The following is a 54,703-nucleotide window of genomic DNA, read 5'->3' on the forward strand; positions in this document are numbered from 1 at the left end:
CGTCGGTGCCCGCCGTGGGCGCCTCGGCGTGCCGGGTCACCGCCAGGTGGGCGACGCTCACGACCCGGTGCGGGCGGCGGTCGCGGTCGGGGGCGCCGAAGGTGCGCAGCTGCTCCAGCGCCAGGCCCTCGCCGTCGATGCCGGTCTCCTCGACCAGCTCGCGCCGGGCCGCGTCGACGAGCTCCTCGCCGTCGCCGACGAAGCCGCCCGGCAGCGCCCAGGACCCCGCGTACGGCTCCTCGCCCCGCTCGACCACCAGCACCGCGAGCTCGCCGTCGCGCTGCGCGAACAGCACGACGTCGACGGTCAGGTAGAAGATCGGGAAGTCGCTGTGGAACATCCACGGCACGATAGTTGTCACTTCGACAACAAGCAACGCGCCACCGGGCGGCCCACGCGTCGGCTCAGACCGTCGCGCGCAGGGCCCCCTCGAGCCGGGTCGCGATCGCCGCGGCCGCGCGGCGTCCCTCGGGCACGGGCAGCAGCGGGTAGACGTGGATCGCCCCCGGCTCCTCGTGCAGCGTCACGGGCGTGCCCGCCGCCCGCAGCCGGTCGACCAGCAGCCGGCAGTCCGGCCAGGTCACGTCGCGCGTGCCGACCCACACCTCGACGGGCGGCAGGCCCTCCATCGGGCCGAACAGAGGACTCACCGCGGCGTCGGCGACGGACTCCTCCCCCGCCCACGACTGCGCCACGCGGTGCAGCGCGGCCCGCGCGAGCCAGGGGTCGGTCGGCTCGACCGCGTCGACCTCCGGGTTGGCCATGGTCAGGTCCACCCAGGGCGCCATCGCCGTCACGCCCACGATGCCCGCGTCCGGGTCACCACGCTCGGCGGCCGCCGCGACCGCGGCCTGGGCCGCGACGAGGGCGAGCCCGCCGCCCGCCGAGTCGCCCATGAGGTACGCCGGCCGGCCCTGCCGCCGCAGGTCCTCCAGCAGGGTCGCCACCAGCTCCCGGGCCTGCGCGGCGTGGTGCTGCGGCGCGAGCCCGTAGACCGGCACCAGCACCTCCACCCCGAGCCGCGGGTCGAGGGAGGTGACCAGGCGGGCCAGGAAGTCCCAGTGCTGCTTCACGATCTCGTTCACGTAGGCGCCGCCGTGCAGGTAGACGACCGCCGGGCCCGTGGGCTCCGCGAGACCGGCCCGGCGCACCCGGTAGACCGTGGCGCCCTCGACCGTCTGCGTCGTCACCAGCACCTGCGTGGTCACCCGCGCGGGCGGCGTCGGGTCCGCCTTCGCCCGGTCGAGCAGGGCCTGGCCGCCCTCCGGGTCCTCGAACGCGCGCTTGCGCGTCGCCCTCATCAGCCACCCGACCCCGGTCATCTGCCACGACATGGGCGCAGCCTGCCACGTCCCACCGAGCCACCGGCGCCGGAAAAGCCGTGGCGCGCGCGGGTCCCACCGCCGTAGCGTCACCGCGACCGCGCCCCACCGGGGCGCCTCGGAGGGGAAGGAGCGTGAGCGCCATGGCCGTCGTCGAGCCACGCCCGCAGACCCCCACCCCCGAGGTCGCCCGCCCCTGATCGCGCGCCGGTGACCTCCTGCTCCAGGAGCCTCATCGTGACCACCGACAGCACCACCCACCTGCCCGACCCCGACGACCTCGGCCCCGACCGGCGCTGGTCGACGTGGGACGAGACCCTGCCCACCCAGCGCGGCCCCGAGCCGCGACCCACCTGGGTCGTCACCGCGGCCGCCGCGGTCGACACCGAGCTCGGCGTCGTCAAGAGCGGCAAGGAGGCCGACCTCCACCTGCTCGAGCGGGCCGTCCCCGCCGGCCCCGCCAGCCTGCTCGCCGCGAAGCGCTACCGCGACAGCTCGCGCACCGACTTCCACCGCTCGGCCACCTACGAGGAGGGGCGCCGCCTGCGCCGCTCGCGCGACACCCGGGCGGTGGCCCGGAAGTCGGCGTACGGCCGCGCGGTCGCCGCGTCGCACTGGGCGGCGGCGGAGTTCGTGGCGCTGTCGCGGGCGTGGTCGGCGGGCGTGCCCGTCCCCTACCCCGTGCAGATCCTCGGCACGGAGATCCTCATGGAGTTCGTGGGCGAGGGGCGCACGGCCGCCCCACGGCTGGCCCAGACGCGCCTGCGCGGGGCCGAGCTGGGTGACGCGCTGGCGCAGGTCGAGGAGATCCTGGTGGCGCTGGCCCGGGCGGGGTACGCCCACGGCGACCTGTCGGCGTACAACCTGCTCGTCCACGACGGCCGCGTCGTGGTGATCGACCTGCCGCAGCTCGTCGACGTGGCGGCCAACCCGCAGGGCTTCGACCTGCTGCACCGCGACGTCGTCAACGTCGCGACGTGGTTCTCGCGCCGGGGGCTGGCCGTCGACGGCGACGAGCTGTACGCCCGGCTGCTCGGCGAGCTGTGGTGAGCCGGGTCCTGCCGGCCGGGGCTCAGGCCGAGGGCGGCGCGCTCTGCGCGGCGTGGGCGAGCATGGCGGCCAGCGTCGCCAGCAGGTCGTCGCGGCCGACGCCGACCGGGTCCGCGACCCAGCGCACGACGACGTCCTCGACCATCACGGCCCACGCCCGCACCATCATCCGCACGGCCGGGGTGTCGACGACGCCGAACGTGGCGAGGCCGTCGGTGCCGGCGGTGTCGAAGATCCGGTCCGTCAGGGCGCCGCGTGCCTCCTCGTAGATCTCACGCATCACCGAGTTGCTGCCGTTGGCGGCGCGCACGAGCGAGACGTAGCCGCGGTGGTTGTGCTCGACGAAGGCGAGGTAGCGGTCCAGCGAGACGAGCAGCCGCGTGCCCAGGTCGGGGTCGTCGACCGGGGCCGTGACGGCGATCAGGTCCGCGGCCGCGCGGCGCACGACCGCCTCGTGGAACTCCTGCTTGTTGCCGAAGTAGTGGTACAGCAGCCCGCGCGAGATCCCCGCCTTCTCGGCGAGCAGGTCGATCGAGAGCTCGTCGAGGTCACGGGTGGAGAGCAGCTCGACCCCGAGGCCCAGCAGCTGCTCCCTGCGGGCCTCGGGGTCGAGACGGGTGCGGGCACCACTGGGGACGCTCATGCCGGACACCCTACTGAACGTCGTTCCAACAAGTCTATTGACTTGCGTTCAACAGCCTGCCTACCGTGAGCGGCATGAGCACCTCCACCGTCGCCGGCGCCACGGGACCGCAGGGGTACGCCGGCCCCCTGCCCGACCACGTCGACGTCCTCGTGATCGGCGCCGGGTTCGCCGGGCTCGCGGTCGCCATCAAGCTCACCGAGGACGGGCGCGACGTGCTCGTCGTCGACAAGGGCGACTCGGTCGGCGGGACCTGGCGCGACAACACCTACCCCGGTGCCGCCTGCGACGTGCCGAGCCAGCTCTACAGCTACTCCTTCGCCCCCGGCGACTGGTCGCGCTCGTTCTCCCCGCAGCCGGAGATCAAGGCGTACCTCGACCGCGTCGCCGCGCGCTCCGGCGTGCTGGACCGCTTCGTGTTCGGCACGAGCGTCGAGCACGCGCAGTGGGAGGCCGACCGTGGCGTCTGGGCGGTACGCACGTCGCGCGGCGACCTCACGGCCGACGTCCTGGTCTCCGGGGCCGGCGGCCTCTCGGAGCCGAAGCTGCCCGACATCGCGGGCATCGACGACTTCGGCGGCGAGATCTTCCACTCCGCCCGCTGGGACCACGACACCGACCTCGCCGGCAAGCGCGTCGCCGTGATCGGCACCGGGGCCTCGGCGATCCAGATCGTCCCCGAGCTGCAGAAGGTCGCGGGCCACCTCGACGTCTACCAGCGCACCGCCCCCTGGGTCCTGCCGCGCCACGACCGCACGTACCCGGGGCTCGAGCGGCTCGCGCTGCGCTCGGTGCCGGGCCTGCAGCGGCTCTACCGCACCGCGATCTACTGGGGCCGCGAGACGTACGTGCCGGCCTTCACCCTCGTGCCCGACCTCGCCAAGCCCGCGGAGCTGCTCGCCCGGGGCAACATCGCGCGCGGCATCAGCGACCCCGACCTGCGGACGAAGGTGACCCCCGACTTCAAGATCGGCTGCAAGCGGATCCTGATCTCCAACGCCTACTACCCCGCCCTCGACGCGGACAACACCGAGCTGGTCACCGACCGGATCGAGCGGATCACCCCGACCGGCATCGTCACCGCCGACGGCACCGAGCGCGAGATCGACGTGCTGGTCGTGGCCACCGGGTTCCACACCACCGACCAACCGATCGCCCACCACGTGGTCGGGCGCGAGGGCCGCTCCCTGGCCGACGTCTGGCGCGAGCACGGCCAGCAGGCGTACCGGGGCACCACCGTCGCCGGCTTCCCCAACTTCTTCCAGGTCGTCGGGCCGAACACCGGCCTCGGGCACTCCTCGATGGTCTTCATCATCGAGTCGCAGGTGGCCTACCTGCGCGACGCCCTGCGGGTGATGGCGCGCAACTCCTACGGCAGCGTCGAGCCCCGCCAGGACGCCCAGGACGACTGGAACGCCCGCCTGCACCAGCGGATGCGACGCACGGTGTGGAGCACCGGCGGGTGCGCGAGCTGGTACCTCGACGAGCACGGCCGCAACACCACCCTGTGGCCGCGCGCCACCTTCACCTTCCGGCTCGGGCTGTCCCGCTTCGACACCCGTGCCTACCGTGTCACCGGGCCGGTCCCCGACCCCGGTGGCGCCGAGCGCCCCACCCCCACCACCACCGAGCGAGAGGTCGTGCCCGCATGAGGACCCTGGACGACAAGGTCGTCGTGATCACCGGAGCCGGATCGGGCATCGGTCGCGCCACCGCGGTCGAGGCCGCGGGCCGCGGCGCCCACCTGGCGGTCTCCGACGTGAACGAGACCGGACTGGCCGAGACCGTCGACCTGCTCAAGGCCGCGGGTGCGCGCACCGTGCGCTCCGACCGCCTCGACGTCTCGCAGCGCGAGGAGATCACGGCGTACGCGTCCGCCGTGGCCGACCAGTTCGGCCGCGTCAACGTGGTCGTCAACAACGCCGGCGTGTCCATGACGGGCAACTTCTCCAAGCTCACCTACGAGCAGATGGAGTGGATCGTCGACATCAACTTCTGGGGCGTCGTCAACGGTACCAAGGAGTTCCTCCCCCACCTGATCGCCTCCGGCGACGGGCACGTCGTGAACATCTCCTCGCTGTTCGGCCTCATCTCGATGCCGGGCCAGACGCTCTACAACGCGACCAAGTACGCCGTGCGCGGCTTCACCGAGGCGTTGCGCGAGGAGATGCTCGTCGGCCGCCACCCCGTCGGCGTCACCGCCGTCCACCCCGGCGGCATCAAGACCGGCATCGTGCGCAACGGCCGGGTCGCCGACGGCGACGACCTCGAGGCGCTCGGACGGCTCTTCGACAAGAAGCTCGCCCGCACCTCGGCCGACGACGCCGGCCGCGCGATCGTCAAGGCCGTCCTGCGCAAGCAGCCCCGCCTGCTGATCGGGGCCGACGCCCACGCCCTGCACCAGATCGGCAAGCTGCTCGGCGCCCGCTACCAGGACGTCTTCGCGGCGGGCGCCAAGCGCGTCCTGCCCTGATCCTGGTCCTGGTCACGGCCTGATCCCGGCCTGATCCGCCGAACGACGCTCGTGGTGCTCCGGAGCCGGTAGGTTCCGGAGCACCATGAGCACGTTGGAGCCCGGGACCCCCGTCGTCGTCGCGATGACCAAGCACGACGGGCGACGGCACTGGGGCTACGAGGCCCGCTTCCTCGGCTCCGACGTCCACGGCGACTGGATCGGCGTGCCCGCCGGCACGCACCACGCCCGGCCCGGGCTCGAGTTCGACTCCGCGGTCGCCACGGTGGCGCTGGTGCCGGCCGACGGGGCGTACGCCTTCCCCGCCGTCAACGCGCCCGGCCTGTGGTGCGACGTCTACGTCGACATGGCCACGCCACCCGCCTGGGACCTCTCCGGGCCGGTGCCCGTCGTGCGCTCGGTCGACCTCGACCTCGACGTGATCCGGCTCGAGGACGGCACCGTCCTCGTCGACGACGAGGACGAGTTCGCGGCCCACCGCGTCGAGATGGACTACCCGCCCGCGCTGGTCGCGCACGCCGAGGCGGCCTGCGCGCAGGTGGTCGCGGCGGTGCGCGCCGGCGCCGCGCCCTTCGACGGGCCCACCGCCGAACGCTGGTTCGCCGTGCTGGACGGGCTGGACGGGCCGTGAGCGCCCACGGTCCGGTCCACCTGCGCCCGCCGTCGCGCCCCGGCCTGGTGCGGCTGCTCAACGTCGTCGCCGTCCTCGGCGCGACCCTGCTCGTGCTGGGCGCGCCCACCTGGTGGTTCATGCACGGCACGGCGCAGGGCTGGACCGAGGACCGTGCCGTCGTGGTCACGCTGGAGGCCGACGCCGAGTGCCGCACCGGTCCGCCGCCCGGGAACCCCCGCACCTGCGAGGCGACGTGGACGGACGCCGACGCGCCCTCCGACGCCACCCCGACCTCCGGCGAGGTCAGCGACCGGTACGGCGGCGACCTGCCGGCCGACGGCGGCACCGTGCAGGCGCGCGTGGTGAGCGAGGGCGGCACCCCGATGGCGTTCGCCGGCTACCACGGCTTCCTGCTGCAGTGGGCGCTCGTCGCCCCCGTGCTGGCCGTCCTCGGGGCGGTGCTGCTGCTCGGCGGTGCGCTCGGGCTCGTGCGCACCGACCCGCGCTGGGCCGCCGCGCGTACCGACCTGCCCGCCCCCGGCGCCCCGGACCCGCCGGACCGGTCCCCGCCGGGCTGAACGTCGGACTCGGCTGCGGACTCAGCTGCGGGTGCGGGTGCGGCTGCGGCGCCGCGGCGTGCGGGCCCGCAGGGGCCCGACCAGGCGGGGGCCGGACAGGCGGCTCTCCAGGCGGCTCGCCTCGCGGCGCAGCGGCTGCGCGACGTACTCCCCGAGGATCACGCCCGAGGCCAGCGCGACCGCGATCGAGGCCGCCTGGATGAGCGCGAGCAGGCCGATCGAGGTCATCGCGCCGCCCTCGGCGAGCAGCGACAGGCCACGGTAGATCGTCAGGCCCGGCAGCATCGGCACGATGGCCGGCACGACGATCACCAGCGGGGGCACACGGACGCGGCCGGCGACGCCGTACGCCACCAGGCCGATGCCGAAGGCCGCGAGCGCGGCCGCCCACACGCGGCTGTCCGAGGCCTCGCGCACGGCGCTGTAGAGCAGGATCGCGGCCGAGGCGACCACGGCGACCGGCACGACGGAGCGCCACGGGGCGTACGAGGCGACCGCGAACGCGGCGGCACAGACGGCGGAGCCGAGCGCCAGCGTGCCGACGCCCTCCCAGCCGGCGCGGCCCGGGTCGATCGGCGAGATCTGCACGCCGACGATGCCGGCGAGCGTCAGGCCGCCGCTGACGCCGGCGATGATCCCGGCCGTCGCCAGCAGCGCCTCCAGCACGCGCGCGCCGCCGGTGACGTAGAACCCGGTGAGCGCGTCCTGGATGGCCGCCATGAACCCGATGCCGGCGAGCAGCATGATGATGTTGGCGGTCACCATCAGGGACACGTCCGCGTCGGGCTCGATCGCGGCGATCCCCACCGCCAGGCTCGCGGCCACGAGCCCGCCGGCGACCTGCTGGTAGAACGCCGGCAGGCGCCGACGCGCCATCTGCACCAGGACCCGGTGGATGAGCACCGCGGCGACGAGCGCGAGGCCGACGACCAGCAGCGAGCCGCCCAGCTGCAGGGTCACGCCGCCGCACATCAGGCCCCAGCTCAGGGTCACGGCCCAACGGGGCAGCTGGTGGCCGGACGACACGATGGTGGCCAGGCGGCTGCGTGCCTCCATCAGGTCGACGCGGTCGCGCAGCACGTCGGTGACGAGGCGGTCGACCCGGGTCAGGTCGTCGTAGTCGATCTCCCGGTGCTTGACCTGCCGCATCTGCGTGATCGGCGGGTCGCCCGGGTCGGGCTGGTACGACATCGCCAACGAGGTGAACGTCACGTCGATCTCCGGGTGCCGGATGCCGAGGTGCAGCGCGACGGACTGCATCGTCGCGGTCACGTCGGCGGCCCCGGCGCCCGAGGAGAGCAGCAGCTCCCCGATCTTCAGGCAGAGGTCGAGCGTCAGGTTCGTCGTTCGGGTGTCGGTCGGTTCGGCGGACACACGCGCATGCTCGCACGGCGCCCGAGGAGGGACCGATCCGTGGACGGGTGTGGTTGGCTTCGCCCGTGCGCATCGACTTCCACGGATCGCCCCGACCCACCCTGGGGGTGGAGTGGGAGCTCGCGCTCGTGGACCGGGAGACGCGGGACCTGGCGAACCGCGCCCACGAGGTGCTGGAGACCGCGCGGGGCCGCATGGACGACCCGAAGCTGCTGCACGCAGAGCTGCTGCGCAACACCGTCGAGATCGTCTCCGGCGTCAGCTCCTCGGTCGCCGAGGCCATGGCCGACGTCGACGGGACGCGACGTGCCGTGGCCACCGCGGCGGCCGAGCACTCCTGCGACCTCTTCGGCGCGGGCACGCACCCGTTCGCCTCCTGGTCGACCCAGCTGCTGAGCCCCGGGCACCGCTACGAGGAGCTCATCAACCGCACCCAGTGGTGGGGCCGCCAGATGCTGATCTGGGGCGTGCACGTCCACGTGGGGCTGCCGGTGAAGGAGCGGGTGATGCACGTGCTCTCCGCGATGCTCACCTACTACCCGCACCTGCAGGCCCTCTCGGCCTCCTCGCCGCTGTGGGCGGGCACCGACACCGGGTACGCCTCCAACCGGGCGCTGATGTTCCAGCAGCTGCCCACCGCCGGTCTGCCGTTCCAGTTCGAGCGGTGGGAGGAGTTCGAGGCCTTCGCCCACGACCAGCTCACCACCGGCGTGATCGACGACCTCTCCGAGATCCGCTGGGACGTCCGCCCCGCCTGCCACCTCGGCACGCTGGAGAACCGGATCGCCGACGGCGTCTCGAACCTCACCGAGCTGGCCGCGCTCACCGCGCTGACGCACTGCCTCGTGGTGGACCTCGACGAGCGGATCGCCGCCGGCGAGCGACCGGCCGTCCTGCCGCCCTGGCACGTGCAGGAGAACAAGTGGCGCACGGCGCGCTACGGCCTCGACGCGATCATCATCCTCGACGCGCGCTCGCGCGAGCGGCTCGTCACCGACGACCTGGACGACCTGCTCGAGCGCCTCGAGCCCGTGGCCCGTCGCCTCGAGTGCGTCGACGAGCTGCGCTCGGTCGCGGACATCGCGCGGCGGGGCGCCTCGTACCAGCGCCAGCGCGCCGTGGCCGCCGCCACCGGCGGCGACCTGGTCGCGGTGGTCGACTCGGTCGTGCGCGAGCAGCGCGACGGCCTGGCGCCGCCGGACGCCACCCGCTGACGGGGCGCCCGGGCGCAGGTCATCGGAGCGCGACCCTCCCCAGGAGCGCTCGCACCGGCGCGTGCCTGTGCCCCGGGCGATTGCCCGCCGCGCACCATGCGACCTGGGCGTCGAGCACAGCGACGGCCTCGGCCGGCCCCATCGGCCGGCTCCGCCCGGCCGGTCTGCGCCGTCCGCCGAGGGGCTGCCCCGCCACGGCGTGGGACGCCGGGCCCGGGGCCGCACCCAGGGCGACCAGCTGCTGCACCGCGGCCCACTGCTCGACCGTCGCCGGGGCCATCAGCGTCTCGTCGATCGCCAGACGCGCGAGACGGCGGCCGTCGTCGCCGAGGAAGCCGGCCCAGACGCCGGCCTTGTCCGGCGGGGGGAAGTCGACGGCAGCGACCGCCGCATACGGCACCACCCGTCCTCGCGTGCGGATCACCCGCTCGGCCGGCGAGAGGGTGAGCGGTGGGAGGAGGGCTCGGGCTAGCAGGAACAGCGCCGCCACGCCCAGGCCGGTCAGGGCCATCACCCAGGGCGCCTCGCCCGAGGCGACCACGGCGATCGCCGTCACCGAGACGATGATCCCGACGCAGAACCAGAACCATCGCCCCAGGCCGCGGTTGCACCGGACCATCGCTGGTGGAACCACGCCCACCCCCTAGTCGCGCACCGGGGGCAGCGCGTCGGTCGCGGCGAGCGCCTCCATGCCCGTCACCTCGAGCAGGTCGGCGACCACGGAGCGCATCTGCGCCAGCATCGTCTCGACGCTGAGCTCCGTGGTGCGCTCCAGACGTCCGGAGCCGGCCGCCGCGGCGAGCAGCGCGGGCCGGGCCGCCTCGGCCATCCGGTTCTGCGCCAGCTCGGCCGCGACCAGGTCGGCGGCCGAGGCGATCTCGCGGCACAGCGCGGAGTACGCCGGCGGGACCTCGCGCCGGTGGTACGCCGCGACCGCCGTGCGCCGCACCAGCACCCGGGTGCTGCGCAGCGCCTTGTCCAGCGGCTCCACCAGCTCCGACATCTGCCGCAGGCCCGGCCGGTGGCGCGAGCGGAACGGTGAGGAGGCGACGACCGACATGCCCTCGTCGGCGGCGTCCTGGAGCTCGCGGATCAGGTAGTCGGTGGCCCGGGCGTCGGCGAGCACGTCGAAGGCCCGGTCGCTGTCGCCGTCGACCATGACCTCCGCGGCCGCGCGCAGCAGCCCCGCGACCTTCCGGGCGACCACGGCCGCCTGCTCGCGGGGCCGACGCAGGGGCGCGGACGGCACGAGCGTCGCCGCGAGCAGGGCAACGGCACCGCCGATCAGGGCGTCGGTCCAGCGGACGAACGCCGTGCCCGGCTCGGGCACCAGGGTCGCGACGAAGATCCCCTGGACGCCGGCCTGCATGACGATGAGCGGGCCGCCGTCGACGATGACCGCGGTCGACATGGCCAGCACCACCACCAGCGCGAGCTGCCAGGCCCCGGCGCCGATCTGCAGCACCATCAGGTCGGCGATGAGGATCCCGACCGCCACCCCGACCGCGACCTCCGCCACGCGCCGCAACCGCTGGGCGTACGACGTGCCCAGGCACAGCACGGCGGCGACGGGCGCGAAGAAGGGGTGCTCGTGGCCCAGGACGTCGGCGGCGACGAACCACGCGACCCCCGCGGCGACCGCGCACTGCGCGATCTGGAAGCGCTTCGAGCGCCAGCGCGCCAGCCGGGCGCGCAGCGAGAGCCGGCTCTTCGACCAGATCCGGTCGACCGGGATGCCCTCCACCTCGCGGATTCTGCCAGAGCGACGGCGAGTGACGGCGGCCGTCGCCCCGGCAGGGCGGTCGGACCTCAGCGCACCCGCGGGCCGCCGCCGACCGACGACGACTGGTGCGCCCACCGCAGCGCGACCTGCAGGTCGGCCAGGTCGCGGTACCAGGTCTCGACCTCCGCGATGCAGACCGCGACCTGCACCTCGGTGTCGTACTCCGTGCACTCCGCCGTCGACTCCGAGAGCGTCGGTGGGAACAGCGCGGAGCCGTCGTAGTGGTGGATCCCGAAGCCGTTGCCGGCGTCGCCGGTCACCTCCACGATCGTGTCGCCCGGCGGCACCCAGCCCCGGTTCGGTGCCGCGCCCGGCGCCTCGGCCGCACCGGCGCTGCCGCTCAGCGCCACCGCGCCGCCGACGACCGCCAGCGCCGTCACCGCGCCCAGCAGCGCCCCGGTCCACGTCGTCCGCTCCATCTCGTCCCCCTTCGTCCGTGCGCCGGTGTCTCCGGCGCGACGCGGACGACGTTAGGGACGCCGCGCGCCGGCCGGCCCCGCCCGGGACGGGGATGGGGAGAGGTGCGTCGCCGCGTCCGTCTGGGGAGCGGAACCGGGCCGGCGGGCGTACCGCGTCGTGCGGCGCAAGCCGCGACTCGGCGCGCCCGACCGCGGCGCAAGCCGCAACTCGACGCGCTCCACCGCGGCGCAAGCCGCGACTCGACGTCAGTAGACGGGGACCGACACGGTGGTGGTGCAGCCGGCGGCGACGGAGGCCAGGGCGCTCTTCTCCGCGGAGTCCACGCTCAGGCCCCAGCGGTGCTTCACGGAGACCCACTCCGTCACGTAGCGGCAGGCGTACCCCGCCGGAGGCATCCACTCGGCCGGGTCCTGGTCGCTCTTCGAGCGGTTGGTCGAGGCACTGACAGCGATGAGCGAGCCGTAGAAGTCGAGGTCGTTGGCGTACGCCTCCCGCTTGCCCGCCGACCAGCCCGACGCGCCCGAGTCCCACGCCTCGGCGAGGGGCACCATGTGGTCGATGTCGAGGTCGGAGGCCGACGAGTAGCTCGTGGCGTCGTAGTAGGAGAACCAGCGTCCGCCCGAGATCGAGCAGCCCGAGCCCACGCTCGGCGCGTCCTCGGCCTCCTCGATCAGCACCTCCGCGCGCGTGGCGCAGCCGTCGCCGTCCGCGTCGACCCAGTGCTCGAACAGGTCGCGGTCGTAACCGGTGCGGCTCTCCGTGGCGACCGGCAGGTCGGCGACCGCCTGCGCGATCGGCGCGCTGTAGGTCGCCGCGTGCGCCGCGGGCGGCTGCACGAGCACGAGACCGACCAGGGCCAGCGCGAGGGCGGTCAGCACCCGCGCGAGGACGGTGCCGGTGGGGGTGGGGGTGGTACGTCGCGCCCCGAGGCGCGCGGTCGTGTCACGCATGTCGTCAGCTCCCGAGATGTCGCCGGATGTGTGCGTCGGACCCCACCCTGCGACGGCGGCACCTCGTTCGGGAACCCCCGCCGGGAGAACGCCGTGTAACGCTTCGGTGCGGCGATACGTTGTGAGCCACGACACGATCGCCGCACCACCAGCAGAGACGAGGCCCCGTGGGCGCACCGCTCGACCCGACCGCCGCGGCGTTCCTCTTCGCCGAGAACCGCAACATGCCGATGCACGTGGGCGCCCTGCAGCTGTTCGAGCCGCCGGCCGACGCGGGGCCGGAGTACACCGCCGACCTGGTGCGACGGGCGCGGGCGACCGAGGACCTCGCGCCGCTGTTCCTCCAGCACCCGCACCGCTCGCTGACGACCGCCGGCCAGTGGACCTGGCGGCCCGACGCGCAGTTCGACATCGAGCACCACGTGCGCCACGACGCGCTGCCCCGGCCGGGCCGCGTGCGCGAGCTGCTCGACCTCTGCGGGCGCCTGCACGGCACGCGGCTGGCGCTCGAGCGGCCGCTGTGGGAGTGGCACCTCGTCGAGGGGCTGGCCGACGGACGGATGGCCACCTACTCCAAGATGCACCACTCGCTGCTCGACGGCGTCGCGGCGATGCGCCTGCTGCAGAGCGTGCTCAGCGAGGACCCCGACGAGCGCGGCACGCCCCTGCCCTGGGCACGCCGCGACCGGCCGGGCCGGTCCGACCGGCCGGGCCGGTCCGACGACACCGACGGCCCGCACGGCTCCGGCCACTCCGGGCTCGCCGTGGTGCCGGCCCACGCGCTGCGCTCGGCGCTGGCCGTCGCCGGCGAGGCGGCCGGGATGCCGACGTCGCTGGTGCGCACCCTGAGCCGCGGCGTGCGCAACCAGACGTCGGCCGTCAGCTTCTACTCCCCGCGCACGCTGCTGAACCGCACCATCACGGGCTCGCGACGCTTCGCGGCGCAGGACTGGCCGCTCGAGCGCCTGCGGGCGATCGGCCGGGCCTCGGGCACCACCATCAACGACGTGGTGCTGGCGATGTGCTCGGGCGCGCTGCGCACCTACCTCACGGAGCTGCACGCGCTGCCCGACCAGACCCTGACGGCGATGGTGCCGGTCTCGTTCCGGCGCGCCGAGGCGGGCACCGCCTCCGACGCGGGAGGCAACGCCGTGGGCGCCGTCATGGTGCGCCTCGGCACCGACCTGGGCGACCCGGCCGCCCGGCTGGCCGCGGTGCGCGACTCGATGCTGGAGGGCAAGGACGCGCTGGGGTCGATGAGCAACGCTCAGGCCCTCGCGATGACGGCCCTGGGGCTGGCGCCGGCCGTGGTGCTGCCGCTGCTGCGGCTGCAGGGCGTGGCCCGGCCACCGTTCAACCTCATCATCTCCAACGTGCCGGGCCCCGACTCGACGCGCTGGTTCGAGGGCGCGCGCATGGTGGGGATGTACCCGTTGTCGATCCCGCTGCACGGCATCGCGCTCAACATCACCTGCACGTCCTACGACGGCCGGATGGGCTTCGGGCTCACCGGCTGCCGCCGCACGGTGCCGCGCCTGCAGCGCCTGCTGGGCTTCCTCGACGACGAGGTGCGCGCGCTCGAGGCCGCCGTCGGCATCTCCTGAGGGCCACCCGGGGCCTCAGCCCTCGGCGTACCCGCCCCCCACCGTCGCGGCGACCGCGCGCAGCCGCGCGCGGGTGATGTCGGCGACCGAGCGGAACCCGGCGTCGTGGGCCGGCGTGCCGGGCCGCACGGGCTCGCCCGCGTTGACGCTGAGGCAGGTGCGGGTGCCCCCGTCGGCCGCGTTGAGCAGCGCGACGGCGTGCCCGGTGGTCCCGCTGCCCGCGAAGGGGTCGAGCACCCGGGCGTCGGCGGGGTACGTGGCGACCACGCGCCGCAGCAGCCCGGTCGGCTTCGGCGAGTCGAAGGCCTTGCCGACCAGGGCCCGCACCTCGCCGGCGGCCGTGTCGGTCGAGCCGACCTCCTCGGCCGTCCAGATCGTCGTCAGCTTCTTGCGCCGGTCGTCCCCGAGCCAGTCGCGCTGGAAGACGTCGACCCGCTCCCCCAGGCGCCCGCGCACGACCCGGCAGACGAGGTCGTCGGAGCGCTCCGCGACCAGGGCGGCCGACCAGCGCCACACCGCGGGCGCGCCGTCACCGAACACCGGCCGCACCTCCACGGACCCCTCGAACGGCTCGGTCGCGACGCGGCCGCCGGCCGGGTCGCCGTGCAGCGTGTGGTGCAGCGTCGGGACGCTGCCGGGGTGGAACTTCTTGTTCGTGTTGCGCAGCGGCAGCAGCCGGAACCGGCGCCCGTCGGGCAGCTCGTGGGAGAAGTCGCGCGGGTCGACCGTCTCGGCGCTCGTGGGGTCGAGGACGCACGCGCGGGGGTCGCGGGCCACGACCAGCAGGTACTCGTGGCTCGTCGCGAACCCGCGCCCCAGCTGACGGCCCTTCGGGTTGAGGTTGACCACCACCTGGGCGAGGAAGGCGCGCTCCCCGAACACCTCGTCGAGCAGCAGGCGCAGGTGGGCGACCTCGTGGTCGTCGATGCTGCAGAAGAGCGCGCCGGTGGGGCGCAGCACCCGGCGTACGTGCTCCAGCCGCGGGCGCATCATCGCCACCCACGCGGCGTGCCGCGTGGCCCGTGCGCCGTCGCGGAAGTCGTCGCGGTAGGCCAGCGAGGTGGCCCGGTTGTAGGGCGGGTCGAGGTAGGCCACGTCGAACGACGCGTCGTCCAGGCCGGCGAGGACGTCGAGGTTGTCACCCTCGACGAACGTGTTCCACGGCTCCCCCACGGGCTCATCATGCCGCGCCCGCACCGTCGGGGCGTCGTCCTAGGGTGGTCGTCGTGTCTGCTCCACCCCTGCTGACGATCGACCGCGACCTCACCGACCCCGACGTGGTGGCCCTGCTCGCCTCGCACCTGGCCGACATGCGGGCGGTCTCGCCGCCCGAGTCGGTGCACGCCCTCGACCTGGACGCCCTGCGGGCCGACGACATCACCTTCCTGGTCGCCCGCGACGCCGACCACGACGGCGCCGCGGGCGCCCTGCTGGGCGTCGGGGCCCTCAAGGTGCTCGACGACCCCGACGAGCCCGGCGGCCACGGCGAGGTCAAGTCGATGCGCACGACGCACGCCGCCGTACGCCGCGGGGTCGCGACCGCGGTGCTCCTGCGGCTGCTGGAGGTCGCGCGGGAACAGGGCCTGGGCCGCGTCAGCCTGGAGACGGGCGCCGAGCCGTTCTTCGAGCCCGCCCGCCGCTTCTACGCCCGGCACGGCTTCACCCCGTGCCCGCCGTTCGTCGGCTACGCGGCCGACCCGAACAGCGTCTTCCTCAGCCGCGCCGTCTGAGCCGCTCGCGCAGCGCCTTCGGACCGACGCCCGGACCTGCCTCGAGCGCCGCGGGGCCTCCGCCCGACGCCCCCGGGGAGCCGTCCGCCGGCACCGCGGGCACGATCCGGCCCAGGTCGGCGTGCGCGACCAGGTCGGCCAACGGCGTCTCGTCGGGCGGGTAGGCCGCCACCGGGGTCGTGCCGGTCATCACGACGTAGACCTTGGACCCGCCGGGGGCCAGCTCGAGCACCCCGCCGTCGACGAGGCCGGACGCGTGCGCCACGGCCTGGCGCCGTGCGCGCAGCAGCCCCGCCCGCCGCGCGGCCGCCTGGGCGGCCTGGCGACCCCCCTTGTCCCAGGCCAGCTTGGCCTGCGGTCCGTACCTCACGGCGAGCGCGGCCCCGGCCGCCGCCACCTTCGCCGCCCGCTTCGGGTCGATTCGTGCCATGTCCCCATCCTTGCTCGGTCATCATGGGCGCGTGGGGAGGAACGAGCGCCGCGAGGAGCGGGAACGCCGGCGCTGGGCGGCGGAGATGACCCGTCGGCTCGAGGAGCTGGACCGGATCGACCGCGAGCACGGGTTGGGCACGCTGCCCGCGGCCGTGCCCCCGGGCCGGCGCGGTCGGCGCGGTCGTCGGGGCGGGCGGAGCAGCCGTGGACGCCACCCCCACGCCCTCACCCTGCGCGGCGCGGTGCCCGCCGGGATCGTGGTGGTGCTGCTCGTCGGCGTCGCGGTGGCCCTCGCGCCGGCGACGGCGCCGCTGCGCGACTGGCTGGGGCTGGGCCGCTACGGCGACCGCCCGGCGTACGTCGACGGCGACGGGACGTACGCCTTCGTGCTCACGCAGCCGGGCTCCGACGAGCCGGTCGGCTACGACCCCTGCACCGACGTCGAGGTCGCGATCAACCCCGAGAACGCCCCCGAGGACCACCGCGAGCTGGTCGACGTGGCGCTGGCGCGGATCAGCGAGGCCTCCGGGCTGCGCATGGTCGTGGTCGGCGACACCGACGACCGCGACATCGACTCGCGCGGCAGCGGCTTCGGTCCCGCCCCGCCGGTGCTGGTCGCGTGGGCCGACGAGGACGAGGTCGACGACCTGGCCGGCGCCGTGGCCGGGATCGGCGGCAGCGCGGCCTCCGAGGTCGGCGGCCGGCTGGGCTTCGTGACCGGCATCGTGGTGCTCGACGTCGACGCGTTCGAGCAGATGGCCGACCAGGGGCTCGACGAGGCGCGGCAGGCCGTGGTCGACCACGAGTTCGGCCACGTGGTCGGCCTCGACCACGTCGACGACCCCGGCGAGCTGATGTACCCCGAGACCCGCGTGACGTCGTTCGGGCCCGGCGACCTCGAGGGGCTGGGCCGCCTCGGCTCCATCGCGTGCCGCTGAGCCGAACTCGGGCGAGCCGTGCCCCAGGGGGTAGCCTGCCCGGTGCTGTCCGGCGGACGCCCGCCACCGATCCACGGAGGAGCCACCGCATGTCCCGCCCACGCACCACGAGCGCCGCGTGACGGCCGGGGAGCCCGTCGAGGACGCCCAGGGCCGGCTGCCCGCCGAGGTCGGTCGCTCGCTGGCCGACATCGCGCGCAGCAACGGGCTGCGGCAGGTCGGCGGCCGTCCGCGGCTGGGGGCCTACGTCTCCGCGCTCGTCGAGCGCCGCCACTTCGTGTGGGTGCTCTCGCGCTCCCAGGCGTACGCGCAGAACCAGGACAGCTACCTGGGTCAGGCGTGGAACATCCTCAACCCGCTCATCAACGGCGCGGTCTACCTCGCCGTCTTCGGGCTGGTGCTGCGCACGGACCGCGGCGTGGACAACTTCATCGCGTACCTGCTCGTCGGCATCTTCATCTTCCAGTTCATGCAGCGCACGCTGACGATGGGCTCGAAGGCCGTGACCTCCAAGCTCGGGCTCGTGAACTCGCTGCAGTTCCCCCGGGCCCTGCTGCCGATCTCCGTGGTGCTCACCGAGCTGATCGTGCTGCTGCCCACGGTGGCGGTGCTGCTGGTGCTGATGCCGATCACGGGCGAGCCGATCACGCTGTGGTGGCTGGCGCTGCCGGGCGCCGTCGGCCTGATGTACCTCTTCGGCACGGGCGCGGCGTTCATCCTCGCCCGCCTCGTCGTCGAGGTCCGCGACCTGGCCAACCTCGTGCCGTTCGTGATGCGCGCGATGCTCTACTTCTCGGGCGTCTTCTTCTCGATCAGCTCGTACACGTCCGGCTTCCTCGGGGCGGTGCTGGAGTACCAGCCGTTCGCCGTCTACATCCAGCTGGTGCGCACCTGCGTGATGGTCGAGGCCGACCCGTCGTGGCAGCTGTGGACCGCCGGCGCCGTGTGGGCCGTGCTGACGCTGCTGGTCGGGTTCGTCTACTTCTGGCGGGCGGAGGCGAAGTACGGCCGTGGCTGAGACCGCAGGGACCACCCAGACCACCCCGACCGCTCCCGGGGCCGCCCCGGACGCCCGGGACGCCGCCGACCTCGCCGGTCGGCCCGTGCTCGTCGTCGACGATGTGCACCTGAGCTACAAGACCTTCGGCGGTCGACGTCGCAGCGGCTCGAAGCTGCCGGGCTGGGCGCGCGGCGTCGGCCAGGGCGTCGGCGCCGTCGACACCGTGCACGCGGTGAAGGGCGTCTCGTTCGTCGCCCACCACGGCGAGTCGATCGGCCTGATCGGGCACAACGGCTCCGGCAAGTCGACGCTGCTGCGGGCGGTCGCCGGGGCGCTGCCCGTGACGTCGGGCGCCATCTACACCGACGGCATCGCCTCGCTGCTCGGCGTCTCCGGCGCCCTCATCAACAACCTCTCCGGCGAGCGCAACATCATCCTGGGCTGCCTCGCGCTCGGGCTGAAGCCGAAGGACGTGCGACGCCACTACGAGGAGGTCGTCGACTTCGCCGACATCGGCGACTTCGTCCAGCTGCCGATGTCCGCCTACTCCTCCGGCATGGGCGCGCGGCTGCGGTTCGCGATCTCGACGGCGGCCTCGCCCGACATCCTCATGATCGACGAGGCGCTGGCCACCGGCGACGCCGCGTTCAAGGCGCGCTCGCAGGAGCGGATCGACGAGATCCGGGAGCGGGCCGGCACGGTGCTGCTGGTCAGCCACTCCATGAACTCCATCCGCGAGACCTGCGACCGGGTGCTGTGGCTCGACTCGGGCGTGCTGCGCGCCGACGGGCGTCCCGACGAGGTCATCGACGCCTACCTGGAGTCGCAGCGCGCGAAGGTCGAGGCCCGCAAGACCGCGGTCGAGGTGCCTGCCGACGGTGCCGCCCCGCTGCGCAGCACCAAGCCGCCGTTCTTCGTGGGCGCGCCCCACGTGGAGAGCCGGCTCGAGGGCCGCAACGGCACCTGGTCGCCGATCTGGGCGACGTCCTTCCGCTACCAGTGGCTGGCCGACGGCGAGCCGATCCCGGGCGCGACGGCGAAGCGGATCACGCTGTCGCAGGCCCAGGTCGGCGCGCGGATCAGCCTGCGGGTGACGGCGTCGCGCGACGGGTTCCTCGACGGCACGGCGACCTCGGAGCCCTCGGCCCCGGTCACGCTGCTGCCCCCGCTGGTCGTGACCGAGCAGCCCGGCCTCGTGGTGCTGCCGCGCGTCGGCGCCACGCTCGAGGGCCACGACGGCGCCTGGGCGGTCGGCGGCGCCGAGGCGGCCGACGGGGCGGACGCCGCCGCGGGGTCCGGCGAGCCGGTCGAGCCCGTCGTCCACCACCAGTGGCTGGCCGACGGCGAGCCGATCCCCGGGGCGACCGAGCGGTCCTTCACGCTCACGGCCGACCAGGTCGGCACGCGCGTCAGCCTGCGGGTGACGGCCACCCGCGACGGTTGCGCGGACGGCACGGCGATCACCCTCGAGACGGACGAGGTGCGCGCCTGACGGCTGCGCCGACGCGCTCGGTGGCGTCGACGTTGCGCAGGAAGCCCGCGCCCCACGACAGGTGCATGGTCATCACGACGACCGGCAGCCAGGCGCGCGAGCGGGGCGGCAGGTCGCGCCCCTCCGGGAACGACGCGGCGGTGACGGCGGTGGCGTACCCCAGCGGGAGCAGCCAGCCGGCCTTCAGCGTCCGCGAGCCCGTGAGCGACCCCAGGACGCCGGCGACGACACCGCCGGCGACGGCCGCGGTCGCGACCGGCGGCGCGAGGTAGCGCGGCGACGCGGTCTCCGGGTAGTGCTCGACCACCCGCCGGCGCCACCGGCCGGAGTGGTGGAACTGGCGCACGAGGGCACGCACGGTGCGGCGCGGGCGGTAGGTGACGGCGAGCGACGGGTCGAACCAGACGACCTCGCCGGCGGCGCGGATGCGGTGGTTGAGCTCCCAGTCCTGCGCGCGGCGGTAGGTCGGGTCGTAGCCGCCCAGCCGCTCCAGCACGTCGCGGCGGAAGGCGCCGAGGTAGACGGTCTCCGCGGGACCGGGCTCGCCGCCGACGTGGAAGCGGGAACCGCCGATCCCGATCCGCGAGCTCATCGCGACGGCGACGGCGCGCCCGAAGTCGTCCTCGCCCTCGACCTGCATGCGGCCGCCGACGTTCGCCGCTCCCGTGCTCTCGAGGAGGCCGACGACGTGGCGCACGTAGCCCTCGGGCAGGAAGCCGTGGGCGTCGACGCGCACGACGTACGCGTGCCGCGTGGCCTCCAGGGCCGCGTTGAGGGCCCGCGGCGTGGTGCCGCTCGGGTTGGCCACCACGCGCACCCGCGGGTCGGCCGCGGCCAGGTCGGCGGCGATCTGCTCGGTGCGGTCGGCCGAGGGCCCCACGGCGAGGACGAGCTCGAGCTCGCCCTCGTAGGCCTGGTCGAGCACGCGGGCCACGGAGTCCGCGAGGTACGGCTCCTCGTTGAGCACCGGCATCACGACCGAGACTCCGGGCAGGGCGGGGGCGGGGGTCGCGGACATCGCCGGGAGTCTACGGGTCCGCCGCGGCGCGGGACGCCTCAGATCCAGCCGAGGCGGCGTGCGGTCGCGCAGGCGTCGTGCCGGTTGGCGGCGCCGAGCTTGGTGCTCGCGCTGGACAGGTAGTTGCGCACCGTGCCCGGCGACAGCGAGGCCCGGCGGGCGATCTCCTCGATCGGGGCGCCGTCCGCCGCCAGCTCGAGGACGTCCGCCTCGCGCGGCGTCAGGGGGCTGTCCCCCGCGCTGATCGCCTCGGCGGCCAGCTCCGGGTCGACGTGACGGCCACCGTCGTGCACCTTGCGGATCACCTCGCCCAGCGTGGTCGCCGACGTCGTCTTGGGCAGGAAGCCGCGTACGCCGACCGCCAGCGCCCGCTTGAGGTGACCGGGCCGTCCGTGGCTGGTGACGATGACGCTGGAGCAGGCCGGCATGCGGGCGGCGAGCTCCTCCGCGACCTCGATGCCGTCGAGCGGTCGGGGACCGCGGCCGGGCATCTGCAGGTCCAGGACGGCCACGTCGGGCTCCACCTTGAGCGCCACGGCGAGGGCCTCGTCGCCGCTGGCGGCCTGCGCCACGACCTCGATGTCGTCCTGCAGGCCCAGCATCTGGGCGAGCGCCTCGCGGATGAGGTTCTCGTCGTCGGCCAGCAGCACCCGGATCGTCATGCCCGCTCCACTTCTGGCCGCGTCGTCGCGGCCGGCTGCGCCGGCAGCACGGCCGCCAGCTCGAACCCGTCCCGGCCCCGGCCGGTCTCGACCCGGGCGCCCAGCGGCGCCAGCCGCTCGCCGAGGCCCAGGATGCCGGAGCCCCCGCCACCGGTGGTCGCGGCGGCCCCCTCGCTCGCACCGTCGCCCACGCCGTCGTTGGCGACCACGAGCCGGCCGGCCCCGGCGCGACCGGGCTCCCACCGGATCTCCACGCGCGTCGCCGACGAGTGCCGCAGCACGTTGGTGACGGCCTCGCGGATCACCCAGCCCGCGGGCTCGTGCCACGGCCGCGGCACACCGGTGAGGTCGTGGTCGCAGGCGATGCCGGCGGAGGCGAGCAGCGAGCGAGCGCCCTCGAGCTCGGTGGCGAGGTCGGTGCGGCGGTAGCCGCGGGCCAGCGCCCGCGCCTCGCGCAGCGCCTCCTGCGCCGCGGCCCGCACCTCGAGCATCTCCCCCGCCGCCCGGTCGTCACCACGCTCGGCGAGGGTGGCGGCCAGCTCGGAGCGCACCGCGATGGTCGAGAGGTGGCGCCCGAGCACGTCGTGGACGTCGCGGGAGAACCGCAGCCGCTCCTCGGCGACCGCCAGCTGCCCCTGCGCCTGGCGGGCCTCGTCGAGCTCGGTCACGACGTCGAGCAGCCACAGCGAGGCGCGCAGGGTGAAGAGGAAGAAGGCGTACAGCACCACGGCCATCGCGATCGCCGGTCGGTTCGTGCCGTGCAGCAGCAGGCCGGCCGCGACGACGGCGACGCCGGTGCCCACCGAGACGACCCGATCGCGCACGGCCCCGACGCCCCAGGCCAGCGCGCTGGCCACGATCGCCAGCAGCATGATCCGCGGGTCGGCCGGGATCGCGAGGCCGGCGGCGACGGCGGCCGCGGCGACGACGGCGTTCACCGCCACGGCGCGGCGCACGGCGGGCGACTCCAGCCGCGGGCGCGGGTGCGCGAAGGTGACCCGCAGACCGTGGGTCGCGGCCAGGCCGACCGCCAGGGTCACGCCGAGCACGACGACCGCGCTGACGGGCCGCTCGAGCACCCGCGGCTCCAGCGCGAGCAGGGTCAGGCTCATCCACCAGACGAAGAAGTACAGGCTGATCTTGGTGTACAGCTCCACCCGCTGGACGTCCGTGCGGCGGGTCCAGAACCCGTTCCAACGGCCCATCGGACCTCGCCCTCCCCTCCGGTGTCCGCTCGACGCGAGCGGTGCGCAGGCGACCATCATGGCCGCCTGCGCACCCTCGCCCTCCGCACCCCCGTGCCGGAGGTGTCCGTCCGCGCGTCAGCCGCGCGGCTCCCAGCGCATCGAGCGTCGGGTCAGCACCACGGCGAGGGCGGCCCAGGCCACGAGGGCCGCGAGGGGCTGCGCCGAGGCGACGAACGAGTCGGTGAACGACACGGCCGTGCCGTCGACCTCCTGGCCGAACCAGCCGATCCGCACGATGGCGTCGATCGCGGCGCCGGGCGTCCAGGCCAGCACGTCGTGGGCGCGCTCGGGCAGGATCTGCCACAGCGAGCCGACGATGGCGACGAGCAGGACGGGCATCGAGGTCAGCTGGGCGGCCTCGGCGTTCTTGGTCCACGCGGCCGTCCAGAAGGCCAGGCCGGCGAAGGTCACGGCCACGACCACGAGCCCGACGGCGAGCACGACGGGGTTGCTCGGCATGGGCTGGCCGAGCGCGAGCGCGGCGCCCACCCCGAGCAGCGAGACGATGCCGAAGGTGACGACGCCGGGCAGCGCCATCGAGACCAGCTGGTCGCGGTCGGTGGCCTCGCCGGTGCGCAGGCGCTTGAGCACCAGCTCGTCACGGCGGGTCACCGTCAGCGAGAGCAGGTTGTAGTACACCGGGAACAGGGCGGCCAGCAGGACCACCTGGCCGATGGACGAGATGCCGGCGGCCTCGCTGCCGCGGTCGGCGGCCAGCAGGAACGCCAGCGGCGCGAGCGGCAGGAGCAGGGCGTACGCCAGCGTCATCCGGTTGCGGGTCAGCAGCAGCGCGTTGGCCCGCGCCATGCCGAGCACGCGGCGCATCCCGGAGCCGGAGCGACGGTCGGGGGCGGCGGGGTCGAAGTCGCCGGCGCCCTCCGCGGCGGAGCGGTAGGAGGCGGGGGTCAGGTCGATGGTGCTCATGGGTCAGGCTCCCTTCGGGGTGGCCGGGGCGCGGCGGTCGTCGTGGCCGCCGTCGGCGATCGCGAGGAACACCGACTCGAGGCTGGCGGTGCGGGCGTCGAGCCCGTCGATGCGGACCCGCTCGTCGCGCGCCCAGTCGAGCAGCGCGGTGAGGGTGGTCTGGAGGTCCACGGTCGCGAGCACCGTGCGGGGCTCGTCGGCCGAGGCGGGCTCGACGGTGGCGCCGGGGAGGTTCGGCAGCGCGCGGTCGAGGCGGTCGAACGTGATGGTGGAGGGGTGGCCGTCGGCGATCTCGCCGGCGGTGCCGCTGCGCACGATCAGGCCGCCGTGCATGATCTCGAGGCGGTCGGCCAGGGCCTCGGCCTCGTCGAGATAGTGGGTCGTGATGAGCACCGAGGCGCCGGCGGCGCGCAGGCCGCGCACCAGGCGCCACACCTCGCGGCGGCTCTCCGGGTCCAGGCCGGTGGTCGGCTCGTCGAGGAAGACGAGCTCGGGGCGGCCCATCAGCGTGCAGGCCAGGTCGAGGCGCCGGCGCTCGCCTCCGGACAGCGCGCTGACCTTGACGGCCGAGCGGTCGCGCAGGTCGAGCATCTCGAGCGCCTCGGCGACGGGGCGCGGCGTGCTCAGCGTCGAGTGCCACAGGCGGGCGGTCTCCTCGACCGTGAGGTCGCCGGAGAAGCCGCTGGACTGCAGCAGCACCCCGGTGCGCCGGCGCAGCTCGCGGCGGTCGGCGATCGGGTCCAGCCCGAGCACCTCCACCTCGCCGCCGCTGGCGCGGCCGAGGCCCTCGATCACCTCGAGGGTCGAGGTCTTGCCGGCGCCGTTGGTGCCGAGCAGGGCGGTGACGGTGCCGACCGGGACGGTGAGGTCGACGCCGCGGACGGCCTCGAAGGCGTCGGAGCCCGTGCCGTAGGTGCGGCGCAGGCCGCGGACCGCGATGGCGGGCGCCTGACCGGACCGCTGGTCGACGGGTGCGGCCGCTGCGGAGCGGGGGTCGTGTGTCGTGGTCATGGCTCCACCCTCCCGCGGACCGGGCGCCGGTGGCAGTGCACGACCTCACGGGTTCGCCGCCGTCCCTCACGGGCCGCCCATGACATTCCTCATGGGCCCTGCGCGGGCTGTGGCAGGCTCGAGGCGTGGCCCGACGTTCCTTCTCCCGCGCCGAGCTCGAGACCTTCCGCGACGCCGAGGTCCCCGACCTGATGCCGGGCCCCGACGACCCGCCGCTGCGGCTGCTGTTCGTGGGGATCAACCCGGGCCTGTGGACCGCGGCGACGCAGACCCACTTCGCCCACCCCACGAACCGCTTCTACCCGGCCCTGCTGGCCGGCGGCGTCCTGACCCGGGCGATCGACCCGGCCGCCGGGATGGACGACGCCGACCGCGCCGAGCTGCGCTCGCGGGGCATCGGGATCACCAACCTGGCGCGCCGCGCCACCGCGCGGGCCGACGAGCTCACGACCGCGGAGCTGCGCGAGGGCGGTGAGCGGTTGCGCGCGCTCGTGGACGCGCGGGCGCCGCGGGTCGTCGCGGTGGCCGGGCTGACGGCGTACCGCTCCGCGTTCCGCTCCCCCCGCGCCGCCGCCGGGCTGCAGCCCGACGGATGGGGCCGCGACGGCGGGACGCAGGTGTGGGTCGTGCCGAACCCCAGCGGCCTCAACGCCCACCACACGGTCGCGACGCTGGCGCAGGCGTACGCCGACGCCGCGCGCGCCGCCGGGATCCCCGGGGTCCCCGGGGCCTGAGACGCCGCCGGCTCAGCCGGCCCGGAAGACCTCGCCGTTGCGGGGCATGCCCGGCAACGCGCTGGCGGCGGGCTCCTTCGCGTACGCCTCGAAGGGCGGGTCGATCTCGCCCGTCGTCTCGATCCGCGACCAGGCGAGCGGCAGTCCGGCGGCCGCGTCGGTGCGCACGGAGTCCATGACCTGCACGTGCAGGTGGGGCATCGAGGTGTTGCCGGTGTTGCCCACGCGGCCGAGGACGTCGCCGACGCCGACCCGGCTGCCCGCCGCCACCGCGGCCTCGGTGACCGAGCCGCAGCGCAGGTGGGCGTACACCGCCACCGTGCCGTCCTGGTGCCGCACGACGACGTGGTTGCCGAGCACGCGGGGCGTGCCGCCGACCTCGCGGACGATGCCCTCCAGCGTCATCATCCAGGCCAGGCCCTGCCAGGTGTCGCGCGCACGGTGGTCGCGCTGGCGGTCGACGACCCGCACGACCTCGCCGGCGGCCATGGCGTGGACGGGGGCGTCGAAGCCGGGGTACGCCTCCGGGCGGGTGCCCCGCAGGCCCCACCGCACGAGCCTCGGCGACGAAGCGGTCGAGCGGCCGCAGACGTCGATCGCGCTGAGCTGGCCGCGGGTGCGGGTGCCGTGGCTGGGGATCGACTGGCCGGGGCTGTTGACCGCGGTCCACTCCCCCCGCACGGGCGGGGCCAGCACGACCGGGTCGGTCCGCTCCGAGCGGGGCGCGACCCCCATCAGCAGCGGCATCACCGCCAGGGCGACGACCACGGCCACGACGCCGACCGGACCGCCCGGCACGAGCCGGTCGACGGGCAGGAGCCCGAGCCCGGCCGCGACGTCGAGCACCACGACGAGGAGCAGCACGACCACCAGCCGGGCCCAGAGCGGACGCCAGCCGGCGATCGTGCGCACCATCAGGCCATCAGATCACCAGGTCGAGCCCGAGCACCAGCACGAGACCGGTGACCGAGAGCACCGTCTCCATCACCGACCAGGTCTTGATGGTCTGGCCGACGTCGAGGCGGAAGTACTCCTTCACGAGCCAGAAGCCGGCGTCGTTGAGGTGCGAGAAGAACACCGAGCCGGCGCCGATGGCCAGCACCATGAGCGAGATCTCGCCCGTGCTCAGACCCTCGGTGAGCCCGGCCATCAGCGACGAGGCCGTGATCGTGGCGATCGTGGCCGAGCCGGTCGCCAGGCGGATCAGCACCGCGAGCACCCACGCCAGCAGCATCACCGAGACGTTGGCCGACTGCGCCCACTCGGCCAGCAGCGTGCCGACGCCGGTCGAGACCAGCACCTCCTTGAAGCCGCCACCTGCGGCGACGATGAGCAGGATGCCCGCGACGCCGGGCAGCGACGACTCCACGCTGCTGCCCACCTGCTTCGCGTCCCAGCCGAGCCCGAAGCCGAACGTCCACATCGCCACCAGCACGGCCAGCAGCAGCGCCACGAAGGGCGTGCCGAGCAGGTCGAACACCGTGCGGACGAGGTTGCCCTCGGCGAGGACGATGTCGCTGATCGCCTTGCCCATCATCAGCGCGACCGGCAGCAGGACGGTGGCGACCGTGACCGCGAAGCCGGGGCGCCGCGTCGTGTCACCGCCGGTGTCGTCGACGCTCGCGTCGTCCGAGGCGCCCGTGCGCCCACCGCCGCTGCCGCCGGTCTTGCCGGCGTCCCCGGCGCCCACCGAGACCGGCGCCTCGGTCAGGGACGGCGGGCCCAGCGGCACCCAGCGGTGGGCGAGGATGCCGTAGAGCGGCCCGGCGACGATCACGACCGGGATGGCGAGCAGCACGCCGAGACCGAGGGTGATGCCGAGGTCGGCCCCCAGGTTGTCGATCGCCAGGAGCGGGCCCGGGTGCGGCGGCACGAGCGCGTGCATCGCCGAGAGGCCGGCCAGCGTCGGGATGCCGATCACCACGAGCGAGAGCTCGGCGCGCCGGGCGACCAGGTAGATCACCGGCATCAGCAGCACGAGCCCGATCTCGAAGAACATCGGGAGCCCGATCAGGGCGCCGACCCCGGCCATGGCCCACGGCAGCGCGCGCTTCGAGGAGCGACCCACGATCGTGTCGACGATCTGGTCGGCGCCACCGGAGTCGGCGAGGAGCTTGGCGAACATGGCGCCCAGCGCGATCAGCAGGCCGACGCCCGCGGTGGTCGTGCCGAACCCGGTGCTGAAGACCGAGACGACGTGGGCGAAGTCGTAGGCCTCCCCGTCGACGGTCGCGTCGGTGCCGATGACCGCGATGCCGCCGACGGTGAAGCCGCCGAGCACCAGCGCGAGGAACGGGTGCAGCTTGAAGAACGCGACGAGGAGCACGACGACCGCGATGCCGGCGAGGCCGGCGCCGACGAGCTGCGCGCCCGAGTTCACGGGCTGCACGAGGTCGCTCGTGGCGAGCGCCGTGGGCAGGAGGCTGGAGGTGGTCATCGCTGCGACTCCGAGCTGTCGGCGCCGTCGGGACGGCTGCTGGTGGGGGTGGGGCCGGCGGCCCCGACGGGCAGCGCCGCGATCTGCTCGGCCGCCTCGGCGACGAGGTCGTCGACCGGCTGGCCGACGTCGAGGACGATCCCGGTCTCGTCGGCCTCGAGCGGCTCGAGCGTGCGGAACTGGGAGTCCAGCAGCGACGCGGGCATGAAGTGGCCGGGCCGGCTGGCCTGGCGGCGCGCGATCACCTCGCGGCTGCCGGCGAGGTGGACGAAGACGACCGGGGTGGCGGCGGCGATCCGGTCGCGGTACGCCCGCTTGAGGGCCGAGCAGGTCACCACGCCGCCCGTGGTGGTGGCGCGGTCCTCCAGCCACTGCGCGATGGCGTCGAGCCAGGGCTCGCGATCGGCGTCGTCGAGGGCGATGCCGGCCGACATCTTGTCGATGTTGGCCTGCGGGTGGAAGTCGTCGGCGTCGCCGAACGGCACCCGCAGCCGCTGGGCGAGGGCGGCGCCGACGGTGGACTTCCCCGAGCCGGACACCCCCATCACGACGACGGACGGCGGCCCTGCCGCCTGCTGGTCCTGACCTGTCACGACTTCCTCCTCGCACCCGCCCGCACCTGTGGGGACGGTCACACCGGTTCCCGGCCAGTGTGCGATGATTCATCTGTCGTTTACAAGCCTGAGCCGCAAATAAATCTGATCTTTGAGGAGCGCGATGGCCGGCCGACCCCGCACCCCCGACGTGCTCGACGCGCTCGGGCGCCGGATCGCGGCCGGCGAGCTGCCCCCGGGCAGCGTGCTCACCCTCGAGTCGCTGGACCTGGCGTACGGCGTGTCCCGCTCGGTCTCCCGCGAGGCCGTCGGCGTGCTCACGGCGATGGGCCTCGTGACCTCGCGCCGGCGTGTCGGGGTGACGGTCAGCGAGCCCTCGGCGTGGAACGTCTTCGACCCGCGGCTGATCCGGTGGCGTCTCGACGGCCCCGAGCGCGACGCGCAGCTGGTCACCCTGAGCGAGCTGCGCGCGGGGTTCGAGCCCGCCGCGGCGGCGCTCGCCGCGACCCGCGCCGACGCCGCGCAGGCCGCGACGATGGCAGCGGCCGTCGCCGACATGACGGTGCACGCCCGCGCGCAGGACCTCGACGCCTACCTCGAGGCCGACCAGCGCTTCCACTCGACGCTGCTGGCCGCGTCGGGCAACCCGATGTACGCGGCGCTGGCCGCCCTCGTCGACGAGGTGCTGGCCGGACGCACGCACCACCACCTCATGCCCGCCGACCCGAACCCCGAGGCGATCGAGTGGCACGCGGACGTGGCGGCCGCCGTGCGCCGCGGCGCCCCCGCCGACGCCGAGGCCGCCATGCGGCGGATCATCACCGAGGCGCAGGAGGCCCAGGCCGCGCTCGCCGAGGCGGGCACGGAGGGTCCGGATGGCTCGTAGAGCCCTGGCGGCTCGGGAGGACCCGGCCGCGTCAGCGGGCGTGCGAGGACGTGACGACCACGCGCGCGACCCCGACGACCGCGCCGAGGATCCCGGCGGCCACGAGCGCCAGGCCCACGAGCTGCAGCACGTCGGTGCCGGTCGAGTGCGCCGTGCCCTCCGGCGGCTGACCCGAGATCATCACCATGAGGCCGCCGATCACCGCCAGGAAGATCGCGCCGATCACGGTGTCGTAGCCCTTCGCGCCCGACCCGCCGCCGGCCGGGCGCGGCGCCGACGAGGCCGCCTCCCGGGCCGCGCGGGTGGACAGGGGCTCGGGCTCGACGGCCGCCGCGGGCGCCACGCCGGAGCGGCGCTGCTCGGCCATGCGGGCGGCCCGCAGCCGGGTCGTGCTCGGCGCGTGCGACCCCGCGTCGCGCGCCGGGGGCGCCTCGGCCCGTAGGGCCTCGACCGGTGCCGCCGGTGCCGCAGGGCCAGCGGGAACGGCCGGCGCGGGTCGCGAGTAGGTCGGCGGCGCGAACCCGGGGTGCCCGTGACGGGGCGGCTCGTGGTCCGCGGCGAGCGCGCGCACGAGCCGGGTCTGGGCGACCGAGCCGGCGCTGCGCCCGGCGTTCGGGGCCGGGCCGGGAGCCACGACGGGCGGGACCTCCACGGGAAGGGCGACCGGGGCCGCGTACGGCGCTGCGACCGGTGCCGCGACCGGTGCGGCGACGGCGTACTGCGGGGTCGCGGCGTACTGCGGGGTCGTGGCGTACTGCGCCACCGGCTGCGGGGGCACGGCGTGCTGCGGGGTCGCGTACTGCGGCGGCGCGGCGTACTGCACCACCGGCTGCGGCGGGACGGCGTACTGCGGCGCCGTCGGCTGCGGCGCGTACTGCTGCACGGGCGCCGCGACCTCGTGGCCGACGCCGCGGAAGACGGCGAGGGTCTGGTCGAACTCGTCGCGGTCGCGCACGTCGGGGAAGGTCAGGCGGGCCGGCGGCAGACCGGCCGCGTGGAGGACGACCCCGTTGGGGCCGAGGTGCTCCACCTGCGTGACGTCGAGGAAGCCGCGGGTGACGAGAACGCCGCCCTCGGCCCACGACAGCCCGGCGCCGGAGACGACGACGAGGCCGTGGCTGCCGGAGCGGCTGACCCGCCAGGTGCGACGGTCGGCGGGGAGCCCGGCCAGGGCCGGGGCCAGGGCCGGGGCCCAGGCTGCTGCGGTGACGTCGTCCAGGCGCATGTCGCCCTCCCTCTTCTCGATGCGACTCATGGTCGGCGCGTCGAGGGGATGCTGGCGAGTGGCGCGGCCGAGGCTGGACCCAATCTTGCTGGTGACTTGAACGGACCGGGCGTGACCCCTGAGGTGCCCGGTCGTGGGTCGCCGCGGGAGACGCTCGGCGGCCTCCCGTTCAGCCGGCGGGGGCGCTGGTCGCGCCGCCCTGGGTCGGTGCGCTGGTCGGGCCGTCGCTCGGCGCGTCGGTGACGGTGCCGGAGGAGGTGGGCTCCTGCGTGGGCTCCGACGGCGATCCGGAGGGCGCCGACGTCGCGTCGCCGGTCGGCTCGGAGGTCGTGCCCGACGTGGGGGCGTCGGAGGTGGTCCCGCCGGTGGGCGCCGGTGTCGGGTCCTGGGACGAGCCCGACCCACCGCCGCCGGTCCACTGCGAGATCGACGTGCGGCCGCCGTCGGATCCGCCCGTGATCTCCGCGGCTGAGCGGCCGACCACCAGCTCGACGACGGTGAGCACCAGCACGGCGGCGACGAAGAGCCCGGCGGCCCACAGCGCCACGGTGCGCCACGACACCGCGCGCAGGAGCGCACCGAGCGAGCGGTCGCCGGAGCTGTCGGCGACCGCGGAGCCGGCGCGGTCGGCGGCCGGCGGGTCGGTCCCGTCCGGCGGGGACGGCGCGGCGCTGATCTGGTCGGGCGTCAGGAGCGGGATACCGGCGGGCGGCGTGACGCCCGGGTCCGGGTCGTTCGTGCCCGGCTCGTCCGGCTCGCCCGGCTCGTCGACGGCGACCACGTCCTCGACGGGCCGGTCGATGACCAGCGAGGTGGTCTGGCCGCCCTCGCCCGGCCGGCGCCGCACGGGCACCTGCACCTCCAGCACCTTCTGCCGGCTGCGCTCGAGCGAGGTCGTGTACACCGACGTCGTCACCGACGCGATCACGCTGCCCAGCGCCGCGCCCACGAGGGTGCCGACGGCGCCGAGACGGGACAGCAGGAAGGCGCTCGAGACCGCCGCCAACGCTCCGGCGACGAGCTTGACCCAGTCGAGCTCGACGCGTGGTTTCTCCTCGGACATCGCACCGATCCTAGAGACGCCGGGCAACGCCCTCCCCGCGCCGGCCGACGGGGCGCAGAGTTGAATGTGCTCGTGTTCGAGGACCTGCCCGTCGCCGTCGCGTTCGGCCTGCTGTGGCTGATCGGCACGCTGCGCGCTGGCGCGACGTACGCCCTGGGCCGCGGCGCCCGTGGCGCCTCGGACCGCGGCGAGCGGGTCCGGGAGCTGCTCGCCCGACCGGGGATGGTGCGCACCGAGGCGGCCGTGCAGCGCTTCGGGGCCCCCGCGGTCACGCTCTGCTTCCTGACGGTCGGCGTGCAGACGGCCGTCAACCTGGCCGCCGGCGTGCTGCGGATGCCGCTGGTGCACTACGTGCCCGCCCTCCTCCTCGGCACGGCCATCTGGGCCACGATCTACGTCACCGTCGGGCTCGCGGTGCTCTCGGCCGTGTGGGGCGGACGGCCGTGGCTGCTGGTGGTCGCGGTCGCCGTGGTCGGCGTGGTCGCCCTGGCCGCCCGCGCCGTGCGGCGCCGCCTCACCTGACGCCCCGCCCGACGCGCGACCCGTCCCGCGACCCGACCCGCCCGACCCACCTCGCTGACGTCGCTGCGCGACCCTGGCAGGATCGGCGCGTGCACTTCGTCGGCGTGGACCTCGCGTGGGGCCAGCGCGGCCCCACGGGCGTGGCCGTGCTGGACGATCGCGGCCGGCTGCTCTCGGCCGTCTCGGTGGGCTCCGACGACGAGATCTCCGCGGCGGTGGCCGACGTCGTCGACGGCCCGTGCGTGGTGGCGTTCGACGCTCCGCTGGTCGTCACGAACGCCACGGGCACCCGCGAGGCCGAGAAGGCCCTCAACCGCGACTTCCGGGCGTACGAGGCCGGCACCCACCCCACCAACCTGTCGAAGCCCGAGTTCGCCGACGGCCCGCGCGCCGGCCGGCTCGCGGCCCGCTGGGGCCTGCCGACGGACCCGGCGACGCCGGGCCGGCGCGCGATCGAGGTGTACCCGCACGCGGCGACGGTCGCGCTGCTGCGGCTGGGCCGCACGCTGAAGTACAAGCAGAGCCGCGACCGCACGTTCTCCCGCATGCGCTCCGAGATGCTGCGGCTGGTCGAGGGCCTCGAGCAGCTCGGCCGGGCCCGCACGCCGCTGCTGCTGGCCCGCCGGCCGGTGTGGGAGGAGCTGGTCGACGCGGTCGAGCACGCGGGCCGCAAGTCGGAGCTGCGGGCGGTGGAGGACCGGCTCGACGCCGTGGTGTGCGCCTACGTCGCCCTGCTCGCCGAGCGCGAGCCCGACCGGATGACCGTCTACGGCACCGTCGAGGCCGGCTGCATCGTGACGCCGACGCTGCCCGAGGGCCTGACCCCGGCGCCACGACCCACGCGCGCCGAGCGGGCCCGGTCGAAGGCCGTGGAGGCGTACGCCTCGCGCCTGCCCGACACGCAGCGCGCGACCGAGCAGGCCCTGGCGCTCGTGCGGGCCGCGCTCGACGACGCGGGCATCAACTACCTGTCGGTGACCGCGCGACCGAAGAGCGTCGCGTCCTTCGCCGCCAAGGCCGGCTCGGCCGACCCGGACGGCGACGGGCTGCGCTACACCGACCCGCTCGCCGAGATGGCCGACCAGATCGGGCTGCGGGTCGTGACCTACCTGGAGAGCGACGTGCGCGCGGTCGCCGAGGTGGTGCGCGAGCAGCTCGACGTGCTCGGCGACCGCGACAAGGGCGCGGAGACCGCGCGCGCCGGACGCTGGGGCTACGCCAGCCGGCACCTCGACGTCGCCCTGCCGCCGGACGCCGAGCCGGGGCCGCTCAACGACGCGCTGCCCGGCCGGATCATCGAGGTGCAGGTGCGCACCGCGCTGCAGCACGCGTGGGCGGAGTTCGAGCACGACATCCGCTACAAGGGCGACGTGCCGCCGGAGCACGCCTCCGAGCTGGACCGCCGCTTCACGCTGGCCGCCGGGCTGATCGAGCTCGCCGACCGCGAGTTCTCCGCGGTGCGCGACCTGCTGCGCGGCGAGCAGGCGGCGGCGCAGCGCGCCGGAGGTACGCCCGGGCCCGACGACCGCGACCGGCTCACGGCGGCCGACCTGGCGGCGTACCTGGCGGGGCGCTACCCGGGCGCCGGCTGGTCGCGCACCGACCACTACGAGTGGGTCGCCGGGCTGCTGGTCGAGCTCGGGATCACCTCCGCGTCCGCGCTGTCCGCGGCGGTCGCGGAGGTGGACAGCGCCGCCGTGACGGCGCGGATGGACTACCGCTACCCCGCCGGCGCGGTGCGGCGGCTCGACGACGACCTGCTGGCGGCGTACGGCGAGACCTACCTCGCGCTGGCCGGCAACGCCCACCGCGTGCCGCTGCTGACCTCGCGGCTCGCCAAGCTCGCGGGCCTCGAGGGTGCGGCCGCCCGCGGGGAGGACTGACCCGCCGGTGACCTCCCCGGTCCGCCGCTGGTGGCGCGCCCGTGCCCGCCCGATCTACGTCGAGACGCGCGTGCGGGGCGACCTGGAGACCCTGTGGCAGCGCACCCAGGTCGCGGGCGAGCACACCCGCTGGGACGTGCGCTTCTCCGAGATCACCGACGTCGAGCAGCAGGAGGCGGACGCGCCGCGGGTCTTCCGGTACGCCCTGCACCTGCCGCTGCGCACCGTCGCGGGCACCGGCACCAGCGTCGGGGAGCGGTGGCGTCCGGACGGGTCCTGCACGTCGGCGCTGCGCTTCGGCTCCCCGGACCCGCTCTCGCTGATCCGGCGCGGCAGCGGCTGGTGGCGCTACGTGCCGACCGACGAGGGCGTGCGCTTCCTCACCGGCTTCGACTACGAGCCCGGGTGGGGGCCGCTGGGCGCGGTCGTGGACCGCGCGGGCTTCCGCCGGCTCGTCGGCTGGGGCACCGCGTGGAGCTTCGACCGGCTGCGGTTGTGGGTCGAGGACGGGGTGCCGCCCGAGACGGCGCTGCGCCGCGCGCTCCTCGACCTCGCGGCGCGCGGTGCGTTCGTGGGGGTCGCGGCCGGCGCGGCGGGTGCCGCCTCCGCGTCGTCACGTCGAGGCGTCCGACGACTGACCGTCGCGCTGGCCCTCGGCGCCGCGGGGGCGGTGGCCACGGCCGCGCCGCCGCTGCCCGGGGCGCCGCGCGCGAGGCGTACCCTCCGCCGCCCGCCCGACCGCGTCGCCCGGCAGGCCCCCGACACCCTCGCGACCCTGAGGAGCCCGACGTGACCTCGATCTACCGCCGCGCGCTGGGCGCCGACTTCGAGCGGCTGCACCCGCAGATCCAGGCGCGCTTCGACGTGTCGTCGCAGGCGGGGTTCGGGAGCGTCGGGGTCGGCGTGATGGACGAGATCTGGCGGCGCCGCGGTTTCACCCGGCCGTTCCTCGCGTTCGGGCTGCTGCGGCACATCATGTTCCCGGAGACCGGGCGGGACGTGCCGTTCACGATCGAGAACTGGCCGTACGTCGACCGTCACGGCCGCGAGACCGTCACCTTCGTGCGCACCTTCCAGCTCCCGACGGTGCGGCGCCGCTTCGACGCCACGATGATCTACAGCGAGCAGCGGGGCCGCGTCGTCGACTACCTCGGCACCCACCAGCACCTCGCCGCCGACGTCGAGCTCGAGGTCGACGAGCGCGGCGGGCTCGTGCTGCGCACCGACGAGCAGCGGTTCTACGCCGGCCGCGTGGGCTTCCGGTTCCCGATGCTGGCGTCGGGTCGCGGCGAGGTGCGGGAGTGGTACGACGACGCCGACGGCCGCCACCACATCGAGGTCGTCGTCGCGAACCGCACGTTCGGGCCACTGTTCGGCTACCGCGGCTCGTTCGTCGCCCCACCGCCGCGCCGTGCCACCCGAGGGCGTGTCCCTCACCGTGCGCCCCACGCGCGAGGAGGCGCGGGAGTAGCGGTCACTCCGTCAGGACCGGCGTGGCCTCGAGGACCTCGAGCGGCACGCCGGCGCTGGTCATGGTGACCGTGCCGGGCACCTCGGCCCACGCTCCCCCGTCGACCCGGAAGCGCGCGCTCCACGTGATGGTGACGCCGGTGCTGACGGTGCCCGCGCCCGTGTAGGCGTGGGTGACCTCGAGGTCGGGGTACGCCGCCCCCGGCGTGCTCGTCGCGTGCGTCGCGCCGTCGCCGAAGTCCCAGGCGAACCCGGTCGCGGAGATGTCGAGCTCGACCACCTGCCCGAGCAGGGTGACCGTCTCGGTGAACGGCTCCGCGGTCGTGAAGAAGTTGGTGTCCAGGTTGACCAGCGTGCGCCCGTCGGGCGGCTGCACCTGCAGGACCGCCTCGGGCAACGCGACCGCCTCGAACGCCTCGAGCACCATGCCCGGCGTCACGACCGGCGCCGCCGCCTCCTGCGGCTCGGACTCCGCTGCCTCGGGGCACAGGATCGAGGGATCGACGCCGCCGGAGAGGGCCCCGCGGGTGCACATGAAGTCGGGGAGCTCGGTCGGCGGGGTCTGCGCCGGGTCCGATCCGCCCGCTCGCGAGCGGCCCTGGGCGGTATTTGTTGACTCCGACTGCTCCTCAGCGAAGTTGCGTCGGCCACGCAGCAAGAAGCTGCCCTCGCCCGTAGAAGCATCGGCTCGCGTGTCGTCGTCCCCGGGCTCTTCCACTCGTGGAGCGCCCCCCGGATCGGCGCCGGCACTGGCCAGGATGGTCCGGTCAGGACCGTGCCGCACACCGGGTGCTGCGCCTCCTGCCGCCGCGGACGACCCGACACCCACGGGCACGAGCGCACTGGTCATGAATATGACCCCAGCAGCTCGCAGCACCATTCGGGCGACCCTGGCGCTCACGAGGTGGGAACCGCGATCGTGTTGATCAGCCACCCGCCGTCGGTCCACACGGGGTACATCCCGATCCGATACTCCTGTCCGGCGTCGCGGCGCTCGCTGCCATCTCCGAAGTGGACGACCAGGTCGGCCACGTCGAGGACCAGGTAGATCCCGAAGTCGGCGCCGTAGTCAGCTGGGAGCACGGACGACTCACGAATCGTGAACGTGCCGCCCTCGAGGTGCCCCCCGTCGGCGTAACCCTCCGCAGTCGCCTCCTCGTACCCGTCACACACCGAGCAAGCGTCAGTGGAGTAGGTCTCGAGGGGCGCTGCATCACCGGTCGCCTGCGAGTAGTTCATGACGTCGACGTAGAAACGAGCGAACGCGTCGCCGCCGGCCTCCGTCTGCTCCTGCGCCTCGGCCGGCAGCTCAGGCGGTTCGACCGCGGTCTCGCTGGCGTCGTCGGTCGGACCGGCGGACGTCGACGTCTCCGAGGACGTCGAGGGATCGTCGGCGTCGTCGTCGCTGCCGGACCCGCCCGTGCAGCCGGCAACCGCGAGGGCTACCAGGGCCGCCATGGCGGCTGTGGCTCCGGTCGCCTTCGTGCGTGCTCGCGGCACTCGCATGGTTCCTCCCGAGAATCACGCCCGCCGCGGCGCCCCCGATCGCTCCGCGACACAGCGAATCTAGGTGAGCCTCGCCGCCCACCACCAGCCCCCGCCGGACATCTGTGGAGAAGCCCGGCGCGTCGCCCGCTCCTAGGGTCGTCGGACGAACCGGACGGTGGTGTGGCCGAGGGGATGTCGGGTGCGGCGGGTCTCGTAGCGGGGGTCGTGGACCTTGCGGTGGTGGTGCCCGCACAGCAGGCCGGCATCTCTCACCGTGGTGGCGCCTCCCGCTGACCAGAGCGTCCAGTGGTGGACCTGGCACTGGTGGGCCGGGCGGTCGCAACCGTCGGTCACACAGGTCTTGTCCCGCAGCGCGATCGCCAGCCGCTGGGCCTTGGAGTGATAGCGCTGGGCCCGGCCGAGGTCCAATACCTCGCTGCCGCCGCCCAGGACCGCGGGCACGAGATTCGCCGAGCACGCCAGGCGGCGGGCTTCGGCGGCGCTGATCCGTCCGCCGGTGTCGAGCGTGGCGACACCGAGGTCGCGCAGCAACGCATCGAGGTCGAGATTCACCACGACGGTTGCGTTCGTGCCGCCGACCTCGGGCAGGTCGCGGGCGTCGAGGGCCTCGATGAGCTCGACGAACGCCTCCCCTCGGCGCAGCGGCGACGGGGTCCCGGTCGTGAACCGGTCCGCCTCATCAGAACCGGCGTTCTTGTGACCGGGTGCGGCGTAGGCGTCGAGGGCCTTGCCGAGCATCTCGGCGTGGAGGGTGGGCAGGATCCCCCTGATCGAGGTGCGTCCGTCGCCGAGGTCGCGCAGCGTCAACGACGCCGTCGCCATCGCCGACCGCTCCTCGGCCGCGAGCAGCCGGGCCTCGTGGGCCTCGCCGACCTCGGGTGCGACGACGTCGAGGATCCGCTTGCCGAGCTTCCGTAGGGCCAGAGCGTCGAACCGAACCGCGTTCTCGACCAACACCGCCTCCGCGCGACCCACGGTCTCGGCGTCGATCTCATCGGGCAGAGCATCCAAGGCCCGCACGATCACGTCGGCCTGGTCGAGCGACACGTCGCCGGCTGCGGCGGCCGCGGCCAGACGTACGTACCTCTCCGTCGACTGCCCGACCCGCAGCAGCCGGTGCGACTCACCGCGCGTCACGCCGGTGGCGTTCGCGAACCACACCGCGGTCGACGGCGACCCGTCCACACGACCGACCTGCAGCTCATCGGCCCGCGCGGCCAGCTTCGCGGCAAGGGCTGCCGTGCGCGCAGCGTGACGCTGCGCGGCGACCAACGCCGACCGCGCATCCACCTCGTCCAGCGTCAGCAGACCCAGCTCGAGCGCGTCCCCGACGTGCTCGTCCGCGCGCCCGATCGCCGCCAGCACCGGATGCCCCGATCCCGGCGAGAAGGTCCCCGTTCCCCCTGCCATGGACCCACTCAACCAGGAGCCACCGACAGTTCGACCCCACGCCGACCCGCGCTGTGGACGGACCGAACCGCGTGCCGCCGAGACCCGACTTCGTGCCGAAACACTCGACCTCGACCCCGTTCAAACAGGGCCCAAGTCGAGCGTTACCCGGTGAACCGGGTAATCCGGAGCAGCCAGCGCCAGGCGCCTTGCTCCTCACCCACCCGCCGCCGGCCACGCCTCGTGCTCGACGATCTCGACCTCGAACGACAGGCTGTCGCGGTCCTCGAAGCCCGGGACCGCGGGGCGCGCCGAGACCACGATGCCGGTCGCGCGGTCGAGGGCGATGTCGTACGCCTCGGGGAACGTCGCGTCAGCCGCGATGTTCATCCCCGAGCGGTCCGCGGCGACGCGCGACCACATCAGGGCGCAGCAGTCGCAGCGCGCCTCGTAGTCGGCCGTCGGCGCGAGCCGCGCCGTCCAGGTCTCGCGGCCCCGGCGCTCGACGACGGCGGGCTCCTCGACCAGCACCCCCTCGGACAGCTCGGAGGGGTCCAGCAGCGCGATCCAGCTGTAGTTGCGCCAGATCGGGTCGTCGTAGACCACGAAGATGTCGTCCGGCCGCCGCGCCACCAGCCCGTCGTCCCGCTGCTCCGGCCGCACCTCGTGCGGGGAGCGGAACCGCGGCGGCGGGCCGTCGGGGTCGCCGCCGAGCGTGACGTACGAGCGCGCAGAGGACGGGGCCGTCTGGTCCTCGGCGCGTTCCTCCTCCGCCCCCGACGGGTACCGCAGCCGCATCCGCCCCGGCCGGTCGATCCAGGCCTCGACCTCGTCGAGCCCGCCGCGGTAGCGCAGGTGCACCGAGCGCCACAGCCACGGCGAGCTGCGCGCGAGCGCGCCGTAGTCCGCCGCCGTGATCGCTCCGGTCCCCATGCGCCGACCCTAGGCCGACGCGCCGCAGCCCGCCGCCGGTTTTCGAGCGAGGCGACGAACCCGTCACCGCCGATCGCGTCCGGTCAGGAACCGTCCGTCGAGCGCGTACGCCCGGCCGCCCGGCACTCCCGCAGCCGGCGCGCGACGAGCACCCCGCCGCGCAGCAGCCCGTGCGTCGAGACGACCTGCAGCGCGTAGCGCGAGCAGGACGGCGCGAGGTTGCACACCGGCGTGGCCCGGCGGGCCGAGACGTTGAGCTGGTAGGACCGCACCAGCCGGGCGGCCAGCCGCGCGCCGGGCGAGTGCGGGCGCAGGGTGTGCGGGTCGACCGCGGACGGCGCGAACATCCCCAGCAGCGCCCGCAGCACGGTCGTCAGCGCCAGGAACGAGAAGCAGTCCAGGTCGCAGCAGTCCCCGCCGCAGTCGCAGCCGTCCCCCTTCCGCTTCTTCCCCTGGCGGGGCGCGCGGTAGCCGCGGCCACCCCCGCGGTCGCGGCGTCGGCGACCGCGCAGCTCGTCGAACCAGCTCACAGCGAGGCCTCCGGGAACGCGATGACGGACAGGAAGCGGATCGGCAGCTCGACGAGCTCGACCGGGCCGTGGGCGCCCTCGCCGTCCATCTGCAGCGAGTCGCCCGGGTGCAGGCGGTAGACGGTGCGCGAGTGCGAGTAATCCATGACGCCCTCCAGCAGGTAGACGAACTCGGTGCCCGGGTGCTGGAAGAGCGGGTACGTCTCGCTCTTCTCGGTCAGCGTCACGTGGAGGCACTCGAGCCGCTTGTGCTCGCCGCGCAGGGAGCCGAGCAGCTCGTACTCGTGCCCCTCCTTCGTGCCCGCCCGCACGATCCGCGCGCCGGTGCCCCGCGCCACGAAGGCGGCCGGCCGCTCGACCTCCGCGCCGCGGAAGAGCGACGTCACCGGCACGTCGAGACCGACCGCGAGCCGCGCCAGGGTGTTGAGGCTGCAGGAGGTCTGCGCGTTCTCGATCTTGCTCAGCATGGCCTTCGAGATCCCCACGCGCTCCGCCATGTCCCCGACGGACAACCCGTGCTGGGTGCGCAGGCTCCGCACGTTGCGCGCGATGGCCTCCTCGAGCGCCAGCTCCTCGAGCGGGTCGGAGGGCCGGCGCTCGCGCGCCGTGCCCGCCCGGTTGCGCAGCAGCGACGCGTCGGTGTCGTCGGCGGACCCCTCCGCGGACCCGGCAGACCGGGCAGGCTCGGTGGACATGGGTGAACCCTAGGAGACGGCGGTCACGGACGCAGCAGGTCTTCCAGCACGTCGGCCAGAGCCGCCGCGCCCGCCTCGGCGTCGGTGTCCTCGCACGCCTCCTCGGGCGAGTGGGAGACGCCCGTCGGGTTGCGGGTGAAGAGCATCGCGGTCGGCAGGGAGCCCGCGAGCACCCCGGCGTCGTGCCCGGCACCGGTGTCGAGCACCGGAGCCTCGGGCAGCACGCGGCCGAGCCGGCCCGACAGCCCGGCGTCGAAGTGCACGGTGCCGCCGTACGACTCCTCGACCAGCTCCACCGTGCAGCCCTCGGCCGCCGCGACCGCCCGTGCCCGCTCATGGATCGCGGCGACCACGGCCGCCGTCACGGCGTCGTCCGGGTGTCGCGCGTCGAGCCACAGGTCGACGCGGGACGCGATCACGTTGGTGCCCCCGGGTACCGGCACGACGCGGCCCACCGTCGCCCGCGCGTCCGGGTGCCCGGCCGCGACCTCGCGGGTCGCCAGCACGATCCCGGCCGCCACGACCATCGGGTCGCGACGGTCGAGCATCCGCGTGGTCCCCGCGTGGTTGCCCTCCCCCGTGACCGAGAACCGCCACCGGCCGTGCCCGAGGATCGAGGACCCGATCGCGACCGGCTGCCCGAGGTCGACGAGGCCCCGGCCCTGCTCGACGTGCAGCTCCACGAAGGCCTCGAGGCCCGCGAGCCGCTCGGGGTCGGGCCCGATCCGCTCGACGTCGAGCCCGGCCGCGGCCGCGACCTCCGCGAACGTGCGGCCGTCGGCGTCGCGCAGACCGCGCGCCCGGTCGGGGTCGATCGCGCCGGCCATCAGCCGCGAGCCGAGGCAGGCGACGCCGAACCGTGCCCCCTCCTCCTCGGGGAAGGCGACGACGGCCAGCGGCTTCTCGCTGCGCACGCCGCGCGCCTCGAGCAGGTCGAGGGCCGCGAGGGCGGAGGCGACGCCGAGCGGACCGTCGTACTCCCCTCCCCCCGGCACCGAGTCGAGGTGGCTGCCGGTGACGATCGCGCGACCGCCGGTGCCCGGGCCTCCGCTGCCGTGGCGCCACGCCCAGATGGCGCCGTTGCGGTCGGTCTCGACCTCCAGCGAGCGCCGCTGCGCCTGCTCGACGAACCACTCGCGCAGCACCATCTCGGCGTCGTCGAAGACGAAGCGCGACCAGCCGCCGCGAGTCGCGTCGCGACCGACGTCGGCGATCTCGCGCAGCAGTCCCGCGACCGAGGCGCTCACGCGCCCACCGCCGCGAGCCGGAAGGCCGGGGCGACCTCGCCCGCACCGGTGGCCGCGTCGGCCGCCAGCCGCCCGATCAGCGGGGCGAACTTGGCGCCGTGGCCCGAGCAGGGTGACACGATCGTGATGCCGTCCGCGCCGTCGATCACGAAGTCCTCGTCGGGGGTGTTGGTGAACAGGCAGGTGGTCTCGGCGTACGGCTCCGGCACGAGTCCGGGCAGGTGCTCCTCGACGTACGCGACCACCCGCGCCCGGTTGGCCGGGTCGACCACGCCGTCGGCCGCGGCGGCCGAGCCGATCACCGGCCCGCCGTTGTACTCCGCGACCTTCTGGCCGCGGAACCCGGCGTCGCGCCCGCCCGGGAGCCCGTAGACCTGGATGCCCGGGATCTTGTGGATGAACGTCGGCCAGCCGTCGGCCGGCAGCCCGTCCGGGGTCTCGCGGTAGGGGAAGTGGTACGCCTGCTCCTGGCGCACCTGCAGGGGCGGCACGCGCCGCGCGAGCGCGGCCGGCAGCGTCCCGAGCAGGTCGGGCAGCCAGCCGCCGGCGCTGACGACCACGTGGTCGGCGCGCAGCTCGGCGCCGTCGTCCGAGAGCACCCGGAACCCCGACCCGTCGGCCACGACCCGCGCCACCGGCCACCCGGTCAGCACCGTGGCGCCTGCGGCCTCGGCCAGCCGCGCCATCGCCAGCACGGAGCCCTCGGCGTCGATGACGCCGGCCCCGGGGTGCCACAGCACGTCGGAGTCGAAGACCAGGCCGGGCCAGCGTTCCGCGGCGGCCGGGGCGCTCAGCAGCTCGTGCTCGACGCCCGCGCCGGCCATCATCGCGGCGAGGTTGTCGGGGCGGCGGCCGACCCCGTGGTCCAGGGAGCCCGTCGGCGTGACCAGCCGTGTCCCGGCCAGGTCCTCCAGCTCGTCCCACGCCTCGCGCGCCCGCACGACCAGGCCCGTGTAGAACGGGTCCTGGTAGCCGTAGCGGAAGATCCGCGCCGACCCGTGCGAGCTGCCGTGCTCGTTGGCCGGCGTGGTCCGCTCGACCAGCGTCACCTCGTGCCCGCGTCGCGCCAGCTCCCAGGCCGTCGCCGACCCGGCCAGTCCGGCTCCCACCACCACGTACGACGTCAACGTCGTCCCTCCTCGTCGAGTTGCTGCACCGATTCTCGCGCGGGCGTCGCCGTGACGACCACCGCCCGCGCCGCGCCGCGGACCCCGCCCGCGGGGCCCGCCGGCCCGCCGGGTTCCGGCAGCCAGACGTGCCCCGGGCGTACCGTCCCCGCCCGCAGCTCCAGCTCGCCCGCGAGCACCCACACCGCGACCGCGTCCGGGTCCCGGATCCCGCCCGCGTCCACGTCGCGCACCCGCATCGAGCCGCGCACCCGTCCCCGGGCCAGGACGAGGTTGAGGTTCTGCACGGCGCCGCCGAGCGGGACCGCGCGGGTGTCGGCCTCGCCGGGGTACGCCACCACCTCGCCGTGGCGGGCGGAGACCTCCGCGCCGTCCACCACGAGTGCCAGGCCGTCGCCGGCCACCACGCACGAGACGCGGTCGGCGCCGTCGAAGCGGGAGTACGCCGCCGGCCCGGGCACGTGCGCCACGCTCACCCGCCACGCGCCGTCGGGCGCGGCGACGAGCTCCCGGGTCGTGCCGCGGCCGTTGCGCCACGGCACGCCCGGCAGCCCCGCCGGGTCGAGGACCCGGTCGCTCGCGCCGGGCTCGCTCAGAGCGGCCGGCCCGGGATCCAGTCGGTGCCGGCCAGCGGCACCCGCGCCATGGCGGCGGCCTCGATCGTCAGCGCGACCAGGTCCTCCGGCTCGAGGTGCGTCACGTGGGCCTTGCCGCAGGCGCGCGCGATGGTCTGCGCCTCCATGGTCAGCACCCGCAGGTAGTTGGCCAGGCGACGCCCGCCCTCGACCGGGTCGAAGCGGGCGGCCAGGTCGTCGTCCTGGGTGGAGATGCCGGCGGGGTCGCGGCCGTCCTGGTAGTCGTCGTAGTAGCCGGCGGCCGAGCCGATGGCCCGGTAGTCGGCGTCCCAGCGCGGGTCGTTGTCGCCGAGCGCGACCAGGGCGGCCGTGCCGATCGCGACGGCGTCGGCGCCCAGCGCCAGCGCCTTCGCGACGTCGGCACCGGTGCGGATGCCGCCCGAGACGATGAGCTGCACCCCGTCGGGGCGGCGGTGCACGCCGAGCTCCTGCAGCGCCTGGACGGCCTGCGGGACGGCGGCGAGCGTGGGGATGCCGACGTTCTCGATGAACACGTCCTGCGTCGCGGCCGTGCCGCCCTGCATGCCGTCGACGACGACCACGTCGGCGCCGGCGTGCACGGCGAGCTTGACGTCGTAGTAGGGCCGCGAGGCGCCGACCTTGACGTAGATCGGCTTCTCCCAGCCGGTGATCTCGCGGATCTCGCCGATCTTGATGGTCAGGTCGTCCGGCCCGGTCCAGTCGGGGTGGCGGCAGGCGCTGCGCTGGTCGATGCCCTGCGGCAGCGTGCGCATCCCGGCCACGCGCTCGGAGATCTTCTGGCCGAGCAGCATGCCGCCGCCGCCGGGCTTGGCGCCCTGGCCGAGCACGATCTCGATGGCGTCGGCCTTGCGCAGGTCGTCGGGGTTCATCCCGTAGCGGCTCGGCAGGTACTGGTACACGAGGTGCTTGGACTGGCCCCGCTCCTCCGGGGTCATCCCGCCGTCGCCGGTCGTCGTCGACGTGCCGGCCTCGCTGGCCCCGCGCCCGAGCGCCTCCTTCGCGCGCCCGGACAGCGCGCCGAAGCTCATTCCGGCGATGGTGACCGGCGTGGCCAGGTGCAGGGGGTACGTGGCGTTGCGCGCCCCCAGCACGACGTCGGTGCCGCACCGCTCGCGGTAGCCCTCGAGGGGGTAGCGCGACATCGAGGCGCCGAGGAACAGCAGGTCGTCGAAGTGGGGCAGCCGCCGCTTGGCGCCCCCGCCGCGGATGTCGTAGATGCCGGTCTCGGCGGCCCGCTGGATGTCGTGGACGGTCGCGGGGTCGAACGTGGCCGAGGGTCGCAGGCCCCGGCGCGCGAGGGTGAGGTCGTCGTTCACTTCTCGGTCCTCTCAGTACGCCGACGCGTTGTCGACGCGGAAGTGGTAGAGCGTGCGGGCGGAGCCGTAGCGCGTGTACGTGGCCGGGTCGTCGTCCTCGAACCCGGCCGCCTTGAGCAGCGCGGCGAGCTCGGCGAGGTGCTCGTCGCGCATCTCCTTGGCCACGCAGTCGGCGCCGAGCGAGGCCACCTCGCCGCGCACGTAGATCCGGGCCTCGTAGATCGAGTCGCCCAGCGCCTCGCCGGCGTCGCCGCGCACGACGAGCCGTCCGGCCTGCGCCATGAAGGCGCTCATGTGGCCGATCGATCCGCCCACGACGATGTCGACGCCCTTCATCGAGATGCCGCAGCGCGCCGCCGCGTCGCCCTCGACGACGAGCAGGCCGCCGTGGGCGGTGGCGCCCGCCGACTGCGACGCGTTGCCCTTCACCAGCACCGAGCCGCTCATCATGTTCTCCGCGACGCCGACCCCGGCGTTGCCCTCGATGACGACGTCGGCACGCTGGTTCATGCCCGCGGCGTAGTAGCCGACGTGGCCCGCGACGGTGACCTGGCGCGGGCTGTCGAGCCCGACGGCGACCGCGTGGGCACCCCGCGGGTGGGTGATCGTGGCGCCCTCGTCGGGCGCGAGGGCGTCGTGCCCCTCGACCTCGCGACCCTGCAGCAGGGCGTTGACGGTGCGCAGCGGCGTCGTCGCCAGGTCCAGCTCGCGGGTGGCGACGGGCGCCAGGGTGGGCGCCAGGGTGCTCAGCGCGTCCATGCGTAGATCCTCTCGGGCTCGGGCTCGTAGATGCGGGCCTCGGCGATGCCGGGCAGGCCGACGAGGGCGCGGTACTCCGACGCCATCGCGACCCAGTCGTCGTGCTCGGCGATCACCGCGGGCTTGCAGGCGATGGCGTCGCGCACGACGGCGAAGGAGTCGGAGTCGGCGACCAGCAGCGTGTAGAAGCCGTCGAACGTGGTCAGCAGCTCCTTGAGCGCGGTCTCGACCGTCAGGCCGGCCGCGAGGCGGTCGGCGACGAAGCGGGCGCCGACCTCGGTGTCGTTCATGGAGTCGAACTCGACGCCCGCCGCGACCAGGTCGCGCCGGATCGAGGCGTGGTTGGAGAACGAGCCGTTGTGCACGAGGCACTGGTCGGGCCCGACCGCGTAGGGGTGGCAGCCGCCGGGGGTCACCGCCGACTCCGTGGCCATCCGGGTGTGCCCCACGCCCTGCCAGCCCTGGGCGGCGGGCAGGCCGTACGCCTCGGCGAGGTCGCGCGGGTGTCCGACGCCCTTGAGCACCGCGACGTCGGCGCCGAAGCCCGCCACGAGCGCGTCGGGGTACGCCTCGAGCACCGCGGCCCGCAGCGCGTCCGTGCCGACCTCGGCGGGCACGTGGGCGACCAGCGTCGGGCCGGCGTCGACGACCTCGACGGCCGAGCCGAGCGCCGCCGTCAGCGCACCGGCGGCGGTGGTGGCGGGCGTACCGCTGCCGAGGCCGGTCGCCGCGGCGTCCGGCACGAACGAGACGGTGACGTGGCCCGCGGGCGACCAGCGGGGGTCGCCGTAGACGGCGATGCCGGCCGAGTCGGCGCCCCGGTCCTGCATCTCGCAGAGCATCTGGGTGAGCAGCTCGCCGAGGCGGGGCTGGAGGGCGGGGTTGCGCAGGTGCAACCCGACGATGCCGCACATGGGCGGTCCTTTCTGCAGCGGCTCAGTAGGCCGTGAGGTAGTGGTCGATCTCCCAGGACGTGACGCGCGCGTGGTAGGCGAAGAACTCGGCGCGCTTGGACTCGGCGAAGTAGGCCGCCACCGCGTGCTCCCCGCCGCCCGCCACGTCGAGCGCCGCCCCGACCACGGGGTCGGCCTCGAGGGCCTCGACGGCGTGCAGCAGGGTCCGCGGAAGCGGGTCGCGGGTGGTGCCGTTGTCGCCGCCGACGCTGCCCGGGTCGAGGTCGCGCTCGATCCCGTCGAGGCCGGCGCCGATGGTGGCCGCGATCGCGAGGTAGGGGTTCGCGGAGCCGTCCCCGCCGCGCAGCTCGAGGCGGTGGTGGTCGGGCACGCGGATGAAGTGGGTGCGGTCGTTGCCGCCGTAGGTCGGGAAGTTCGGCGCCCAGCTCGCCCCCGACGTCGTCGAGACGGCGCCGGTGCGCTTGTAGGAGTTCACGCTGGGCCCGAGCACGGCCTGCAGGGCCGAGGCGTGCTCGAGGATGCCGGCCGCGAACGAGTACGCCGTGGGGCTGAGGCCGAGGCCGCGCTCGTCGTCGGCGTCGGGGAACGCGGAGGCCCCGTCCCGCCACAGCGACAGGTGCAGGTGCAGCCCGGAGCCGGTGCGGTCGGAGAAGGGCTTGGGCATGAACGTGGCGACCATGCCGCGCTCCTCGGCGAGCATCGAGATGAGGTAGCGCAGCGTCACGACGCGGTCCGCGGTGGTCAGCGCGTCGGCGTACTCGAAGTTCTGCTCGAACTGGCCGTTGCCGTCCTCGTGGTCGTTGGCGTAGTTGCCCCAGCCGAGCTCGTTCATGGCGCGGGAGACGGCGGCGAGGTGCTCGTACATCCGCGTGACGCCGCGGGCGTCGTAGCAGGGTCGGGCCGCGCTGTCGCCGGGGTCGGCGGTGACCAGGGAGCCGTCGGCCTCGCGGCGCAGCAGGAAGTACTCCACCTCCGCGCCGACGAAGGCCTCGAGCCCGCGCTCGGCCTGCAGCCGGGCCAGCATGGCCTTGAGCACGACGCGCGGCGCGAACGGCCACGGCCGGCCCTCCACGTGCGGGTCGCAGTGCACGATCGCGAGGCCCTCCTTGATGAAGGGGACCGGGGTGAAGCTGGCGGGGTCCGGGACCACCATGAGGTCGGGGTCCTTCGGCTCCTGGCCCATCGAGCCCACGGCGTAGCCGGCGAAGCCGACACCCTCGGTCTGCAGCTGGTGCACCGCCTCGACGGGCACGAGCTTGGCGCACGGCTTGCCGTTGAGGTCGACGAAGAGCGCCAGGATGAAGGTCGTTCCCGCCTTCTCGGCGAGCGTCGCGAGGTCGGCCGCCTCGGTGCTCTGCGTGGTCTCGGTCATCGTGCCCTCCGCTTGTCCACTGTAGTGAATCACTGTCCACGAGTAGTAGACACAGCGGGTGTTGCCGGAGTGTTTCGTCGTCGTCACGATCTGCCGCGCGGATCGAGGGCCGGTCGGCGGCCGGTCGGCGGCCGGTCGGGTGCGGTGGCCGCGGGTACCGTCAGGAGGAGTACCCGAGCCGAGGAGGAACCATGGGTGGACGACGTTGGATCGTGGCCGCGGTCCTCGTGCTGCTGCTGCTCGTGGGCGGTGCGTTCGTGCTGATCGCGCTGACCCAGGACGAGGGCGGGAGCGACGCACCGGGCGACCCGAGCGGCGCGTCGGTGACGCAGGGTGGTGCCATCACGGCCACGGCCTGAGCCGTGGCCGTCAGCGAGCGCCGACGGCACGCGTACGTCGCCATGATGGCGACGTGCGTGGGCCTGTTCGTGCTCGGCGCCGCGTTCGGTCGGCACCTCCCGTTCGGCCTGACGATGACCATGTTCGTCGTCGCCGCGCTGATCCCGCCGTTCGCCGCGGTCGTCGCGAACGCCGGGGCGCTGCAGGACGACGACGCTGCGGACCCCGACGGGCCCGACGACCCGGACCGACCGGACCCCTACCGCGGCATCGAGGACCGGTGAGGTGGCGTCGCGGCGCCCGCCGCGCGAACGACCCCGAGCCCCCGGCGGAGCACCTGCACGAGCGGCTCGTCGCCGCGATCGTCGGCACCCTGGGCCCGACGCTGCGCCGCCTCGCCGGCGAGCACCTGTACGCCGTGGCCCTCACGACCGACGACGACGTCATGACGGTGGACCTCCTCGCGCACACCGAGGAGGCGCTGGCGCGCCTGACCGGCGGCGCGGTCGACGAGGACGGCACGGACGGCGAGGCCGCGGCGTACCTGCGCTGGTGGCCCGACGAGTGGGGCGCCTCGTCCGACGACGTGGCGCCCGACGACGGCGCGGAGACGCTGGTGACACTGAGCCGCGCGCTCGCGGACGCCGGCGACGCCGCGCCCGACCACGACCGGTGGCGGACGCGCGGGCGCGACCTGCTGGACGCCGCCCTCGGCGACGAGCGGGTCCGCGCAGCCCTGGCGGCGCACCGTCCGGTGAGCGCGCCCGTGCTGTTCGTGACGACGACCGACGGCGACCTCGCCCGGACCGTGGCCAGCCTCGACGCGCTCAACCCCGACCACCCGCGGCCGGCACTGGTGGCCGCGGCGCGGGCGTACCTCAGCTCCTGAGCGCGCCGCCGTCGCGAGCCGCGGAGGACAGCGTCAGGACCTCGACGCCGTCCTCGGTGACGGCGACGGTGTGCTCGCTGTGGGCGGTGCGGCAGCCGGTCGCGCTGCGCAGGGTCCAGCCGTCGGGGTCGGTGACGAGACGGTCCGTGTCGACCATCGCCCAGGGCTCGAGCGCGAGCACCAGCCCGGGGCGCAGACGGTAGCCGCGGCCCGGTCGGCCGGCGTTGGCGACGTGCGGGTCCTGGTGCATCGTCGAGCCGATCCCGTGCCCGCCGAACTCGAGGTTGACCGGATAGCCGGCGGCCTCGAGGACGGACCCGATGGCGTGCGACAGGTCGCCGATCCGTGCGTCGGGGCCGGCGACGGCGATCGCGGCCGCCAGCGCCCGCTCGGTGGCGTCGATGAGCGCCACGCTCTCGGCCGGCCGGGCCTCGCCGACCAGGAAGCTGACGGCGGCGTCGGCCGCGACGCCGTCGAGCGAGACCGCGAGGTCGAGGGTGAGCAGGTCGCCGTCGGCGAGGGCGCGGTCGTGCGGAAGGCCGTGCAGCACCGCGTCGTTGACGGCCGTGCAGATGTGGTGCCCGAACGGGCCGCGCCCGAAGGACGGCGCGTAGTCCACGTAGCAGGAGTCCGCGCCCGCCTCCTCGATCATCGTCCGCGCCCAGGCGTCGATCTCGAGCAGGTTGGTGCCGACGACGGCGCGCTCGCGCAGCGTGGCCAGGATGTCGCCGACGAGCGCGCCGGTGACGCGCGCCCGCGCCAGCTTGGCGGGGCTGAGGATCTCGATCACGGGGGTCCCTTCGAGGGGTTCGGATAACTATCCCGGGAATGTTATCCCGGTACTACTATCCGTCCCATGGTCCGCCTGCCCCTCTCCCCCGCCGAGGTCGAGCGCGGCCGCCGGCTCGGCGCCCTGCTGCGCCGTGCTCGCGGCCAGCGCCCGATGCTCGAGACCGCGCTGAGCGCCGGCCTGTCCCCCGAGACCCTGCGCAAGATCGAGTCCGGCCGCGTCGCGACGCCCGCCTTCCCCACCGTCGCCGCGATCGCCGGCGTCCTCGGCCTCTCGCTCGACGAGGTGTGGGCCGAGATCAGCGGCGAGGCACACCTCGACGCCGAGGAGGGCGAGGCCCGCGCCGGCTGAGGCCGACGCGGGCCCCCAGCCTCAGGCGGTACGCCTCTCCCGACGCGCCGCGGCGGCCCCCAGCGCCAGGTCGACGCCGAGCAGCACGAGCAGGCTGATCCCCAGCAGCGGCAGGAACCAGCCGACGACGACGGCCACGGCGCCGAGCAGCACGATCCCGACCGGCGGCGCGGAGCGCCACGCCCCGCGCGCCGGGGCCCGGCCGACCCGAGCGACCCGGCCGCCCCGGCCAACGCCCCGCGTGGGGCGGCGCTGCCACCACATCCGGTAGCCCGTCACGACCATCGCGGCGATCGCCAGGCCGAGACCGAGCAGCACCACCTGGTTGACGACGCCGAACAGGGTGCCCATGTGGGCGTCGACGCCCCAGCGCGCCAGCTTGGCCATGAACGGGTAGTCGTCGAAGCGCACCACGTCGACCACCTCGCCGGAGGCCGGGTCGACCGCCGCGGCGTCGACCTGGACCGGCCACGACCGGTCGATCTCCTGCACCACGTAGGTCGCCGTGCCCGAGCTCGGCCGGCCGATCTCGACGAACGTGCCGAGGCCCTCGGCCCGGGCGGCGTCGAGGGCGGCCTGGAACCCGACACCCGGAGCGTCCGCGCCCTTCCCGTCGGCCGGGTCCGTCGTGCCGTGGTCCCCGTGCCCCCCGTGCCCGCCGTGCCCGCCGCCGTGGTGCGCGTGCTCGTCGGCGCCCTCGTGCGGCTGCGTGAGGTCGGCGACGACCGCCGGCGTGCTCCAGTCCATCGCGGCGCGCAGGTCGGTGACGTTGGCGCCGGCGTGCTGCGACCAGGTCAGGCCCGTCGCCGAGAGCCCGACCAGGCCGACCGCGACGACGGTGCCGAGCAGGCCGTGCACCGCGCGGGTGCGCAGCCGACCGGTGGCTCCGCGCACGCGGCGTACCCTCCGGTTGCGCCGCTGCGGCCCCGTCCACCACAGGGCGACCCCGGCGAGGGCGACCACCCACAGCCAGGAGGCGGCGAGCTCGGAGTAGAGCCGCCCCGTGTCCCCGAGGTGCAGGCTGCGGTGCAGCTCGTCGACCCAGGTGCGCAGCGGCAGGGCGCCGGAGGTGCCGTACGCCGTCAGCTCACCGGTCACCTCGGCGGTCACCGGGTCGACGAACACAGCGAGGGTGCGTGACGTGGCGGTCTCGCCGTCGTCGAACATCACGCGGGTGGTGGCGCCCGGCTCGGGCGCGGGGCGCACCGCGACGAGCGGCAGGTCGGGCTGCACCTCGCGGGCCGCGGCGACCTGCTCGTCGAGGGGCACGGCCGGGCCGCGGGCGTCGGTGGTGAGCTCGTCGGCGTACACGACGCGCTCGACCTGCGGCGTGACCGCGTAGAGCGCGCCGCTGAGCGCCGCGACGAGCAGGAACGGCGCGATCAGCACGCCGGCGTAGAAGTGCAGCCGCAGCAGCAGCGGACGCCACGAGCGGGCGCGCGGCGGCGCCGGTGGGTCCTCGGGGGGTGCGGGTTGAGCGGGGGTGTCGGTGGTCATCGGACTCCTGGGGGTACGACGGGAGGCGGGCGCACCGCACGGCCCCGGACCGCGGCGGGTGGCCGGGCGGTCGGGGGTGCGGTGGCTCGCGGGGAGCGTCGTGGAGGGGTACGCGCGTCGGCGCGGCGCGGGCGACCCCGCGGCGCGCCGGTCGTCGGACGAGCGGGTCGTCAGACGGTCGCGCGGACGAGCGGCGGCGCCCGCGGCGGCAGGCAGCGCCGCGTCGTCAGGCACCGCAGCCGGGCCGGGGTAGCCGACGTGGGGGCGATCGGACGGGTCGGCCTCAGGGGCGCTGGCGGGCGCAGGTGGGCGAGCAGGGCCCGCACGAAGGCGTGCAGGGCGCGACGGGTCGGGCGTACGACGGCGAGGTCCGTGAGGGTCACCAGCGCCCGCTCGCCGGCGGCGAGCCACCAGCCGCCGACGCCGGCGGCCGCGAGGTGCAGGGCGAGCATCGGCAGCGGGGAGCCGGCGGCGTACGACGCGTGGGCCCCGTGCGCCCCGTGGGCTGCATGACCCGCGGGCGCGAGCAGCATCAGGGCGAGGTGCAGCGCTCCCTGGCCGAGGGCCAGCAGCAGCGCGGTCTCCCACGCGTCGGCGCGGCGGGCCAGCAGCAGGGCGCCGGCAGCGGCGAACGGCGGCAGCAGCGCGAGCAGCGTCCCCGCCGCGGGCAGGGCGCCGCCGGCGAGGGCGTGGCCCGCGACGCCGGCGAGCAGCACGACGACGGCGAGCACGGTGCCCCGCACCAGCCGCAGCCCCCACCCGATCGACGTCACGGGCGCTCATTCTGCGCCACCAGGCACGAGGGCCCCGGACCGGGCGACGGGTGACGTCGGCCCCGGTCCGGGGTCCTGGGGTCGCGGGGGTGCCGCGCGACGGCCGGGGCCGTCAGGCCTTCGTGCTCTCCGGGGCGCCGTCGGCGGCCGCGGACTCCTGCGCGAGGGCGGCGATGCGCTCGGTGCCCGGGGCGCCGGTGAGGCGGTCGGCGCGAGCCTCGCCGAGGCTGCCGCCGGAGCGCTCGAGGTCGTAGGCGGTCTCCGAGTGCTCGGTCAGGTCGAGCCCGGCGAACTCCTTCTCCTCGTCGACGCGCAGGCCGATCGTCTTGTCGAGGACCTTCGCGACGATCCAGGTCATCACGAACGCGTAGCCGCAGGTCGCGCCGATGGCGACCACCTCGCGCCAGGCGATGTCCCAGCTGCCGCCGAGCAGGACGCCCTGGATGCCGGCCGGCGAGCCCGCGAAGCCGATCAGCACGACGCACAGCGAGCCGACGATGCCGCCCATGCCGTGCACCGCGAATGCGTCCAGCGACTCGTCCACGCCCAGCTTCTTCTTCCACGTGCAGGCCCAGGCCACGAACGCGCCGGAGGCGACGCCGACCACGATCGCGCCGAGGGCGTCGACCGCGTCGGCCGACGGCGTGATGCCGACGAGGCCGGCGATGATGCCGGAGGCCATGCCGAGGGTGGTCGGCGCGCCGTCGCGGATCTTCTCGACCAGGCAGAAGCCGATCATGCCGGTGGCGCCGGCGATGAGGGTCGTCATCACGGCGTACTGCGCCAGGAAGTTCGCGCCGCCCGCGGTGCCGCCGTTGAAGCCGAACCAGCCCATCCACAGCAGGCCGGCGCCGAGCAGGACCAGCGGGATGTTGTGGGGGCGGGTGCCCATGTTCTTGCGGGGACCGAGCACCATCGCGAGCGCCAGCGCGCCGAGGCCCGCGGACATGTGCACGGCGGTGCCTCCGGCGTAGTCGTGCAGGCCGAGGTCGTTGCGCATCCAGCCGCCCTGCGTGCCGTCACCGTCGAAGGCGAAGACCCAGTGGCCGAGCGGGAAGTACACGACGGTCACCCAGACCATCGAGAACACGAGCCAGCCGCCGAACTTCATCCGCCCGACCGCACCGGAGGCGACGATGGCGACCGTGATCGCGGCGAACAGGATGTAGAACGCGAACCAGTACGGGTCGACCAGCTGCGCCTCGCCCGGGTCGTCGTAGATCCCGAGGAACCCAAGGTAGCCGTCGGGGTTGCCGATGAGGCCGAGCCCGCCGACGGAGTCGCCGACCACGAGGCCGTGGCCGAACAGGACGTAGAGGACGGTCACCGTGGCGAGCGTGCTCATCGTCATCATGATCATGTTGAGCGCGTTCTTGCTGCCGACCATGCCCCCGTAGAACAGGGCGATGCCCGGGAACATGATGATGACGAGCGCCATCGCGGCGAGCATCCACGCGACGTCTGCTGCGGGCATGCGGTTCTCCTTCGGTCTCTCCGAGACGGGTCAGCGGGTGGATCCGTGCTCGCGCAGCCACGCTGCGGCGCGATGGCGGTAGGTGGCGACGCCCTTGTAGTCGGCCATGTCCTCGGGCAGCTCGGCGAGCACCTCCGCGGTGCGCACCCGCCACGGCTCGACGAGCGCGAGCTCGGCGAAGGGCAGCAGGTAGCTGCGGATGAGGAACATGACGGCGCCCGACTCCGGCAGCCGGATGAGGTGCTGCACCTCGGTGCGCAGGTGCACGACCTCGCCGAACGTGGCGTCGTCGACGGTCTGCACCCACGTGCGGTCCGGGCCCCACTCGGGGTAGAGCTCGGTCGACACGTCGAGGCGGCGCCCGATCGTGAGCGTCCAGTTGGTGCGTCGGTAGGTCTCGTTCGGCTGCAGGCGCCGGATGAACTCCTGCGCCCGGGTGATCACGCCCTCGGAGTGGATCCGCGGCACCGGGCCGTGGATCTCCAGGAAGCTCATGCCGACGTCGAAGCCGAACGACCAGTCGGCGGCGAAGGTGACCACGCCGGCGTCGCCGAACAGGGCGCCGTCGCGCTCGTCGAGGAGCACCACGTCCTCCTGCACCTGCGAGGCGATCCACGCCAACGGCTCGGCGGGCAGGGTCGCGGCGTCGCCGAGCGTGAAGGTGTGGTCGACGTCGAGGAGCGCGTTGCGCCAGCGGTACGCCGGTCGCACGGCCCCGGGGGCGCTCACGGTCTCCAACGAGAAGGCCGTCGGGTCGGCGAGCGCCAGCTCGCGCATGAGGTGCACCATCGCGTCCCAGCAGGCGACCTCCATGTGCGGCAGCACGGCGTACCGCGACGGGTCGCGCCGCAGGATGTCGGCCCGCTGCGCCAGCTCGTGGGCGTACGCGGAGTCGACGTCCACGACGACGTCGCCCCACTGCCCGGCCGG

The 54,703-nt window shown here is 74.8% G+C and carries 59 protein-coding genes (2 of these 59 only partly in view); 21 read left to right on the plus strand and 38 right to left on the minus strand.

What is annotated here, in order from left to right:
• Together RDV89_RS12765 and RDV89_RS12770 are read right to left on the minus strand one after the other, a co-directional pair.
• Window positions 1-340: the 5' end (the start) of an NUDIX hydrolase gene (locus tag RDV89_RS12765; protein WP_315733432.1), read on the minus strand. The gene continues 365 nt to the left of window position 1, outside the view; the window shows 340 of its 705 coding nt (coding positions 1-340); the start codon lies at window positions 338-340; its stop codon lies beyond the left edge, outside the window.
• A gap of 64 nt (window positions 341-404) precedes the next feature.
• On the minus strand, window positions 405-1,334 hold the full coding sequence (locus tag RDV89_RS12770) for an alpha/beta hydrolase fold domain-containing protein (protein WP_315733433.1): 930 nt from the start codon (window positions 1,332-1,334) through the stop codon (window positions 405-407).
• A gap of 225 nt (window positions 1,335-1,559) precedes the next feature.
• Between RDV89_RS12770 and RDV89_RS12775 the strand changes: the two genes are divergently transcribed.
• Window positions 1,560-2,372, plus strand: a complete 813-nt coding sequence (locus tag RDV89_RS12775) for a serine protein kinase RIO (RefSeq protein WP_315733434.1) — start codon at window positions 1,560-1,562, stop codon at window positions 2,370-2,372.
• Between the two features lie 22 nt (window positions 2,373-2,394).
• Here the strand turns inward: RDV89_RS12775 and RDV89_RS12780 are convergent, their stop codons facing one another.
• A complete protein-coding gene (locus RDV89_RS12780; RefSeq protein WP_315733435.1) occupies window positions 2,395-3,015 on the minus strand; it encodes a TetR/AcrR family transcriptional regulator in 621 nt (206 codons plus the stop codon).
• Window positions 3,016-3,089: 74 nt separating this feature from the next.
• Between RDV89_RS12780 and RDV89_RS12785 the strand changes: the two genes are divergently transcribed.
• From RDV89_RS12785 to RDV89_RS12800, 4 genes are all read left to right on the plus strand, one after another.
• Window positions 3,090-4,667, plus strand: coding sequence for a flavin-containing monooxygenase (locus RDV89_RS12785; protein WP_315733436.1), 1,578 nt, complete (start codon window positions 3,090-3,092; stop codon window positions 4,665-4,667).
• On the plus strand, window positions 4,664-5,488 hold the full coding sequence (locus RDV89_RS12790; protein WP_315733437.1) for an SDR family NAD(P)-dependent oxidoreductase: 825 nt from the start codon (window positions 4,664-4,666) through the stop codon (window positions 5,486-5,488). The genes RDV89_RS12785 and RDV89_RS12790 overlap by 4 nt, the downstream gene beginning before the upstream one ends.
• Before the next feature lie 85 nt (window positions 5,489-5,573).
• Complete coding sequence (locus tag RDV89_RS12795; RefSeq protein ID WP_315733438.1) at window positions 5,574-6,119, plus strand: DUF402 domain-containing protein; 546 nt, start codon at window positions 5,574-5,576, stop codon at window positions 6,117-6,119.
• Entirely contained in the window at window positions 6,116-6,679 is a 564-nt protein-coding gene (locus tag RDV89_RS12800; RefSeq protein WP_315733439.1) for a hypothetical protein, read from the plus strand. Before RDV89_RS12795 ends, RDV89_RS12800 begins: the two co-directional genes overlap by 4 nt.
• A gap of 21 nt (window positions 6,680-6,700) precedes the next feature.
• On the opposite strand, the gene RDV89_RS12805 is transcribed toward RDV89_RS12800, so the two are convergent.
• The gene (locus tag RDV89_RS12805) at window positions 6,701-8,053 is read right to left on the minus strand and encodes a threonine/serine exporter family protein (protein ID WP_315733440.1); all 1,353 of its coding nucleotides are present in this window, start codon (window positions 8,051-8,053) and stop codon (window positions 6,701-6,703) included.
• Window positions 8,054-8,118: 65 nt separating this feature from the next.
• On the opposite strand from RDV89_RS12805, the gene RDV89_RS12810 reads away from it, so the two are divergent.
• Window positions 8,119-9,267 carry a glutamate--cysteine ligase gene (locus tag RDV89_RS12810; protein ID WP_315733441.1) on the plus strand — a complete coding sequence of 383 codons (1,149 nt, stop codon included), beginning with the start codon at window positions 8,119-8,121 and terminating at the stop codon, window positions 9,265-9,267.
• Window positions 9,268-9,286: 19 nt separating this feature from the next.
• On the opposite strand, the gene RDV89_RS12815 is transcribed toward RDV89_RS12810, so the two are convergent.
• From RDV89_RS12815 to RDV89_RS12830, 4 genes are all read right to left on the minus strand, one after another.
• Window positions 9,287-9,901 carry a hypothetical protein gene (locus tag RDV89_RS12815; protein ID WP_315733442.1) on the minus strand — a complete coding sequence of 205 codons (615 nt, stop codon included), beginning with the start codon at window positions 9,899-9,901 and terminating at the stop codon, window positions 9,287-9,289.
• A 9-nt stretch (window positions 9,902-9,910) separates the two neighbouring features.
• Window positions 9,911-11,011 (minus strand): FUSC family protein, encoded by a 1,101-nt coding sequence (locus RDV89_RS12820; protein ID WP_315733443.1) that lies wholly within the window; start codon window positions 11,009-11,011, stop codon window positions 9,911-9,913.
• 65 nt (window positions 11,012-11,076) lie between these two features.
• Window positions 11,077-11,469 (minus strand): hypothetical protein, encoded by a 393-nt coding sequence (locus RDV89_RS12825; protein WP_315733444.1) that lies wholly within the window; start codon window positions 11,467-11,469, stop codon window positions 11,077-11,079.
• Between the two features lie 246 nt (window positions 11,470-11,715).
• Window positions 11,716-12,420 (minus strand): HNH endonuclease family protein, encoded by a 705-nt coding sequence (locus tag RDV89_RS12830; protein WP_315733445.1) that lies wholly within the window; start codon window positions 12,418-12,420, stop codon window positions 11,716-11,718.
• Window positions 12,421-12,587: 167 nt separating this feature from the next.
• Here RDV89_RS12830 and RDV89_RS12835 point away from each other — a divergent pair, with 167 nt between their 5' ends.
• On the plus strand, window positions 12,588-14,024 hold the full coding sequence (locus RDV89_RS12835) for a WS/DGAT/MGAT family O-acyltransferase (protein WP_315733446.1): 1,437 nt from the start codon (window positions 12,588-12,590) through the stop codon (window positions 14,022-14,024).
• A 15-nt stretch (window positions 14,025-14,039) separates the two neighbouring features.
• On the opposite strand, the gene RDV89_RS12840 is transcribed toward RDV89_RS12835, so the two are convergent.
• Complete coding sequence (locus RDV89_RS12840; RefSeq protein WP_315733447.1) at window positions 14,040-15,197, minus strand: site-specific DNA-methyltransferase; 1,158 nt, start codon at window positions 15,195-15,197, stop codon at window positions 14,040-14,042.
• A 53-nt stretch (window positions 15,198-15,250) separates the two neighbouring features.
• Here RDV89_RS12840 and RDV89_RS12845 point away from each other — a divergent pair, with 53 nt between their 5' ends.
• Window positions 15,251-15,754 carry a GNAT family N-acetyltransferase gene (locus RDV89_RS12845; protein ID WP_315733448.1) on the plus strand — a complete coding sequence of 168 codons (504 nt, stop codon included), beginning with the start codon at window positions 15,251-15,253 and terminating at the stop codon, window positions 15,752-15,754.
• Here RDV89_RS12845 and RDV89_RS12850 read toward each other — a convergent pair.
• On the minus strand, window positions 15,738-16,184 hold the full coding sequence (locus tag RDV89_RS12850; protein WP_315733449.1) for a hypothetical protein: 447 nt from the start codon (window positions 16,182-16,184) through the stop codon (window positions 15,738-15,740). The two genes, RDV89_RS12845 and RDV89_RS12850, sit on opposite strands and share 17 nt — an antisense overlap.
• 31 nt (window positions 16,185-16,215) lie before the next feature.
• On the opposite strand from RDV89_RS12850, the gene RDV89_RS12855 reads away from it, so the two are divergent.
• The 3 genes from RDV89_RS12855 (at window position 16,216) to RDV89_RS12865 (ending at window position 19,616) form a co-directional block, all read left to right on the plus strand.
• Window positions 16,216-17,124 (plus strand): matrixin family metalloprotease, encoded by a 909-nt coding sequence (locus tag RDV89_RS12855; RefSeq protein WP_315733450.1) that lies wholly within the window; start codon window positions 16,216-16,218, stop codon window positions 17,122-17,124.
• A gap of 118 nt (window positions 17,125-17,242) precedes the next feature.
• Complete coding sequence (locus RDV89_RS12860; RefSeq protein ID WP_315733451.1) at window positions 17,243-18,142, plus strand: ABC transporter permease; 900 nt, start codon at window positions 17,243-17,245, stop codon at window positions 18,140-18,142.
• Window positions 18,135-19,616 carry an ABC transporter ATP-binding protein gene (locus RDV89_RS12865; RefSeq protein ID WP_315733452.1) on the plus strand — a complete coding sequence of 494 codons (1,482 nt, stop codon included), beginning with the start codon at window positions 18,135-18,137 and terminating at the stop codon, window positions 19,614-19,616. Before RDV89_RS12860 ends, RDV89_RS12865 begins: the two co-directional genes overlap by 8 nt.
• Here RDV89_RS12865 and RDV89_RS12870 read toward each other — a convergent pair.
• The 5 genes from RDV89_RS12870 to RDV89_RS12890 form a co-directional block, all read right to left on the minus strand.
• The gene (locus tag RDV89_RS12870; RefSeq protein ID WP_315733453.1) at window positions 19,585-20,634 is read right to left on the minus strand and encodes a glycosyltransferase family 2 protein; all 1,050 of its coding nucleotides are present in this window, start codon (window positions 20,632-20,634) and stop codon (window positions 19,585-19,587) included. The genes RDV89_RS12865 and RDV89_RS12870 overlap by 32 nt on opposite strands.
• A gap of 38 nt (window positions 20,635-20,672) precedes the next feature.
• The gene (locus tag RDV89_RS12875) at window positions 20,673-21,296 is read right to left on the minus strand and encodes a response regulator (protein ID WP_315733454.1); all 624 of its coding nucleotides are present in this window, start codon (window positions 21,294-21,296) and stop codon (window positions 20,673-20,675) included.
• Window positions 21,293-22,501, minus strand: coding sequence for a sensor histidine kinase (locus RDV89_RS12880; RefSeq protein ID WP_315733455.1), 1,209 nt, complete (start codon window positions 22,499-22,501; stop codon window positions 21,293-21,295). Before RDV89_RS12880 ends, RDV89_RS12875 begins: the two co-directional genes overlap by 4 nt.
• A gap of 117 nt (window positions 22,502-22,618) precedes the next feature.
• Window positions 22,619-23,467, minus strand: a complete 849-nt coding sequence (locus tag RDV89_RS12885; RefSeq protein WP_315733456.1) for a hypothetical protein — start codon at window positions 23,465-23,467, stop codon at window positions 22,619-22,621.
• A 3-nt stretch (window positions 23,468-23,470) separates the two neighbouring features.
• Complete coding sequence (locus tag RDV89_RS12890) at window positions 23,471-24,478, minus strand: ABC transporter ATP-binding protein (RefSeq protein ID WP_315733457.1); 1,008 nt, start codon at window positions 24,476-24,478, stop codon at window positions 23,471-23,473.
• 125 nt (window positions 24,479-24,603) lie between these two features.
• Between RDV89_RS12890 and RDV89_RS12895 the strand changes: the two genes are divergently transcribed.
• A complete protein-coding gene (locus RDV89_RS12895) occupies window positions 24,604-25,212 on the plus strand; it encodes a mismatch-specific DNA-glycosylase (protein ID WP_315733458.1) in 609 nt (202 codons plus the stop codon).
• Window positions 25,213-25,224: 12 nt separating this feature from the next.
• Here RDV89_RS12895 and RDV89_RS12900 read toward each other — a convergent pair whose 3' ends face one another.
• Genes RDV89_RS12900 through RDV89_RS12910 form a run of 3 tightly spaced genes read right to left on the minus strand, consistent with a single transcriptional unit; the run spans window position 25,225 to window position 28,194 of the window.
• Window positions 25,225-26,127 carry a M23 family metallopeptidase gene (locus tag RDV89_RS12900; RefSeq protein ID WP_315733459.1) on the minus strand — a complete coding sequence of 301 codons (903 nt, stop codon included), beginning with the start codon at window positions 26,125-26,127 and terminating at the stop codon, window positions 25,225-25,227.
• Window positions 26,128-26,134: 7 nt separating this feature from the next.
• Entirely contained in the window at window positions 26,135-27,649 is a 1,515-nt protein-coding gene (locus tag RDV89_RS12905; protein ID WP_315733460.1) for a GntT/GntP/DsdX family permease, read from the minus strand.
• Entirely contained in the window at window positions 27,646-28,194 is a 549-nt protein-coding gene (locus RDV89_RS12910; protein ID WP_315733635.1) for a gluconokinase, read from the minus strand. Before RDV89_RS12910 ends, RDV89_RS12905 begins: the two co-directional genes overlap by 4 nt.
• 172 nt (window positions 28,195-28,366) lie before the next feature.
• Here RDV89_RS12910 and RDV89_RS12915 point away from each other — a divergent pair, with 172 nt between their 5' ends.
• Window positions 28,367-29,089 (plus strand): FadR/GntR family transcriptional regulator, encoded by a 723-nt coding sequence (locus RDV89_RS12915; RefSeq protein ID WP_315733461.1) that lies wholly within the window; start codon window positions 28,367-28,369, stop codon window positions 29,087-29,089.
• 31 nt (window positions 29,090-29,120) lie between these two features.
• On the opposite strand, the gene RDV89_RS12920 is transcribed toward RDV89_RS12915, so the two are convergent.
• Both RDV89_RS12920 and RDV89_RS12925 read right to left on the minus strand, forming a co-directional pair.
• The gene (locus RDV89_RS12920; protein ID WP_315733462.1) at window positions 29,121-30,344 is read right to left on the minus strand and encodes a hypothetical protein; all 1,224 of its coding nucleotides are present in this window, start codon (window positions 30,342-30,344) and stop codon (window positions 29,121-29,123) included.
• A gap of 139 nt (window positions 30,345-30,483) precedes the next feature.
• Window positions 30,484-31,377 carry a hypothetical protein gene (locus RDV89_RS12925; protein ID WP_315733463.1) on the minus strand — a complete coding sequence of 298 codons (894 nt, stop codon included), beginning with the start codon at window positions 31,375-31,377 and terminating at the stop codon, window positions 30,484-30,486.
• A gap of 72 nt (window positions 31,378-31,449) precedes the next feature.
• On the opposite strand from RDV89_RS12925, the gene RDV89_RS12930 reads away from it, so the two are divergent.
• The 4 genes from RDV89_RS12930 to RDV89_RS12945 all read left to right on the plus strand — a co-directional run bounded on the left by RDV89_RS12930 (window position 31,450) and on the right by RDV89_RS12945 (window position 35,321).
• Window positions 31,450-31,899 carry a DedA family protein gene (locus tag RDV89_RS12930; RefSeq protein WP_315733464.1) on the plus strand — a complete coding sequence of 150 codons (450 nt, stop codon included), beginning with the start codon at window positions 31,450-31,452 and terminating at the stop codon, window positions 31,897-31,899.
• An 89-nt stretch (window positions 31,900-31,988) separates the two neighbouring features.
• Entirely contained in the window at window positions 31,989-33,782 is a 1,794-nt protein-coding gene (locus RDV89_RS12935; protein WP_315733465.1) for a DUF429 domain-containing protein, read from the plus strand.
• Between the two features lie 7 nt (window positions 33,783-33,789).
• Window positions 33,790-34,575, plus strand: a complete 786-nt coding sequence (locus RDV89_RS12940; RefSeq protein ID WP_315733466.1) for a hypothetical protein — start codon at window positions 33,790-33,792, stop codon at window positions 34,573-34,575.
• Window positions 34,572-35,321 (plus strand): DUF4166 domain-containing protein, encoded by a 750-nt coding sequence (locus tag RDV89_RS12945; protein WP_315733467.1) that lies wholly within the window; start codon window positions 34,572-34,574, stop codon window positions 35,319-35,321. The genes RDV89_RS12940 and RDV89_RS12945 overlap by 4 nt, the downstream gene beginning before the upstream one ends.
• On the opposite strand, the gene RDV89_RS12950 is transcribed toward RDV89_RS12945, so the two are convergent.
• The 13 genes from RDV89_RS12950 to glnT form a co-directional block, all read right to left on the minus strand.
• Window positions 35,257-35,910 carry a hypothetical protein gene (locus tag RDV89_RS12950; protein WP_315733468.1) on the minus strand — a complete coding sequence of 218 codons (654 nt, stop codon included), beginning with the start codon at window positions 35,908-35,910 and terminating at the stop codon, window positions 35,257-35,259. The two genes, RDV89_RS12945 and RDV89_RS12950, sit on opposite strands and share 65 nt — an antisense overlap.
• Before the next feature lie 239 nt (window positions 35,911-36,149).
• Window positions 36,150-36,710 carry a DUF6318 family protein gene (locus RDV89_RS12955; protein WP_315733469.1) on the minus strand — a complete coding sequence of 187 codons (561 nt, stop codon included), beginning with the start codon at window positions 36,708-36,710 and terminating at the stop codon, window positions 36,150-36,152.
• A gap of 180 nt (window positions 36,711-36,890) precedes the next feature.
• Window positions 36,891-38,171 carry an HNH endonuclease signature motif containing protein gene (locus RDV89_RS12960; RefSeq protein WP_315733470.1) on the minus strand — a complete coding sequence of 427 codons (1,281 nt, stop codon included), beginning with the start codon at window positions 38,169-38,171 and terminating at the stop codon, window positions 36,891-36,893.
• 195 nt (window positions 38,172-38,366) lie between these two features.
• Window positions 38,367-39,083 (minus strand): hypothetical protein, encoded by a 717-nt coding sequence (locus RDV89_RS12965; RefSeq protein WP_315733471.1) that lies wholly within the window; start codon window positions 39,081-39,083, stop codon window positions 38,367-38,369.
• A gap of 83 nt (window positions 39,084-39,166) precedes the next feature.
• Window positions 39,167-39,613 (minus strand): membrane protein insertion efficiency factor YidD, encoded by a 447-nt coding sequence (yidD, locus tag RDV89_RS12970; protein WP_315733472.1) that lies wholly within the window; start codon window positions 39,611-39,613, stop codon window positions 39,167-39,169.
• A complete protein-coding gene (locus tag RDV89_RS12975; protein WP_315733473.1) occupies window positions 39,610-40,308 on the minus strand; it encodes a helix-turn-helix domain-containing protein in 699 nt (232 codons plus the stop codon). The genes yidD and RDV89_RS12975 overlap by 4 nt, the downstream gene beginning before the upstream one ends.
• Before the next feature lie 23 nt (window positions 40,309-40,331).
• Window positions 40,332-41,555 (minus strand): allantoate amidohydrolase, encoded by a 1,224-nt coding sequence (locus tag RDV89_RS12980; protein WP_315733474.1) that lies wholly within the window; start codon window positions 41,553-41,555, stop codon window positions 40,332-40,334.
• The gene (locus RDV89_RS12985) at window positions 41,552-42,682 is read right to left on the minus strand and encodes an FAD-dependent oxidoreductase (protein ID WP_315733475.1); all 1,131 of its coding nucleotides are present in this window, start codon (window positions 42,680-42,682) and stop codon (window positions 41,552-41,554) included. Before RDV89_RS12985 ends, RDV89_RS12980 begins: the two co-directional genes overlap by 4 nt.
• Window positions 42,679-43,224 (minus strand): HutD/Ves family protein, encoded by a 546-nt coding sequence (locus RDV89_RS12990; protein ID WP_315733476.1) that lies wholly within the window; start codon window positions 43,222-43,224, stop codon window positions 42,679-42,681. Before RDV89_RS12990 ends, RDV89_RS12985 begins: the two co-directional genes overlap by 4 nt.
• Before the next feature lie 50 nt (window positions 43,225-43,274).
• The gene (locus tag RDV89_RS12995; protein WP_315733477.1) at window positions 43,275-44,615 is read right to left on the minus strand and encodes an FMN-binding glutamate synthase family protein; all 1,341 of its coding nucleotides are present in this window, start codon (window positions 44,613-44,615) and stop codon (window positions 43,275-43,277) included.
• A 12-nt stretch (window positions 44,616-44,627) separates the two neighbouring features.
• Complete coding sequence (locus RDV89_RS13000; protein ID WP_315733478.1) at window positions 44,628-45,374, minus strand: hypothetical protein; 747 nt, start codon at window positions 45,372-45,374, stop codon at window positions 44,628-44,630.
• Window positions 45,362-46,288, minus strand: a complete 927-nt coding sequence (locus RDV89_RS13005) for a class II glutamine amidotransferase domain-containing protein (protein ID WP_315733479.1) — start codon at window positions 46,286-46,288, stop codon at window positions 45,362-45,364. Before RDV89_RS13005 ends, RDV89_RS13000 begins: the two co-directional genes overlap by 13 nt.
• Before the next feature lie 22 nt (window positions 46,289-46,310).
• Window positions 46,311-47,660: a type III glutamate--ammonia ligase gene (glnT, locus tag RDV89_RS13010; RefSeq protein WP_315733480.1), complete on the minus strand. Its 1,350-nt coding sequence runs from the start codon at window positions 47,658-47,660 to the stop codon at window positions 46,311-46,313.
• 191 nt (window positions 47,661-47,851) lie between these two features.
• On the opposite strand from glnT, the gene RDV89_RS13015 reads away from it, so the two are divergent.
• From RDV89_RS13015 to RDV89_RS13025, 3 genes are read left to right on the plus strand one after another with little or no spacing between them, the layout of a single operon-like run.
• Window positions 47,852-48,019 (plus strand): hypothetical protein, encoded by a 168-nt coding sequence (locus RDV89_RS13015; protein ID WP_315733481.1) that lies wholly within the window; start codon window positions 47,852-47,854, stop codon window positions 48,017-48,019.
• A 3-nt stretch (window positions 48,020-48,022) separates the two neighbouring features.
• The gene (locus RDV89_RS13020) at window positions 48,023-48,283 is read left to right on the plus strand and encodes a DUF3099 domain-containing protein (RefSeq protein ID WP_315733482.1); all 261 of its coding nucleotides are present in this window, start codon (window positions 48,023-48,025) and stop codon (window positions 48,281-48,283) included.
• A complete protein-coding gene (locus RDV89_RS13025) occupies window positions 48,280-48,888 on the plus strand; it encodes a DUF4303 domain-containing protein (protein ID WP_315733483.1) in 609 nt (202 codons plus the stop codon). Before RDV89_RS13020 ends, RDV89_RS13025 begins: the two co-directional genes overlap by 4 nt.
• On the opposite strand, the gene map is transcribed toward RDV89_RS13025, so the two are convergent.
• On the minus strand, window positions 48,878-49,678 hold the full coding sequence (gene map / locus RDV89_RS13030; RefSeq protein WP_315733484.1) for a type I methionyl aminopeptidase: 801 nt from the start codon (window positions 49,676-49,678) through the stop codon (window positions 48,878-48,880). The two genes, RDV89_RS13025 and map, sit on opposite strands and share 11 nt — an antisense overlap.
• 66 nt (window positions 49,679-49,744) lie before the next feature.
• Between map and RDV89_RS13035 the strand changes: the two genes are divergently transcribed.
• Window positions 49,745-50,029, plus strand: coding sequence for a helix-turn-helix domain-containing protein (locus RDV89_RS13035; RefSeq protein ID WP_315733485.1), 285 nt, complete (start codon window positions 49,745-49,747; stop codon window positions 50,027-50,029).
• Window positions 50,030-50,050: 21 nt separating this feature from the next.
• On the opposite strand, the gene RDV89_RS13040 is transcribed toward RDV89_RS13035, so the two are convergent.
• The 4 genes from RDV89_RS13040 to RDV89_RS13055 all read right to left on the minus strand — a co-directional run.
• Window positions 50,051-51,526, minus strand: coding sequence for a PepSY-associated TM helix domain-containing protein (locus tag RDV89_RS13040; RefSeq protein WP_315733486.1), 1,476 nt, complete (start codon window positions 51,524-51,526; stop codon window positions 50,051-50,053).
• 170 nt (window positions 51,527-51,696) lie between these two features.
• Window positions 51,697-52,299 carry a hypothetical protein gene (locus tag RDV89_RS13045; protein WP_315733487.1) on the minus strand — a complete coding sequence of 201 codons (603 nt, stop codon included), beginning with the start codon at window positions 52,297-52,299 and terminating at the stop codon, window positions 51,697-51,699.
• 112 nt (window positions 52,300-52,411) lie between these two features.
• A complete protein-coding gene (locus tag RDV89_RS13050; RefSeq protein ID WP_315733488.1) occupies window positions 52,412-53,773 on the minus strand; it encodes an ammonium transporter in 1,362 nt (453 codons plus the stop codon).
• Between the two features lie 30 nt (window positions 53,774-53,803).
• Window positions 53,804-54,703: the 3' portion of a heme-dependent oxidative N-demethylase family protein gene (locus RDV89_RS13055; RefSeq protein ID WP_315733489.1), read on the minus strand. 144 nt of this gene lie beyond the right edge of the window; 900 of the gene's 1,044 nt are visible here — the last part of the coding sequence; its start codon lies beyond the right edge, outside the window; its stop codon occupies window positions 53,804-53,806.

It is taken from the genome of Nocardioides imazamoxiresistens (genome assembly GCF_032378595.1).
GTDB lineage: Bacteria > Actinomycetota > Actinomycetes > Propionibacteriales > Nocardioidaceae > Nocardioides > Nocardioides imazamoxiresistens.

What these genes read in the sequence shown, in the direction of transcription:
- RDV89_RS12770 (WP_315733433.1), bottom strand. Translation starts at nt 1,334, where the DNA reads ATGTCGTGGCAGATGACCGGGGTCGGGTGGCTGATGAGGGCGACGCGC.
- RDV89_RS12780 (WP_315733435.1), bottom strand. Translation starts at nt 3,015, where the DNA reads ATGAGCGTCCCCAGTGGTGCCCGCACCCGTCTCGACCCCGAGGCCCGC.
- RDV89_RS12785 (WP_315733436.1), top strand. Translation starts at nt 3,090, where the DNA reads ATGAGCACCTCCACCGTCGCCGGCGCCACGGGACCGCAGGGGTACGCC.
- RDV89_RS12790 (WP_315733437.1), top strand. Translation starts at nt 4,664, where the DNA reads ATGAGGACCCTGGACGACAAGGTCGTCGTGATCACCGGAGCCGGATCG.
- RDV89_RS12795 (WP_315733438.1), top strand. Translation starts at nt 5,574, where the DNA reads ATGAGCACGTTGGAGCCCGGGACCCCCGTCGTCGTCGCGATGACCAAG.
- RDV89_RS12825 (WP_315733444.1), bottom strand. Translation starts at nt 11,469, where the DNA reads ATGGAGCGGACGACGTGGACCGGGGCGCTGCTGGGCGCGGTGACGGCG.
- RDV89_RS12830 (WP_315733445.1), bottom strand. Translation starts at nt 12,420, where the DNA reads ATGCGTGACACGACCGCGCGCCTCGGGGCGCGACGTACCACCCCCACC.
- RDV89_RS12850 (WP_315733449.1), bottom strand. Translation starts at nt 16,184, where the DNA reads ATGGCACGAATCGACCCGAAGCGGGCGGCGAAGGTGGCGGCGGCCGGG.
- RDV89_RS12870 (WP_315733453.1), bottom strand. Translation starts at nt 20,634, where the DNA reads ATGTCCGCGACCCCCGCCCCCGCCCTGCCCGGAGTCTCGGTCGTGATG.
- RDV89_RS12875 (WP_315733454.1), bottom strand. Translation starts at nt 21,296, where the DNA reads ATGACGATCCGGGTGCTGCTGGCCGACGACGAGAACCTCATCCGCGAG.
- RDV89_RS12880 (WP_315733455.1), bottom strand. Translation starts at nt 22,501, where the DNA reads ATGGGCCGTTGGAACGGGTTCTGGACCCGCCGCACGGACGTCCAGCGG.
- RDV89_RS12885 (WP_315733456.1), bottom strand. Translation starts at nt 23,467, where the DNA reads ATGAGCACCATCGACCTGACCCCCGCCTCCTACCGCTCCGCCGCGGAG.
- RDV89_RS12890 (WP_315733457.1), bottom strand. Translation starts at nt 24,478, where the DNA reads ATGACCACGACACACGACCCCCGCTCCGCAGCGGCCGCACCCGTCGAC.
- RDV89_RS12900 (WP_315733459.1), bottom strand. Translation starts at nt 26,127, where the DNA reads ATGGTGCGCACGATCGCCGGCTGGCGTCCGCTCTGGGCCCGGCTGGTG.
- RDV89_RS12905 (WP_315733460.1), bottom strand. Translation starts at nt 27,649, where the DNA reads ATGACCACCTCCAGCCTCCTGCCCACGGCGCTCGCCACGAGCGACCTC.
- RDV89_RS12910 (WP_315733635.1), bottom strand. Translation starts at nt 28,194, where the DNA reads ATGGGGGTGTCCGGCTCGGGGAAGTCCACCGTCGGCGCCGCCCTCGCC.
- RDV89_RS12915 (WP_315733461.1), top strand. Translation starts at nt 28,367, where the DNA reads ATGGCCGGCCGACCCCGCACCCCCGACGTGCTCGACGCGCTCGGGCGC.
- RDV89_RS12920 (WP_315733462.1), bottom strand. Translation starts at nt 30,344, where the DNA reads ATGAGTCGCATCGAGAAGAGGGAGGGCGACATGCGCCTGGACGACGTC.
- RDV89_RS12925 (WP_315733463.1), bottom strand. Translation starts at nt 31,377, where the DNA reads ATGTCCGAGGAGAAACCACGCGTCGAGCTCGACTGGGTCAAGCTCGTC.
- RDV89_RS12955 (WP_315733469.1), bottom strand. Translation starts at nt 36,710, where the DNA reads ATGGCGGCCCTGGTAGCCCTCGCGGTTGCCGGCTGCACGGGCGGGTCC.
- RDV89_RS12960 (WP_315733470.1), bottom strand. Translation starts at nt 38,171, where the DNA reads ATGGCAGGGGGAACGGGGACCTTCTCGCCGGGATCGGGGCATCCGGTG.
- RDV89_RS12965 (WP_315733471.1), bottom strand. Translation starts at nt 39,083, where the DNA reads ATGGGGACCGGAGCGATCACGGCGGCGGACTACGGCGCGCTCGCGCGC.
- RDV89_RS12975 (WP_315733473.1), bottom strand. Translation starts at nt 40,308, where the DNA reads ATGTCCACCGAGCCTGCCCGGTCTGCCGGGTCCGCGGAGGGGTCCGCC.
- RDV89_RS13000 (WP_315733478.1), bottom strand. Translation starts at nt 45,374, where the DNA reads ATGGACGCGCTGAGCACCCTGGCGCCCACCCTGGCGCCCGTCGCCACC.
- RDV89_RS13005 (WP_315733479.1), bottom strand. Translation starts at nt 46,288, where the DNA reads ATGTGCGGCATCGTCGGGTTGCACCTGCGCAACCCCGCCCTCCAGCCC.
- glnT (WP_315733480.1), bottom strand. Translation starts at nt 47,660, where the DNA reads ATGACCGAGACCACGCAGAGCACCGAGGCGGCCGACCTCGCGACGCTC.
- RDV89_RS13015 (WP_315733481.1), top strand. Translation starts at nt 47,852, where the DNA reads ATGGGTGGACGACGTTGGATCGTGGCCGCGGTCCTCGTGCTGCTGCTG.
- RDV89_RS13035 (WP_315733485.1), top strand. Translation starts at nt 49,745, where the DNA reads ATGGTCCGCCTGCCCCTCTCCCCCGCCGAGGTCGAGCGCGGCCGCCGG.
- RDV89_RS13040 (WP_315733486.1), bottom strand. Translation starts at nt 51,526, where the DNA reads ATGACCACCGACACCCCCGCTCAACCCGCACCCCCCGAGGACCCACCG.
- RDV89_RS13050 (WP_315733488.1), bottom strand. Translation starts at nt 53,773, where the DNA reads ATGCCCGCAGCAGACGTCGCGTGGATGCTCGCCGCGATGGCGCTCGTC.